The organism is Vreelandella halophila (assembly GCF_019903425.1).
Taxonomy (GTDB): Bacteria; Pseudomonadota; Gammaproteobacteria; order Pseudomonadales; family Oleiphilaceae; genus Halospina; species Halospina halophila.
Genome location: NZ_JACHUZ010000013.1, coordinates 1012547 through 1069961, shown reverse-complemented (window position 1 = coordinate 1069961; position 57415 = coordinate 1012547). Strand labels below are relative to the sequence as shown.

The 57415-nt window shown below is 59.8% G+C and carries 54 protein-coding genes and 3 pseudogenes (2 of these 57 cut by a window edge); 15 read left to right on the top strand and 42 right to left on the bottom strand.

Translation table 11 applies throughout. The annotated features are described in order from the left end of the window. Positions 1–566, bottom strand: partial view of a hypothetical protein gene (locus H4I92_RS09360; protein ID WP_077530329.1) — the 5' portion only. The gene continues 250 nt to the left of window position 1, outside the view; only the first 566 of its 816 coding nucleotides appear in the window; the start codon lies at positions 564–566; its stop codon lies beyond the left edge, outside the window. A 403-nt stretch (positions 567–969) separates the two neighbouring features. Here H4I92_RS09360 and H4I92_RS09355 point away from each other — a divergent pair, with 403 nt between their 5' ends. Then, positions 970–1521, top strand: coding sequence for a porin family protein (locus tag H4I92_RS09355; protein ID WP_077530328.1), 552 nt, complete (start codon positions 970–972; stop codon positions 1519–1521). Positions 1522–1559: 38 nt separating this feature from the next. Here H4I92_RS09355 and H4I92_RS09350 read toward each other — a convergent pair whose 3' ends face one another. The 5 genes and pseudogenes from H4I92_RS09350 to H4I92_RS17155 form a co-directional block, all read right to left on the bottom strand. After that, positions 1560–2618 carry a beta-N-acetylglucosaminidase domain-containing protein gene (locus H4I92_RS09350; RefSeq protein ID WP_077530327.1) on the bottom strand — a complete coding sequence of 353 codons (1059 nt, stop codon included), beginning with the start codon at positions 2616–2618 and terminating at the stop codon, positions 1560–1562. 49 nt (positions 2619–2667) lie between these two features. Then, positions 2668–3522: a universal stress protein gene (locus H4I92_RS09345; protein ID WP_077531722.1), complete on the bottom strand. Its 855-nt coding sequence runs from the start codon at positions 3520–3522 to the stop codon at positions 2668–2670. A 32-nt stretch (positions 3523–3554) separates the two neighbouring features. Continuing rightward, positions 3555–5045 carry a SulP family inorganic anion transporter gene (locus H4I92_RS09340; RefSeq protein WP_077530326.1) on the bottom strand — a complete coding sequence of 497 codons (1491 nt, stop codon included), beginning with the start codon at positions 5043–5045 and terminating at the stop codon, positions 3555–3557. A gap of 98 nt (positions 5046–5143) precedes the next feature. Next, on the bottom strand, positions 5144–5530 hold the full coding sequence (locus H4I92_RS17160) for a methyl-accepting chemotaxis protein (protein WP_422821986.1): 387 nt from the start codon (positions 5528–5530) through the stop codon (positions 5144–5146). Positions 5531–5686: 156 nt separating this feature from the next. Continuing rightward, positions 5687–6379 (bottom strand): annotated as a pseudogene (locus H4I92_RS17155) (PAS domain-containing protein); the annotation flags it as partial. Between the two features lie 232 nt (positions 6380–6611). On the opposite strand from H4I92_RS17155, the gene H4I92_RS09330 reads away from it, so the two are divergent. Next, on the top strand, positions 6612–7457 hold the full coding sequence (locus tag H4I92_RS09330) for a substrate-binding periplasmic protein (RefSeq protein ID WP_077530324.1): 846 nt from the start codon (positions 6612–6614) through the stop codon (positions 7455–7457). 19 nt (positions 7458–7476) lie between these two features. Here the strand turns inward: H4I92_RS09330 and H4I92_RS17010 are convergent, their stop codons facing one another. After that, a complete protein-coding gene (locus H4I92_RS17010; RefSeq protein ID WP_077530323.1) occupies positions 7477–8436 on the bottom strand; it encodes a diguanylate cyclase domain-containing protein in 960 nt (319 codons plus the stop codon). Positions 8437–8611: 175 nt separating this feature from the next. Between H4I92_RS17010 and H4I92_RS09320 the strand changes: the two genes are divergently transcribed. Next, on the top strand, positions 8612–9403 hold the full coding sequence (locus H4I92_RS09320) for a sulfite exporter TauE/SafE family protein (RefSeq protein WP_077530322.1): 792 nt from the start codon (positions 8612–8614) through the stop codon (positions 9401–9403). A 15-nt stretch (positions 9404–9418) separates the two neighbouring features. Here the strand turns inward: H4I92_RS09320 and H4I92_RS09315 are convergent, their stop codons facing one another. The 5 genes from H4I92_RS09315 to H4I92_RS09295 form a co-directional block, all read right to left on the bottom strand. Further along, the gene (locus H4I92_RS09315; protein WP_077530321.1) at positions 9419–10384 is read right to left on the bottom strand and encodes a zinc-binding metallopeptidase family protein; all 966 of its coding nucleotides are present in this window, start codon (positions 10382–10384) and stop codon (positions 9419–9421) included. Positions 10385–10480: 96 nt separating this feature from the next. Continuing rightward, entirely contained in the window at positions 10481–10837 is a 357-nt protein-coding gene (locus H4I92_RS09310; protein ID WP_077530320.1) for a hypothetical protein, read from the bottom strand. A gap of 137 nt (positions 10838–10974) precedes the next feature. Next, complete coding sequence (locus tag H4I92_RS09305) at positions 10975–11688, bottom strand: general secretion pathway protein GspB (RefSeq protein WP_077530319.1); 714 nt, start codon at positions 11686–11688, stop codon at positions 10975–10977. 9 nt (positions 11689–11697) lie between these two features. Next, positions 11698–13377, bottom strand: a complete 1680-nt coding sequence (locus H4I92_RS09300; RefSeq protein ID WP_077530318.1) for an AAA family ATPase — start codon at positions 13375–13377, stop codon at positions 11698–11700. Between the two features lie 80 nt (positions 13378–13457). Continuing rightward, the gene (locus H4I92_RS09295) at positions 13458–14291 is read right to left on the bottom strand and encodes a hypothetical protein (RefSeq protein ID WP_077530317.1); all 834 of its coding nucleotides are present in this window, start codon (positions 14289–14291) and stop codon (positions 13458–13460) included. A gap of 211 nt (positions 14292–14502) precedes the next feature. Here H4I92_RS09295 and H4I92_RS09290 point away from each other — a divergent pair, with 211 nt between their 5' ends. Continuing rightward, complete coding sequence (locus H4I92_RS09290) at positions 14503–15615, top strand: DUF2855 family protein (protein WP_077530316.1); 1113 nt, start codon at positions 14503–14505, stop codon at positions 15613–15615. Between the two features lie 9 nt (positions 15616–15624). Here the strand turns inward: H4I92_RS09290 and dbpA are convergent. Together dbpA and H4I92_RS09280 are read right to left on the bottom strand one after the other, a co-directional pair. After that, positions 15625–16998, bottom strand: a pseudogene (dbpA, locus tag H4I92_RS09285) (ATP-dependent RNA helicase DbpA). Between the two features lie 24 nt (positions 16999–17022). Continuing rightward, positions 17023–17460: a methyltransferase domain-containing protein gene (locus tag H4I92_RS09280; protein WP_179105673.1), complete on the bottom strand. Its 438-nt coding sequence runs from the start codon at positions 17458–17460 to the stop codon at positions 17023–17025. A 337-nt stretch (positions 17461–17797) separates the two neighbouring features. On the opposite strand from H4I92_RS09280, the gene H4I92_RS09275 reads away from it, so the two are divergent. The 3 genes from H4I92_RS09275 to H4I92_RS09265 are packed head-to-tail and all read left to right on the top strand — an operon-like array spanning position 17798 to position 24391. Further along, the gene (locus H4I92_RS09275) at positions 17798–18601 is read left to right on the top strand and encodes a gamma-glutamylcyclotransferase family protein (RefSeq protein WP_077530314.1); all 804 of its coding nucleotides are present in this window, start codon (positions 17798–17800) and stop codon (positions 18599–18601) included. 11 nt (positions 18602–18612) lie between these two features. Then, a complete protein-coding gene (locus H4I92_RS09270) occupies positions 18613–19323 on the top strand; it encodes a hypothetical protein (RefSeq protein ID WP_077530313.1) in 711 nt (236 codons plus the stop codon). Between the two features lie 22 nt (positions 19324–19345). Continuing rightward, positions 19346–24391: a diguanylate cyclase domain-containing protein gene (locus tag H4I92_RS09265; RefSeq protein WP_077530312.1), complete on the top strand. Its 5046-nt coding sequence runs from the start codon at positions 19346–19348 to the stop codon at positions 24389–24391. A gap of 31 nt (positions 24392–24422) precedes the next feature. Here the strand turns inward: H4I92_RS09265 and H4I92_RS09260 are convergent, their stop codons facing one another. Then, positions 24423–25022 carry a TetR/AcrR family transcriptional regulator gene (locus H4I92_RS09260; RefSeq protein ID WP_077530311.1) on the bottom strand — a complete coding sequence of 200 codons (600 nt, stop codon included), beginning with the start codon at positions 25020–25022 and terminating at the stop codon, positions 24423–24425. 133 nt (positions 25023–25155) lie between these two features. Here H4I92_RS09260 and H4I92_RS09255 point away from each other — a divergent pair, with 133 nt between their 5' ends. Beyond that, positions 25156–25353 (top strand): DUF1127 domain-containing protein, encoded by a 198-nt coding sequence (locus H4I92_RS09255; RefSeq protein WP_077530310.1) that lies wholly within the window; start codon positions 25156–25158, stop codon positions 25351–25353. Positions 25354–25417: 64 nt separating this feature from the next. On the opposite strand, the gene H4I92_RS09250 is transcribed toward H4I92_RS09255, so the two are convergent. From H4I92_RS09250 to H4I92_RS09215, 8 genes are all read right to left on the bottom strand, one after another. Next, on the bottom strand, positions 25418–25747 hold the full coding sequence (locus H4I92_RS09250; protein WP_077530309.1) for a rhodanese-like domain-containing protein: 330 nt from the start codon (positions 25745–25747) through the stop codon (positions 25418–25420). Between the two features lie 102 nt (positions 25748–25849). Further along, positions 25850–26839 carry an aldo/keto reductase gene (locus H4I92_RS09245; RefSeq protein ID WP_077530308.1) on the bottom strand — a complete coding sequence of 330 codons (990 nt, stop codon included), beginning with the start codon at positions 26837–26839 and terminating at the stop codon, positions 25850–25852. Positions 26840–26983: 144 nt separating this feature from the next. After that, a complete protein-coding gene (locus H4I92_RS09240) occupies positions 26984–27187 on the bottom strand; it encodes a hypothetical protein (RefSeq protein WP_077530307.1) in 204 nt (67 codons plus the stop codon). Further along, positions 27184–27450, bottom strand: coding sequence for a type II toxin-antitoxin system RelE/ParE family toxin (locus H4I92_RS09235; protein ID WP_077530306.1), 267 nt, complete (start codon positions 27448–27450; stop codon positions 27184–27186). The genes H4I92_RS09240 and H4I92_RS09235 overlap by 4 nt, the downstream gene beginning before the upstream one ends. Then, positions 27447–27656 (bottom strand): addiction module protein, encoded by a 210-nt coding sequence (locus H4I92_RS09230; protein ID WP_077530305.1) that lies wholly within the window; start codon positions 27654–27656, stop codon positions 27447–27449. Before H4I92_RS09230 ends, H4I92_RS09235 begins: the two co-directional genes overlap by 4 nt. Positions 27657–27729: 73 nt before the next feature. After that, a complete protein-coding gene (locus H4I92_RS09225; RefSeq protein WP_077530304.1) occupies positions 27730–28593 on the bottom strand; it encodes an MBL fold metallo-hydrolase in 864 nt (287 codons plus the stop codon). Between the two features lie 263 nt (positions 28594–28856). Further along, complete coding sequence (locus tag H4I92_RS09220; RefSeq protein WP_077530303.1) at positions 28857–29354, bottom strand: PIN domain-containing protein; 498 nt, start codon at positions 29352–29354, stop codon at positions 28857–28859. Between the two features lie 16 nt (positions 29355–29370). After that, positions 29371–30408, bottom strand: coding sequence for an XRE family transcriptional regulator (locus H4I92_RS09215; RefSeq protein WP_077530302.1), 1038 nt, complete (start codon positions 30406–30408; stop codon positions 29371–29373). A gap of 175 nt (positions 30409–30583) precedes the next feature. On the opposite strand from H4I92_RS09215, the gene H4I92_RS09210 reads away from it, so the two are divergent. The 5 genes from H4I92_RS09210 to H4I92_RS09190 all read left to right on the top strand — a co-directional run bounded on the left by H4I92_RS09210 (position 30584) and on the right by H4I92_RS09190 (position 35320). Beyond that, positions 30584–31252, top strand: a complete 669-nt coding sequence (locus tag H4I92_RS09210) for an arginine N-succinyltransferase (protein WP_077530301.1) — start codon at positions 30584–30586, stop codon at positions 31250–31252. Between the two features lie 27 nt (positions 31253–31279). Continuing rightward, positions 31280–31900, top strand: a complete 621-nt coding sequence (locus H4I92_RS09205; RefSeq protein WP_077530300.1) for a hypothetical protein — start codon at positions 31280–31282, stop codon at positions 31898–31900. A gap of 299 nt (positions 31901–32199) precedes the next feature. After that, a complete protein-coding gene (locus tag H4I92_RS09200) occupies positions 32200–32862 on the top strand; it encodes a c-type cytochrome (RefSeq protein WP_077530299.1) in 663 nt (220 codons plus the stop codon). Between the two features lie 17 nt (positions 32863–32879). After that, positions 32880–33872, top strand: a complete 993-nt coding sequence (locus H4I92_RS17075) for a c-type cytochrome (protein WP_218668188.1) — start codon at positions 32880–32882, stop codon at positions 33870–33872. Positions 33873–33913: 41 nt separating this feature from the next. Then, the gene (locus tag H4I92_RS09190) at positions 33914–35320 is read left to right on the top strand and encodes a hypothetical protein (protein WP_077530298.1); all 1407 of its coding nucleotides are present in this window, start codon (positions 33914–33916) and stop codon (positions 35318–35320) included. Here the strand turns inward: H4I92_RS09190 and H4I92_RS09185 are convergent. From H4I92_RS09185 to H4I92_RS09160, 6 genes are all read right to left on the bottom strand, one after another. Further along, positions 35304–35546 (bottom strand): hypothetical protein, encoded by a 243-nt coding sequence (locus tag H4I92_RS09185; protein WP_077530297.1) that lies wholly within the window; start codon positions 35544–35546, stop codon positions 35304–35306. The two genes, H4I92_RS09190 and H4I92_RS09185, sit on opposite strands and share 17 nt — an antisense overlap. 6 nt (positions 35547–35552) lie before the next feature. Next, a complete protein-coding gene (mltF, locus tag H4I92_RS09180; protein WP_077530296.1) occupies positions 35553–36938 on the bottom strand; it encodes a membrane-bound lytic murein transglycosylase MltF in 1386 nt (461 codons plus the stop codon). Between the two features lie 88 nt (positions 36939–37026). Then, the gene (locus H4I92_RS09175) at positions 37027–37212 is read right to left on the bottom strand and encodes an MBL fold metallo-hydrolase (protein WP_077530295.1); all 186 of its coding nucleotides are present in this window, start codon (positions 37210–37212) and stop codon (positions 37027–37029) included. Between the two features lie 41 nt (positions 37213–37253). Beyond that, a complete protein-coding gene (locus H4I92_RS09170) occupies positions 37254–37865 on the bottom strand; it encodes a hypothetical protein (protein ID WP_077530294.1) in 612 nt (203 codons plus the stop codon). Next, entirely contained in the window at positions 37862–38347 is a 486-nt protein-coding gene (locus tag H4I92_RS09165) for a hypothetical protein (RefSeq protein WP_077530293.1), read from the bottom strand. Before H4I92_RS09165 ends, H4I92_RS09170 begins: the two co-directional genes overlap by 4 nt. A gap of 119 nt (positions 38348–38466) precedes the next feature. Further along, positions 38467–39330: an MBL fold metallo-hydrolase gene (locus tag H4I92_RS09160; RefSeq protein WP_077530292.1), complete on the bottom strand. Its 864-nt coding sequence runs from the start codon at positions 39328–39330 to the stop codon at positions 38467–38469. Between the two features lie 57 nt (positions 39331–39387). Here H4I92_RS09160 and H4I92_RS09155 point away from each other — a divergent pair, with 57 nt between their 5' ends. Both H4I92_RS09155 and H4I92_RS09150 read left to right on the top strand, forming a co-directional pair. Further along, positions 39388–40245 carry a hypothetical protein gene (locus tag H4I92_RS09155; protein ID WP_143512649.1) on the top strand — a complete coding sequence of 286 codons (858 nt, stop codon included), beginning with the start codon at positions 39388–39390 and terminating at the stop codon, positions 40243–40245. Next, positions 40238–41365, top strand: a complete 1128-nt coding sequence (locus tag H4I92_RS09150; RefSeq protein WP_077530290.1) for a hypothetical protein — start codon at positions 40238–40240, stop codon at positions 41363–41365. Before H4I92_RS09155 ends, H4I92_RS09150 begins: the two co-directional genes overlap by 8 nt. A 52-nt stretch (positions 41366–41417) precedes the next feature. Here H4I92_RS09150 and H4I92_RS09145 read toward each other — a convergent pair whose 3' ends face one another. From H4I92_RS09145 to cobO, 13 genes and pseudogenes are all read right to left on the bottom strand, one after another. Further along, positions 41418–42275 carry a hypothetical protein gene (locus tag H4I92_RS09145; RefSeq protein ID WP_143512648.1) on the bottom strand — a complete coding sequence of 286 codons (858 nt, stop codon included), beginning with the start codon at positions 42273–42275 and terminating at the stop codon, positions 41418–41420. Positions 42276–42288: 13 nt separating this feature from the next. Next, positions 42289–42996: a M48 family metallopeptidase gene (locus tag H4I92_RS09140; RefSeq protein ID WP_077530288.1), complete on the bottom strand. Its 708-nt coding sequence runs from the start codon at positions 42994–42996 to the stop codon at positions 42289–42291. Between the two features lie 4 nt (positions 42997–43000). Beyond that, positions 43001–46261: a type I restriction endonuclease subunit R gene (locus H4I92_RS09135; RefSeq protein WP_077530287.1), complete on the bottom strand. Its 3261-nt coding sequence runs from the start codon at positions 46259–46261 to the stop codon at positions 43001–43003. Then, positions 46254–47132: a restriction endonuclease subunit S gene (locus H4I92_RS09130; RefSeq protein WP_179105672.1), complete on the bottom strand. Its 879-nt coding sequence runs from the start codon at positions 47130–47132 to the stop codon at positions 46254–46256. Before H4I92_RS09130 ends, H4I92_RS09135 begins: the two co-directional genes overlap by 8 nt. Before the next feature lie 84 nt (positions 47133–47216). Then, a pseudogene (locus H4I92_RS09125) lies at positions 47217–48044 on the bottom strand (IS3 family transposase); the annotation flags it as partial. After that, positions 48026–48388, bottom strand: a complete 363-nt coding sequence (locus tag H4I92_RS09120; RefSeq protein WP_245800820.1) for a transposase — start codon at positions 48386–48388, stop codon at positions 48026–48028. The pseudogene H4I92_RS09125 and the gene H4I92_RS09120, both read right to left, overlap by 19 nt. Before the next feature lie 47 nt (positions 48389–48435). Continuing rightward, positions 48436–48777 (bottom strand): restriction endonuclease subunit S, encoded by a 342-nt coding sequence (locus H4I92_RS09115; protein WP_179105671.1) that lies wholly within the window; start codon positions 48775–48777, stop codon positions 48436–48438. Next, positions 48770–51502 (bottom strand): type I restriction-modification system subunit M, encoded by a 2733-nt coding sequence (locus H4I92_RS09110; protein ID WP_077530284.1) that lies wholly within the window; start codon positions 51500–51502, stop codon positions 48770–48772. Before H4I92_RS09110 ends, H4I92_RS09115 begins: the two co-directional genes overlap by 8 nt. A gap of 114 nt (positions 51503–51616) precedes the next feature. After that, on the bottom strand, positions 51617–52033 hold the full coding sequence (locus H4I92_RS09105; RefSeq protein ID WP_077530283.1) for a hypothetical protein: 417 nt from the start codon (positions 52031–52033) through the stop codon (positions 51617–51619). 632 nt (positions 52034–52665) lie between these two features. Continuing rightward, the gene (locus tag H4I92_RS09100) at positions 52666–53979 is read right to left on the bottom strand and encodes a hypothetical protein (RefSeq protein WP_077530281.1); all 1314 of its coding nucleotides are present in this window, start codon (positions 53977–53979) and stop codon (positions 52666–52668) included. Positions 53980–54077: 98 nt separating this feature from the next. Continuing rightward, positions 54078–55226 carry a hypothetical protein gene (locus H4I92_RS09095; protein ID WP_143512646.1) on the bottom strand — a complete coding sequence of 383 codons (1149 nt, stop codon included), beginning with the start codon at positions 55224–55226 and terminating at the stop codon, positions 54078–54080. A gap of 246 nt (positions 55227–55472) precedes the next feature. Then, positions 55473–56906, bottom strand: coding sequence for a cobyric acid synthase (locus H4I92_RS09090; protein WP_077530280.1), 1434 nt, complete (start codon positions 56904–56906; stop codon positions 55473–55475). 73 nt (positions 56907–56979) lie between these two features. Then, positions 56980–57415, bottom strand: the 3' portion of a protein-coding gene (cobO, locus tag H4I92_RS09085) for a cob(I)yrinic acid a,c-diamide adenosyltransferase (RefSeq protein WP_077530279.1). The gene runs 176 nt beyond the window's last position; the window shows 436 of its 612 coding nt (coding positions 177–612); its start codon lies beyond the right edge, outside the window; it ends in the stop codon at positions 56980–56982.

Genomic DNA, 57415 nt, shown 5'->3' with positions numbered 1-57415 from the left:
GATGCGTCACTGGCCTCGCCCGAGCTGCCAGACGCTGTACCAGTGGCCTCCGGCTCTCTCGCATCATCCCCGGCCGGGCTATTACCCGTGTCCGCAGCCGCAGTAGAGGCAGAAGCAGAAGCAGGCTCAGATTCAGGTTCTGGCTCGGGCTCGGGCTCGGGCTCGGGCTCGGGCTCGGGCTCGGGTTCAGGTTCAGGCTCGGGTGCCGGTTCAGGTTCCGGTGCAGGCTCGGGGTCCGGCTCCGCGGCGGCCTGTGGCACCTGGTCCTCCCCCGCTGCTCCGGACGTCCCGGCATTCGTGCTCCCGGGTTTCTCTTCCGGAGCGGCTGCCGTCGTCTCTGTCGCTGTGTCCGTGCCATCCCCGGAGCCAGCACTTTCGCTTTCCGCCGTGGACTCATCGGGACTATCCGGCTCGTCGGATTCCGGGGCCTCCGTATTTTCCTCTGTCTGCCGTGATTCCACCTCCGTGGATTCGGTGCTGCGTTCATCGGCATCCCATTGCCAGTAACCACCAGCGCAGCCCGTCAGGGCCAGCGACGCAATGATCAGTACTACCGTGTGTTTCATGTAGAGCCCCGTCTTATCGGATTATTGTTGGAAATGACGCGCTGTTAATGCATTAGAGCCCAGTTCTAACACGGAGGCCCGAGGGCCGGCGTGTCAGTACGCACAGTTCAACGTAACCAGTTGGATTCCGATCGGGCTAGTGCGTGCATTACAGGAGACACAGCTCCCGGGGCCAGACATTAATCCGCCTTTCGACAAACAATCGGCCGCTCACCCGGAACAACGAATGGTGTGCCTCCCTTCCCCGGATTAACCGGGCGCCCGCTCATTACCACTGCCTGAATGGATCGTATTTTGTACAGCTGGGCGCCCCCGGTAGCGTACAGAGTCAAATAATGACAAACAGGAAGAGCTGAGGTGAGACAGGGCTCAAACGCAACTCCCATCACGGAGGAACCGATTCATGAAGCGCATCATCAACATCGCAATCGTCGGCATCAGCCTGTCACTCGCCACACCGGTGGCTGTTTCGCAGACCAGTGGTGACAGTGAGATCCGCCCCTATCTGGGTGGTGGCATCGGTTACTACCGGCTGGATGACGAGGACTTTCTGAATGAGAACGACCGCCTCAAGGATGACCACAGCGCCTGGCGGGCCTTTGGTGGTGTCGAGTTCGGCAGGATCTTCAGCCTTCAGGCCGGGCACATCGACTTCGGCGAAACCAGCGACGGCAACGCCGACATGGAAGCGGATGGCCAGACCATCTCCGGCATGGTGGCATTGCCGCTCACCGATACATTCGCGCCCTATGCGAAAGTGGGTAACCTCTCCTGGGATCGTGAACGCAGCCTGGGCCCCATCACCAGCAGTGACAGTGGCGATGACCCGTTCTATGGGGCCGGCGTCCGGTTAACCCTCACCGAGCATACCGACCTGCGCCTGCAGTATGAGCGCTTCACCCTCGAGGATACGGACCTGGACATGGCCTCCGCGGGCGTCCAGTACAACTTCTGATCAACCCAGCACCTGCTGAATGAGTGGAGGGGGCCGCCTCACAGCGAGGGCGCCCCCTCTCCACGGAACCGGCCATCCAGCCACTCCACCACTTCCCTCGCCGCAGGATGATCCCATCCGGCATAGACGGAACGCAGATGCTGCTTCTGCGCACTGCCCATTGCCAGCCCGGTATCCTGGAGTAGCGGCAGATCCGCAAACAGCTGAGCCGCCAGGGATTCTCCGAGCACCTCGACCATCGCCGTGAGCGTGGATTCCATGTACTGATAGGCATCGCCCTGGCCATAGCTGGCCGCCAGTGTGAGCGCGGGGATGCATGTAAGCGTGGGCTGCAGGGCAGGATTGATGGCGTGGGCGGAACACAGGGGCGCGTTTGCCACCGGACGGCCGGTAAAACCCCTCAGGTGAAGATGCTCTGCCATGACGGCGCTGTCGTTCACCGGGTAGTTGTCCCACAGGAAAGGGCGGCGCTGGAGCTGCTCCGCCACCCGTTCCAGGTGGCCCGGGGACCACTGGCGGGCACAGACCTCCTCGCCCGCCCAGAAGATCTCAACGCGACTGTCGAGGGACGCCCCAAGCATTTCCAGATAGCCCTCAGGGCGGGTGCCAAAGAGCGCATCCAGCATGGGATCGTCGGAATAATAGCTCGGGCAGACAATAATCCGCTCCGCGGCGGAATGCTCCCGCACCCAGTGCACCAGCGCCACCTGGCGGGCGGCCAGATCCGGCAGGTCCGCCAGCGCGTCGTCAAACTGGATCACCAGATCCTGGACGCCAATTCCATCCAGGAACTGGAGCCGCTGCAGCAGGGCCTGGCGGATGACGTCGTCAAAGGCCTCCAGCGCCCCCAGCGGGCTCAGGCCCACACCGAAGCGCACGCCCTGCGCGCGACAGGCCGCGGCAAACCCTTCCATGTTGGCCCGGGTTTCCTCGGGCACGGGCTCGAACCACTGCTCCCGCAGCAGGGGATCGCTTTTGGGCGCGTAGATGTAGAACGAATAGCCGTGCGGGCTCAGCCGCTCCATCACACGCCGGCGCGAGCTCCAGGACCAGGGCGGACCGTAAAAGCCCTCGATGATGCCAAGCGGTGGCTGCATACGTCCTCCCAACGGGTCCGGTTGAAAGACACTGGCCCGGAGACAGAACCTACCGGAGCAGCAGCAACGGTATCCGGGTACGGCGCAGCATATCAGTGGTGGTGCTGCCCACCAGCAGGTGGCGGATCCGGGAATGGCCGTAGGCGCCCATCACCAGCATGTCGATGCCCTGCTCTTCCTGGTAGGCGTGCAGGGTGCCCTCCACTTCGCCCGGGCGGATGGCGCCCTCTGCCTCGTGGCCGGCCCCACGCAGGGTCTCCAGGGCCCAGTCCAGATGGGAACGGTTGTCGGCCAGGTCCCCGCCGACGATCACCACATGCACCGTCACCCCCTCGAACAGGGGACTCCGGGCCAGCATTTCCACACCCTTGCGCGTGGTTTTGCTGCCGTCAAAGGCGATCATCACCTTCTCCGGGCGCGTGAAGGCGGAAGGCACCATCAGTATGGGGCGATGCAGGGTGCGGATGACGCGCTCCAGATTGGAGCCGAGATGCTCACTCGCCTGGTCCACACCCTCGCCCCGCTTGCCGAGCACCAGAAGGCGGATCTCATCCTGGAGTTCTTCCAGAGTCTCCACCAGGGTACCGTTGCGCTGACGGGTGGCGGCCTCGGCCACACCGTCCTCGAGAGCACGCTCCTTCGCCGCCTGCAGCATGAGCCGCCCCTGCTCCTGGGCCACCCGGGCCCGTTCCTCATCGAGCCGGGAGAGCTCCTCCATCAGGTGCTCGCGCGCGCCCAGGCTGAGGTTGCCGGAAAGATCCTGCTCCTCCGGGGCGGTGTGGTTATCGTTCACGTGCAGGAAGGTCAGTGGCGCCCCCAGCGCAAGGCTGGCCCAGGCGGCGCTGTCGCAGACCGCTTCCGAGAACTGTGAGCCGTCGATGGCGGCCATTACCTGTTCGGTCATGTCATGCCTGTTGTTGTTATCGTCCTGCGTCATCAGTGGCCCCCCATCAGTTTCTCGACCGCGGCCGGATCATCATGCACGGCATAGCGGTCAACGATGGTGGCGCTCGCCTCGTTGAGACCGATCAGCTCCACCGCCGTGCCCTCGCGGCGGAACTTGATCACCACCCGGTCCAGCGCCTCGACGGCGGTGATGTCCCAGAAGTGGGCGCGGGACAGGTCAATGGTGACCCGTTCCACGGTCTCCTTGAAATCGAAGGCGTCCATGAAACGCTCCGATGAGGCAAAGAATACCTGACCCACAACGCGGTAGATACGGTGCTGCCCCTCATCGGTTTCCTCAGAGCCAACATACAGGATCTGGCCCACTTTGTTGGCAAAGAACATCGCCGCCAGAAGCACACCGACGAAGACACCGATCGCCAGGTTGTGGGTCCCCACCGTGACCACCACCGTCGCCAGCATCACGATGTTCGTGCTCATGGGGTGCTTCCTTAGATCGCGGATGGATTCCCAGCTGAAGGTGCCAATGGAGACCATGATCATCACCGCGACCAGCGCCGCCATGGGAATCTGGGAAACCCAGTCCGCCAGGAAGACCACCATCACCAGAAGGGCTACCCCCGCAAACAGGGTGGACATACGGCTGCGGCCGCCGGATTTGATGTTGATCACCGATTGGCCAATCATCGCACACCCGGCCATGCCACCCAGCAGCCCCGAACCGATGTTGGCAATGCCCTGGCCCCGGCACTCACGGTTCTTGTCGCTGGGGGTATCGGTCAGGTCATCCACGATGGTGGCGGTCATCATGGATTCCAGCAGACCTACCACCGTCAGCATCAGGGCGGTGGGGAAAATGATCGTCAGGGTTTCCAGGTTGAGCGGGATGTCCGGCCACAGGAACACCGGGAGGCTGTCCGGCAGCTCGCCCATATCACCCACGCTTCGGATCTCCATGCCGGTGATCATGTAGACCGCGGTCAGCACCACGATGCACACCAGCGGCGAGGGAATGGTGCGGCCGATTCTGGGCAACCAGGGAAAGCCGTAGATGATGGCCAGGCCCGCCCCCGTCATGGCATAGACATGCCAGGTGACATCCGTGAGCTCCGGCAGCTGGGCCATGAAGATCAGGATCGCCAGGGCGTTGACGAAGCCGGTAACCACCGAGCGCGAGACAAAGCGCATCAGGTCCGCAAGCTTGAGGTAACCGGCGATGATCTGCAGCACACCGGTCAGCAGCGTGGCCGCCAGCAGGTACTCCAGCCCATGCTCCTTCACCAGCGTGACCATCAGCAGGGCCATGGCCCCGGTAGCCGCCGAGATCATGCCAGGGCGGCCGCCGGTGAAAGCGATCACCACACAGATGGCGAAGGAGGCGTAGAGCCCGACCTTGGGGTCCACACCGGCGATAATGGAGAAGGCAATCGCCTCGGGAATCAACGCGAGGGCCACGACGATGCCCGACAACGCATCGCCCTTGAGGTTGGAGAACCAACCCAGCTTTATCTTTTCGTACATGGTACAGCCTGATCCAGGGAGGGAAACGGAGAAGGAGAGCTTCCCCGTCAAAGGCGCGGCATCATACACGAAAAAGGGGGCGGAAGGCACCCGGGCTTCTACTGGCCCCGGTTGATGCCCTCGACCGCATCCAGCACGCGCTGCGCACCACTGCGGATGTCATCGACGATAGCAACGGCGTCGTTCATCTGGTTGCGGCCCTCGGTGGCGACGGTGCCCACCCGGTCGATCTGCTTCTCAACGTCCGAAGACAGCGCCACAATGGCGTTGATCACGCCGGAGATGTCGCGGCTGGCCTCACGTGAGTTGAACGCGAGCTTGCGCACCTCCTCGGCCACCACGCCGAAGCCACGCCCCTGCTCCCCCGCCCGGGCGGCCTCGACCGCCGCGTTCAATGCCAGCATCTTGGTCTGCTCAGCCACACCCGAGATGGTCGTCACCATCTCCTCGATGCTCTCGGTCTTCTGGTTGAGCTGCTCAACCACGCTTCTCACCTGCGCCACGCCGTCATCGATATGCGTGGACGTCGCCAGCGACTGGTTGAGCGCGTCCCCGGCCTTACGGGCGATATTGACGGTCTGCGAGGCTGTTGTGGAGGCCACCGAGGCAGCCTCCTGGGTGCGCAGGGCCTGCTCCTTGTAGTCCGTGATATCACTGGCGAACTTGACCACCTTCAGGGTGTTGCCGGCTTCGTCCAGGATCGGGTTGTAGGAGGCCTCCAGCCAGACCTTGCTGCCGTCCGCACGGCGCCGTTCAAACTGGCCGGTCATGAACTCGCCGTTGCCGAGGCGCTCCCAGAAATCGGGGTTCTCCTCGTAGAAGGCATCAAAACAGAAAATCCGGTGATGGCGCCCACGAACATCCTGGGCACGATGACCGATCACGTTCAGGAAATTCTCGTTGGCCTCAAGGATGGTGCCATCCGGCAGGAACTCGATCACCGCCATGGACCGGTTGATGGCGTCAAAAACGGCCTGCTGGTCCATGAGCTGCTGGTGTTCCCCGGTGACGTCCGAGGCGATCTTCATGATCCGCGCAACCTGCCCTCTCTCATCCAGGATGGGAAAGTAGGTGGCATCCAGCCAGACACGTTCCCCGCTGGCGGTCACGCGCGGGAAGGTGCCCTTGTGGGACTGGCCGGAACGCAGGTGCTTCCAGAACTCGTGATACTCGCGGGATTCGACGTAATCCGCATCGCAGAAGATTCGGTGATGAGCACCCAGAACCTCATCCGCACTGTAGCCGACCACCCCCAGGAAGCGTTCATTGACGTCCGCAATGAGTCCATCCGGGGTGAATTCAATCTTCGCGACGGACGCCTCGATCGCGGCCATGCGTGCCGCAAGCTCCGCGTGGCTGCTTTCAGTATCGCTGCCCATATGATCGATTCCGGTTTCTGTTGAAGCCACTGATCCCCCCGCCCTTTACATTGGCTGTTTATTGACCATAGTCCCTATTACGTGGCTCCGAAAGAATGGGTTCAGGCTGCCACAACCGGTTACACCAGTAGCTAACCATGGTCCAGCAGCCGGCCCGGGCCGTAGACCGAATCAGGGAGGTAACACCATGACCCGGGCTCTTACTCGCCATGCCGCTTTTCTCTGCCTGTTCGCCGCCGTTCTGGCAACTTCCTCCGTCACCGCTCAGGATTCCAGGTCGGCCAACAGTTCCCTGAAACTGGTGACAGGCCCCCATTACCCTCCCTATGCGGCGGATTACCTCCCTCACAAGGGGCTTGGCCCGTTCCTCGCAACCAGGATACTGGGCAACACGGCACGATCGCTCACCGTGGATATGCGGCCCTGGAAGCGGGCCTATCGCGAGGCACTGGAAGGCCAGTATGACGCCGTTCTTCCCTATGTCGCCACGCCCGGGCGCCAGGAGGACTACCTGTTCTCAGTGCCGATCTTCGAAACCCGGGCTTTCGCTTACGTAATGAAGGATTCAGAGCTGGATGCCCACTCCCTCGAAGGGCTCAGGGGGCTGACCTACTGCAATCCGATTGGCTTCACGGACGGGAATGAACTGGAAAAGATGCGTTTAGACGGCTTCATCACCCGGTTCACACCCGCCAGCCTTGAAAGCTGCTTCAACATGCTCAGGGCCGGCCGGGTCGATTTCGTGAAGACAAACGAGCTTGTAGCGGACCATGTGATCGCGGCCAGTGATCTGTCAGCCGATGAGATCCGATCACTGCCTTTTGTGGTGGAAGAAGCCGCCCTTCACCTCATGGTACCGAGGGCGCGCCCGGGCGCCGAGGCCCTGATCGACGAATTCAACGAGCGCTTCAGGACCATGAAAGACTCAGGTCGGATCGATGCGCTCAGGAAAAGCTACCTCGAGTCGATAGACTTAGGAGCAGGGCCGCACAGAATCGGGCCGAGTGCCGCCGGGACCACCTCGGACGGATAGTTGCTCCCTGATCCTCGCATCATTCTTTGGATCGCTTGCATTCGTACATCAGCCTGTCGCCTTCCATGAGCATATCCTCAACCGTGTTATGACGGTGGGGATCGAACTCGATGGTGCCGTGGGAGAATACGATACTGTAGTCGGCATCAACCTCCCGGATCGACTCGTCGAGCGCTTCCTGCACTCGCGCAACAAACTCCTCCGCCCGATCCGTACCCGTATTGGTGAGCAGGACGGCGAATTCATCACCTCCCAGCCGGGCGAGGATGTCCGACTCACGACAGACCTGCCTGAGCTTCCCGGCGAAGACCGCCAGCACCCGATCGCCCTCGGCATGCCCGAGGGTGTCGTTGATCGTCTTGAAACCGTCCAGGTCCAGGAATACGAGCGAGGCAGGAACGCTGTGGCGCCGACAGAAAGACAGGGTGTGGTCCGCCATCTTCATGAAGCCGCGCCGGTTGGAAACCTGCGTCAGTTCATCAACGGTGGCTATCTCCAGGAATGCGATTTCACGCTCCACAAACGAGGTAAGATCCCGGAGCGCCTGGATGTCCTCCTGCGTGAGTTGCCGAGGCTTGCGATCAATAATGCACAGGGTCCCAAGATTGCTGCCATCCGGGGCTCTGTAGGGGCATCCCGCATAGAAGCGGATATAGGGTTCGTCCACCACCAGCGGGTTGTCCATGAACCGTTCATCCGCCCTGGTGTCCGGTATCACGAACACCTCATCCCCGAGGATCGCATGACCGCAGAAGGACACACGGCGTGGCGTCTCCCTGGTACTGAGGCCGGCACAGGACTTGAACCACTGACGGTTCGCGTCAACCATGGTCACAAGTGAAATGGGGACGGAGAACAGTTGCCTGGCCAACCGGGTCACGCAGTCGTACCGGTCTTCAGACGGGGTATCCAGTATATTGAGGGATTGGAGCGTCTCGAGACGGCGCCACTCGTCGTCGGGGATCCCGGGTTCTTTCATGGAAATGATTCTCCGCCTGTCATCTTTCCTCATTCCCCGCACATGTCCAGAATAGCCATGTTTAATGAGCGAGGCCAGACTAGGGTAACCTGAAGCGCCCTAAAAATAAGTACGGCCACACTCATTCCGCAGACTTCCTTTACAATGCAGCCCTTACCCATAACCCGGGAAAGACATGGCGGAACTGAGCACACTGCAGTACGGGCTGATCGCGCTGATTTTCGTCTGGAGCGGTTTTGTCCGCTCAGGGCTGGGGTTCGGCGGGGCGGTTCTTTCCCTGCCCTTCCTGTTGCTGGTCCACAATGAGCCGCTGGTTTTCCTGCCGATCATCTCGGTGCAGCTCCTGGTATTCGCCTCCCTGACCATCGCCAGGAATAACCGGGCGGCTGCCCTGAACGCACCGGAGAGCGCCGGCGGCACGGTGGACTGGCGCTACCTTGGCCGGATCCTGGCGATCATGATCGTGCCCAAGATCATCGGGGTGCTGGGGCTGATCACCCTGCCCAACACCATCATGAGCCTGATCATCTTTGGCATTGTGGCGGTCTACTCGCTGTCTTACCTGCTCAACCGCCCCTTCCGGAGCAACAGTAAGACACTGGATGTGGTGTTCCTGATGCTGGGCGGCTATATCAGCGGTACATCACTGATCGGTGCCCCGCTGATCATCGCTGTTGCCGCCCAGCACCTACAGCGCCACCAGTTGCGCGACACCCTGTTCGCGCTCTGGTTCATACTGGTCACCATCAAGATGGCCGCTTTCGTCTATGCGGGCGTGGACCTCCAGTTGATCCACCACGCCTGGTTGCTGCCCTGTGCGGCCCTTGGCCACTTCCTCGGCCTCCACGCACACGACCGCATCCTGAAAGCGGAAACACCGATCTTCTATCGGGTTCTCGGGGGTGTTCTGCTGAGCATCAGTGGCGTGGGGCTGTGGCAGAGCCTGGGCCAGCATCTGGGCGGCTGACCCCCAGCGAGGGGCTTAAAGCCCCTGGGCTCCACGCCGCAGCCAGTTGTGCACGAATGCCAGCTTATGGCGGGCATGATCCGAGAGTACGAACGGATAGATGTCCGACAGCCCCATGGAACGGTTCACGTGGTTTACCCCCACTGTGAGCGAGGCAGCAATCTGGATCAGCCGGTAAGGGTCCGGTTCCGAATAGGGGTCCCACCCGGGGTGCGGGATCTGCGGCGACGACAGCCCCGTGGCGACGAAACTGTCCGCGATGTCCGTGAGGTGCAGCAGGTGCGCCGCCGTTTCCGCCCAGTCCTCATGGGGATGGGCGGAGGCATAACTCGTCAGGTAATGCTGCTTCCACTCCGCCGGCGGGCCATTCTCGTAGTGGTACTGAAGGGCTCCCTGGTAATCAATCCGCTCGTCACCGAACATGCCGCGGAATGCGTCGAGGAAGTCCTCGCGCAGGCTCAGCCGCCACCAGAGCATGTGCGCAATCTCATGGCGCATGTGGCCGACCATGGTGCGGTAGGGCTCCTCCAGTGCCTCACGGCGGGTGGTCTGGAGCACCGGGTCCACCTCCGCCACACTGATGGTCACCACACCGCCGGCATGTCCCATGGGAACAGGCGTCGCGCCTTCGGCAATCAGATGGAACACGGGCCGCGCGCCCGGGTCCTCGGGCCGGAACCAGTGCCAGCGCCCTAGGTTGTCCAGCACCCAGCGTTTGGCTGCCTCGGTCTGCGCCCAGTTGGGGATGGCATCGGGAATGGAGGGGTCCGGGGCCAGCTCGGTCATGGCGCAGGAACGACAGAAGGCTCCTTCTTTCGGCGCAATCCAGTTGCACCCGATCCGCTCCCGGTTGGCGCAGAACGGTGGCATCGGTAGAAATGAACGCGCCTGGGGGTCATAGGCGACGGGCGTGCCGTCAGCCGTGGCAAGGTTGTCGAACCAGAGGCTGCCGGCACCGACCGGATTGGCGAAAACACGCATTTGAGGCTCCAGCAGGGGGGTGTTTTCAGCCAGAGTGAGGGAAAGACGGACTCTCCGCAATAAGCACAACCCCAACGACCAACGCTTTACAGTCAGTCAGGTCAGAACGCGCTGGCCTCTGTAGATGCGTACATCGCCCGTGCGTTGCGCCTTTCGGGAGGAAGGCTCTGAGTCAGGCAACTCAGAGGAGGCCACCACCCGTCCCCGATAGATCTTCTGAGGCGTTTCTGGCGCGGCCTCGGACTCTGACCCAGCCTGGCGCGTCGCCGAATCGAGCTGTTCCTGAAGATCTTTCAGCTTCTGATTCCGAGAGGAATCGGAGTAGCTTTTGAGCTGTTCAAACAGGCCATCATCGGTCAGCGACACTGAGTCCCCGAATTCCGAGCGAATCAGGGCACGCATCGACTTGATGATTGAGACAACCTGCCTATCCATGAGCCAGCTTTTGTCCATGGTACTGCTCCGGCGGCGATTTCCGGAGAATATGCAATCATCATACCCGGCGGGATTGCCCCGCAGCGCCGCCATTTGCGCGCGCGGGCCAGTTTCTCTGCACCACTCTGGGAAACCGCGCACCATATCGGTGACCCTCAGGGGCCTCCCTGCCAGTCCCGGACAACGTCAATCTCGAACACATGCCCGTCCATCCGGAAGACCACGCCGGCGGTGGTGATCTCCTCGATCACCAGGCCCTGAAAACGAGCGCCTTCGCGCAGCAGGCGGTTGTTGATCATGACGCTTCGGGAGGATGACCGGGAGGACCAGACGTGGCCATTGAACGTCATCTCCGGAACGCGCTGCTGAACCGCGCGGGGCATATCATGAATTGGTGGCACGTCTTCGGGGACCTCCGCGGTCTGGTCCGGTGAGGTTACTTCTTCCGGCGGGTTCCGGTCAGTCTCTGCGGATCCGGTTTCTGTCGACTCTGCGGATGAAGCCGGAGGATTCTCCTCAGCGGCAACCGGGGAAGAGGCACCAGACAGTTTGGCGGCACTGGCTGTTTCAGGTTCAGATGCCTCGCTTTCCTCCCGCGCGTTCTTCTGGGCTGGCGCCTCCGGCTGGGAGCCTGGCACCGGTACTGCTTCAGCAGGTACTTCAGCATCCTTGCCCGGACCGGATCCAGGCCATGCCAGGTAAGCCACGACGGCGGCGTTGGCCATCAGCGCCACCGCCAGGAGGTAGGGCCAGATCTCGCGCTGTTTGCCCGGGGTGGACCCAAAGGAGACGCGGGGACCGGATTCATGCTGATCCGTGTTGGAGCGCTCGGCCTCGGATTTTTTCAGGGCATCCAGGATATAGGACATGGGACTGCCTCAGCCTGATAGCGGGTCGGTTGATGCACTGGAAAGCGTCGGAACGGAACGCCCCATGTAGTGGTTAAGGCGGATGAGCGTCAGCGGCCCGATCACGCCGTCCGTCCGCAGCCCTTCCCGACGCTGGAAGGCCATAATCCGTGGCTCGAGCCCGCCATCGGGCGATTCGGGCACCAGTGACAGGGCCTGCTCCGCCTTGCTCAGGGCCTGACGCAGCCAGAGCTCCCGGTCCTGGATACTGCCGGGCTCGATCAGCCGGGACTCCCACGGCGGCACGCGCCAGAGCAGCGAGTAATCACCGAACCAGACCTCTTCCACGGCTTCCCGGGAGACCCATTGCCGTTCGCCTTTTACTTCCAACCGTACCCTGCCGGGCTCCAGTGCCAGCAGAACCGCGTGCACCGGCTCCCCCTGCTCATCGATCAGTTCCAGAACGGCGGGTCGGTCGAGGACCGCCAGACTGCTCCAGTTACCCTGCCGGTGAAGACACCCCAGCCCGCGTGTCTGCCCCCATTCACAGGCCTGACCGTGCTCACTCGGGCGGTAATCATAGCCCCAGACATCGAACAGGGTCCTATAGGCCCGTGTGCGTGAAGCATCGGAGCTCAGCGAACCAAGGGAGAGATCAGACTCCCGGGTGGTACCCGGATTGGCTTCCCGCCTGACCTGCCCTTCGTCCGCCCTCTTTTCAGCTTCCGCAACCATGGGGCCATCCATGCCAGCCGAGACAAACCCCGGCACCCGTTCAGCCACTTCGTCCGTCGCTGTCATCACCAGCATGCCGGCGGCCACCGTGAGCAGAAACACGGTCACCCCCAGCTGGAACCCCGGCCGGCCCTTGATAAAGCGGCCCGGACGAAACCACCCCTCGCGGCCATCTCCAAGGACCTCCCGCGCTGCACGACGGACCGTGGCGGCATTGATGATGAGGGAGTTGCGTGTATAGGCGCCCAGCAGACTGCGGTCGCAGATCAGGTTGATCAGCCGGGGAATGCCATGACTGCGCCGGTAGACCGCCGCCAGGGCACGCCTGCTGAAGATGGTGCCCTTCTGGCCGGCCACGGACAGGCGGTAGGCGATGTAGTTGTAGGTTTCCCTGCGGCTCAGCTGGTCCAGGTGGTAGCGGGCGGTAATGCGCTGGGAGAGCTGGCGGAGCCGGGGACTGTCCAGCAGGGCTGCCAGCTCGGGCTGGCCAAGAAGGGCCACCTGGACAAGCTTCTTCTCCGAGGTCTCCAGGTTCGTCAACAGCCGCACCTGTTCCAGAACGTCCGCCGAGAGGTTCTGGGCCTCATCGATCACCACCAGCGTATGCCGGCCCTCGGCATGGGCCTTCAGGAGGTAGTCGTTAAGCTGGTTGATCATCTCCATGGTCGAGGACCGGCTGACTTCCGGAAGGCCGAGTTCGCGGCCGATGGTCGCCAGAAGCTCCCGGGCACTGACCTTCGGATTGAATACCAACGCGATATCCACGTTCTCCGGGATCTCTTCCAGGAACCGCCGGCACAGCGTCGTCTTCCCTGTGCCCACCTCCCCGGTCAGCACTACGAACCCGCCCTGCCCGGAAACCCCATACAGCAGATGCGCCAACGCCTCCTTGTGGCGTTCGCTGAGGTAGAGGTAGCGGGGATCGGGCGCGATGGTGAAAGGCGACTCGCGGAACCCGAAGAAATCGTTATACATGGCGTTCTGCTGTCAGTCGATCAACGGACCTGGGAAAAGCACAAAATAACGCAGGAACGCCCGGGTGTCGTGTACTGCATTCACGCCAGCCGGAATATCGGCGGAAAGACACCGAGCAGAAACAGAGCGATGGTGGCCGCAACCACAAGAACGCAGACGGTATACAGCACGCAGATCTGCTTCTCACAGACCTCGACCAGGGCACGCTGCCGGGAGCGGACCAGTGCCGTTATCTCATCCCGGATATCGACCCCCTCCTCCTCCAGCTTCCACAGGTGCGCGGCGACTTTCGATTTCCCGTCCACCGCCTCCGGCCCCAGGGGAAAGAGAACAGCCGCCTCCAGGTCGGCGTAAAGGGCACTCGCCCTGGGGAATGCCAGCAGACAGATCAGCCCGCCCCTGCCCCGCCCGGACGGCCAGTCAGCCAGCCCCCTCAGGACGCGGCCCAGCACCAGCCCCACCCCCAGCAACACGGCGGCAACGAGCGCGACCACCGCACTGTATTCACTGAGCAGCGCAACGAGAGAGGACGTTGTGGCCTGAAGAGCCTCCTCGGACAGGGGCCGGAAAGGGGACTGCATGAGAAATTGGTAGATACCGAAGAGCGCGGCGGACAGCACCGCCATCCAGACCAGATAACGGGCGATACGCCTCAGCCGCAGGGGTTCGACCGGCTCTGCCGCCAGGTCGAGGCTGGCGTAGAACTGAAGGAGGCGGAGGGCGCGCTCCTGATTCGGATCCTCGCTGATCCTGTCGAGAATCCGGCGCGGCAGCGTCCCGGGCTTCAACCGCGCTCCATAGAACGCCGTGTCCGGGTCGGCCTCAATCGCCTTGATCCGCGCCGCCACAGGCTCGCCTGGCCGCAGCGGCGCAAGGGAGCGCCGGCAGATGTGGTGGAAGCGTTCCCATACCATGGCGGTCTGTATTCCTTTACGTAATGTCCAGAGAATAACCTACCTTGTCTGATGCTGGATACCACACCAGTGAGTGATGCCCGCACCGGCAATCAGCCGTTCTCATACTTGGCCATAAAAAACTGAATTGGGCCCATCGCACGAACATGAGTAGGCTGGTCATTAACAACACTGGACTGTTACTTCTGACTGACTCCCGAAGGCGCCAACAATGACTGTTTCCTCCAACACCACCTTTGTGGTCAACCGCGAGAACCTCCACGAGCATACCGTTCTGGAGCGTGACCCCATCCAGCCCGAAGACCTGACCGAAGGCGAGGTGCTGCTGGCGATTGACCGGTTCTCCTTTACCGCCAACAACATCACCTACGCGGCCCTGGGCGACGCCTTCAAGTACTGGGACTTCTTCCCTGCAGAGCACCCCTGGGGCCAGATCCCGGTCTGGGGATTCGCGGATGTGGCTGCCTCACGGCATCCAGAGGTCACCGAAGGCACGCGGGTTTACGGTTACCTGCCTATGGCGCGCCAGCTCAGGGTTGAACCAGGTCGGCTCAGCAAGAGCGGCTTTACCGATGTCGCTGCACACCGCACAGACCTGCCGGGCATCTACAACCAGTACGTGTTCACCGCCAACGACCCCGCCTACCGGCCGGAACACGAAGCCTTCCAGATGCTGCTGCGCCCACTACTGGTGACCTCTTTCCTGCTGGATGACTTCATGGCGCGGCAGGATTGCTTCGGGGCGGAACAGGTCATCCTGACCAGTGCCTCGAGCAAAACCGCCCTGGGGCTGGCCTTCATGCTCAACCATCAGCGTGAAAGCCGCGGCCAGCCGAAAGTGCTGACCGCCCTGACCTCGCCCGGCAATGTCGAGTTCGTGCGCAGGCTGGGTTACTACGACCGGGTGATCGGCTACGACGAGCTTGAAACGCTGGATGCGGGCGAAGCGAGCGTGTCCGTGGATTTCGCCGGCAACGGCCAGGTGCTTCAACGGCTGCACGAGCACTTCCGGGACCAGCTTCAGTTCAGCTCTCTGGTCGGCGCCTCCCACTGGGATCAGCGTGGCGGCAGCAAGGGCCTGCCCGGGCCGAAACCGGAGCTGTTCTTCGCGCCGAAATACTGGGAAGAGGCCGCCGGAGAATACGGCACGGCCGCGCTCATGCAACGTTTTGCGGGCCTCTGGGCACCACTGGTGGCGTCCATGGAGGGGTGGATGACGATCACTGATGTTCAGGGTGCAGACAACGTGGCCCGGGCGTATGAGGATACGCTGGAAGGGCGCGTCAGTCCGGAGCAGGGATTGATTCTGACGCTGGCGCCCTAGGGTGCCGGCCTAGATCGCCCTGACCCGGAATGAGCGGCCTTTCAGTTTGCCGTCACGCAGTTTCTGCAGGGCGGGCTTGGCCGCCTCGCGTGCCACTGCCACATAGGCCCAGTTCTCGGCGATATCGATCTTACCGACCTGCTTACCGGCAATCCCGTTGTCGCCGGTAAGGGCCCCGAGCACATCGCCGGGGCGGACCTTTTGCTTCCGGCCACCATCAATCTGCAGCGTCACCATCGGCGCCTTGTAGGCGCGCTCCTCAAGCCGTTCGGACGGCGGCAGTGACTCGGGCTCAATGCTCAGGCCCAGCTCAGCCTCCAGCCGGACCACCTTATGGCTCTCTTTCTCGGTATACAGGGTGTAGGCGCTGCCCTGCTCCCCGGCGCGGCCCGTGCGGCCGATGCGGTGCGTGTGGGCGTCGCTGTCACGGGCGATGTGGTAGTTGAACACCGCGTCCAGCGCGTCAATGTCCAGCCCCCGGGCCGCCACGTCCGTGGCCACCAGGATCGAGGCGCTCTGGTTCGCGAAGCGCACCAGGGTCTGGTCGCGCTCCTTCTGCTCCAGATCCCCGTGCAGGGCCAGGGCATCAAAGCCGTGCCGGCAGAGCTCATCCGCCAGATCCCGGGTATCGCGCTTGGTATTGCAGAAGACCACGGCGGCGTCCGGCCGGAGCTGCAGAAGGAGCAGGCGCAACGCGGTCATGCGTTGCTGCTCATCCGGCAGGCGGATGAAGTGCTGGTGGATACTGCTGTCGTCATGACTGTCTTCCACCTGAACCCGAACCGGATTGTGCATGTGGCGTTCCGCAACGGTCTGGATCGGCTCGGGGAAGGTGGCGCTGAAGAGCAGGTTCTGGCGCTTGCCCGGAACACTCCCGAAAATCGCCTCAAGGGCGGACTCGAACCCCATGTCGAACATCCGGTCCGCTTCATCCAGCACCAGGGTTTCCAGTCGGCTCAGGTCGAGGGTGCGCTTGCGCAGGTGATCCTCAATCCGCCCCGGCGTGCCCACGATGATGTGGGCGCCGTGTTCCAGCGAGCCAATCTGCGGCCCAATGGGCATGCCACCGCACAGGGTCAGCACCTTCACGTTGGCCGTCGCCCGGGCAAGCCGGCGGATCTCCCGCGCGACCTGATCCGCCAGCTCCCGCGTGGGGCAAAGCACCAGGGCCTAAACCTGAAAGCGCTCGGGATCGAGCCGGTTCAACAGCCCCAGACCAAAGGCCGCGGTCTTACCCGAACCAGTCTTGCCCTGCCCGATGACGTCCTGCCCCGCCAGGATGGGCGGCAGGCTCTGCGCCTGGACCGGCGTCATGGTCTCGTAGCCCAGCGACGACAGGCTCTCAAGCAGCGCCGGCTGCAGCCCCAGGGTGGAAAAAGACATCTGGCTCAACGTGGGTTCCTTGGATTATGCGATGGAGGCGCAGGATAAAGGAGATCCCCGAGCCTGGACAGAGGTCCGAATCCGCACATTTTCAAACCCGCAGTCCTTCAGCATGTGGAAGGTCCGCCGCCCGATGTTGATATCACCGCGGAGGGCAAAAGTCTTCTCGAGGAGTTCCAGCAATTCAGCCCATTCCTGGCAGTGCGGGTAGAAGCTCCAGGAGCTGTGGTCGTTTTCCTGGGAGGCGATAATACCGCCGGGCTTCGCCAGTTCGACCATGGTCTGCAAAACGGTTAAGGGGGAGTCCACATGCGGCAGAAGGAATCGCGAATGAACGAGATCGAAGGTCCCTTTCGATAAGCCGGGGCTTGTCACGTCACCTTCCTGAAGCACAACGTTGTCCAGACCTTCCGCTTCCAGTACGTGTTCACTGCCAACGACCCCGCCTACCGGCCGGAACACGAGGCCTTCCAGATGCTGCTGCGGCCGCGCTCATGCAACGTTTTGCGGGTCTCTGGGCACCACTGGTGGCGTCCATGGAAGGCTGGATGACGATCACTGATGTTCAGGGTGCGGAGAACGTGGCCCGATCAAGGATTGATCCTGACCCTGTCATCCTAGCGTCCTAATAAGGGATGCCGAGGTATCTGAACCCCGTATGTAAAATCACGGTCAGCCCGCTATCCATCACTCGAAGGGCGGTGTATATTCGAGACTCTTGGCCCAATCAGGACTAAAGGGTACCGGCACCGGGGCTGGCCCAAAGTCGACCCGCCCTCCAGCCCGTTCCCCCGTCTGTATGTTTTACTACTTTGGCTTCGGCTCCAACATGAGCCTGCGCTCGCTCCGAGCCAAGAGTGTGGAGCCCCTATCCTCACAACGTGCTGCCCTGTACGGCTGGCGGCTGCGTTTCAACGTGCGGCACTTCTTCCGCCATGAGGGTGGCGTCGGCAATATCGAACGGACTGGCGCTCCACAGGACCGCGTGCTCGGCGTGCTCCATGAATGCCCCGACGAGGCGCTTGGGCTTCTGGACGAGGCAGAGGCCTACGGCCATGGCTATGACCGGATCGAGGTGGCCGTGGAACCTGCGGGCGGGAACCGGGAGCGTATTGCAGCGCTGGCCTATGTGGGCATGCCCCGGTTCATTGACGACAGCTGCCGGCCAGGCCAACGCTACCTGAACATACTGCTGGACGGGGCACGAGAAGCGGCTCTGGATGAGACGTATATCCAGTTCCTGGCCAGCCACCCGACCCACCCGGTCAGCCATTACCCCGAATTCTCACCCCCGCCGGGGTCCCATCCGACCTTCGACAGGCACTCACTGGCTGAACATCCCTTCTATACTGCTCTATATGGCGCCGTGTTCGACATGTCGGCGGCACGGCCCATGCATGACTACCTCAAGGGATTTCTGGGTGGAAAGGACATGACACTGTTCCACCTGAAACGACTGGACAGCAGCCATGCCGACGAAACCATGGACGACATCCGGGCAGGACGCCTCAACCAGGCCCAGAGACACTACCTCAATGCCTATCTGCATGAGTACGCCAGGGAGTATCGCTACATTGGCCATTACAGCTACCACAACGACTGAGGACTGACGCCATGCCCTCTTTCCCGCCCGCGCTGCCACACGGCGCCATCGATGAAGCATTCGCGGATGTGTTCATCGTCAGCGGTGCCATGGAGACCGTACTGATGGGTCTGGACTGGCGCTTCAGCCGCAACATGATCATCGTCCGGGAGGGGGAGCGCCTGATCCTGATCAACACTGTCCGGTTGGATGATGACGGTCTCGCCGCGCTCGACCAGCTGGGCCGGGTCACGGATGTGGTTCGCCTTGGTGCACTTCACGGGCGTGACGATGCCTTTTACCTGGATCGTTACCAGGCAGACTACTGGGTCACGCCCGGTCTTGAGACAGAAGACGAGGCAGCCCGGCCCCTGAGCCAGACTCCATCGCTGCCCATCAGGGAGGGCTCACTGTTCCGTTTCCGGACCAGCAATATCCCCGAGAGCGTTCTCCACCTCGATCGGGATGGTGGCATCCTGATCGCCTGCGACGCCCTGCAGAACTGGCTGCATGCCGACGAGCACTTCTGCGATGCCTCGCGCGAACGCATGGAGGGCATGGGCTTCTTCACACCGGCCAATATCGGCCCGGTCTGGATGCAGGCCGCCGAACCCGAGGCTGGAGACTTCCATCGCCTCAGAAACCTGACGTTTCGGCATGCGCTCTGCGCTCATGGCGAGCCCCTGCGGGACAATGCCCACGAAGCATTCAGCGCGACTATTGACCGTCTGTTCCCGGCTTGAGCCGGGAGGGTAGAGGCCCCTGATGCAGAGCACGATCCAGCTCCCCGGCTACTCCGTTCTTTCCTGCCTGTGGCGGAACACAGGGCGGATTGCATTTCGCGGGCAACGCCTCTCCGACGGAGCCCCGGTCACCATCGAGACCCTGGATACGGATTACCCCGACCGCAGGCAGGTGGCCGCGCTCCATCATGAAGCCGGGATCACCGACCGCCTCGAAGGCGTGGACGGAATCCGCCGAATCAACCAGACACTTGCCCACGGCAGCGGTAACCTCGCGCTCATCACGGAACTGTTCGACCAATCCCTGGCCTCCCGACTGAACCATGCCCCGGAAAAACGTCTGCCGGTGCCGGAGGTATTGGCCGTTGCCCGGGACCTGGCGTCCATCCTGGGCGATATCCATGCCCGGGACATCATCCATAAGGCCATCACGCCCCATAATGTGCTCATCGACAGCCGTAGCGATGCACTGGTCCTGACCGGTTTCAGCATCGCGTCCGAGCTGGGGCAGGAACATCAGGCCACGGACCTGGCTGGCCACCTGGACGGGCTGTTGCCCTACATCTCCCCCGAACAGACCGGGCGAATGAACCGCAGTCTCGACTATCGTTCGGACTACTACTCGCTGGGCATACTGCTGTTTGAACTGCTGACCGGCCGACCCCCGTTCAGCGCCGACACCACGCTGGAGTGGGTCTACCACCACATCAGTCATCTGCCACCGGCCCCGAATACATTGCAGCCGGACATTCCCGAAGCCCTGTCCGCCATTATCCTCAAGCTTCTGGCCAAGTCCCCGGATGAGCGCTACCAGAGCAGCCAGGGTCTGCTGCATGACCTCTCCCGCTGCGCCACCGCACTGCAACGGGGCGAGACCCTGCCCGCTTTCACCCCGGGCGAACGGGACCATCTCCAGAAGTTCCTGACGCACCAGTCACTCTACGGCCGTGAACAGGAACTGAGGACGCTGCTGGACCTTTTCGAGCAGGCCGTGAACGGCCAGACCCGCTTCTGCCTGGTGCATGGCTACTCCGGCGTGGGCAAGTCGGCGCTGGTCAACGAAATCGACCGGTACCAGATCCGGGAGCGCGGTTTCCTGGTGCAGAGCAAGTTCGACCAGTTCCAGAACAGCGAGGCCTACTCCACCCTGGCGACCACCTTCCGCGCCCTGGTCCAGCAGGTACTGCTTGAGCCCGACCATAAACGGGCCGAGTGGCGGGCGCAGCTGACCGACGCCCTGCGCCCCAATGCGGCCCTGGTGATCGAGCTGGTGCCGGAACTCGCTCTGCTCATCGGCGCGCAGCCCGCCGTGCCGGAACTGCCCCCGGCGGAGAACCGCAACCGTCTGCAGCTGGTCCTGACGGCCTTCCTGCGGGTATTCGCGGGCGAGGGCCACCCCGTTGTGCTGTTCCTGGACGACCTGCAATGGAGCGACACCCCGACCCTCGAACTGTTGCGCCGGATCATCACGGCCCGGGATCAGAGCCATCTGCTGCTGATCGGGGCCTACCGAAGCAACGAAGTCGGCCCGGGTCATCCCCTGCAGCTGCTGCTGGATGACCTCGACAGCCACCAGCGCCTCCACCAGCTCCCCGTGGGACCACTGGACCAGGACTCGGTAGCGCAACTTGTGGCGGATACGCTTCGCTGCGGCGTCTACGCCAGCTGGGAACTGAGCGCGATGCTCTTCCACCGGGCCCATGGCAACCCCTTCTTCACCAATGAGCTGCTGCGCCATCTGCACGCCCAGGGGGCGATCTGGTGCGCCCCGGAGAGCGGTGAGTGGTGCTGGCAACTCGACCAGGCCAACTGGGACGATGCCAGCCAGGATGTGGTCGCCTTCATGCTGGAAAGCCTGCGCCAGCTCCCGGCTGACACACAGAAGGTCCTGCAGCTGGCGGCCTGTATCGGCAACACCTTCAGCCTGCGAACCCTCGCCACCATCAACGAACACTCGGTCGCCGACACTGCCCGGGCCCTGCAGCCCGCACTCAAGCAGTACACGCTGCTGCCACTGCACAATGACTACCGACTCGCCAGCCAGCCGGACGAGCACCTTGATGTTAATCCCAGCTACCGCTTCCAGCACGACCGGGTCCAGCAGGCGGCCTACAACCTTGTCGAAACGGACGAACTGACGCGGATACACCTCAGGGTGGGTCGCCTGATGCTGAGCCACGGCAATGGAACAGCAGCCAGCGACCAATTGATCGACATCGTCAATCACCTCAACCAGGGGCGGTCGCTGATCGACTCAAACGGGGAACGCCTGCAGCTGGTCGAACTGAACCTGCGGGCCGGCCGCCGAGCCCGGAAAGCCTCGGCCTATCAATCCGCGCTGGACTACCTGACCGTCGCAACGGAATTGCTGCCGGATGATGCCTGGACCGAAATGCCGTCACTGATGGCGTCAGTGGCCACGGAAATGCAGCTCTGTCTCTACCTGACCGGGCGCATTGACGAGGCCGACAACTGGCTCGAGGTGATGCTATACCATGCGGCGTCGCCCCTTGAGCGGGCCAACATACTCGCGACCCGCACACGGCAGACGGCCACGCTCGGCCGGATGAACGAATCCATCCATGCCGCCATCGAGGGGCTGGCCCTGCTCGGCGTCAATTTCACCGAGCACCCCACCCGGGAAGAAATCGACCGGGAACGCCAGCGGGTGACGCAATGCCTGGCGGGCCGGGCGATCGCCGACCTGGTGGATGCCCCCACCATCGATGACCCCGGCACCCTTACCGCCATGCGACTGCTGATGGAGATCTTCGCCGCCGCCTTCCTCTCCGGAAGCAACCTCTTCAGCTACCTCGTGCTCAAGGCGGTCAACCTGGCGCTGGCCCGGGGCAACTGCCCGGAGTCCGCCTTTGCGTATGCCGCCTACGGCATGCTGCTGTGCGGCGAGCTGGATGAACCGGCCCTTGGCTACCAGTACGGCCAGGTGGGCCTGGCCATCAACGACAAGCTGGACGACCTCAGCCTGAAAGCCCGGGTCATTTACGTCTACGCCATGTTCATCCACCACTGGAGCAATCACTGGGCAAGCCTCACCCCCTGGTTCCGCAAGGGGATCGAAGCAGGCTACCAATCGGGAGACCTTCTCTACCTGGCCTACAGCGCCCAGGACTGCGTGATCTGGGACCCGGGCATGGATCTGGAAACGGCCCGCCAGCTGCACGAGGAGAACCTCGAGATCGTCCGCGAATGCGCCTACCAGGACTCCCTGGACTCTGGCACGCTCTTCCTCCAGATGCAGCGCAACATTATCGGCGATACCGAATCCCCCACCAGCCTCAGCAGTGACGACTTCGACGCCGACCAGTGCCTTGAAGCCATGAGCGAACGCCGCTTCATGACCGGCATTGCCAACCACACCATCTACAGCGCCGAAATCAACCTGCTCCACGGCCACTACGAGCAGGCCCTGCACTTCGTGCGGAAACAGGACGAACTGATCCGATCCGCCATGTCCCTCCCCCAGCTGGCGCGGTTCTACATCATTGCCAACCTCACGCTTACCACCCTGTACCCCGGGATGGACAGGGAGGAGCAAGCGGCCACGCGCGAACGGCTGGACCAGGACCTGGCCCGCATGACCCGCTGGGCCGACAACTGCGACGCCAACTTCCGGCATCTGCAATGGTTGATGACGGCGGAACTGGCGCGCCTCGATGGAGAGCACGACACCGCACTGACCCACTACGACGCCGCGATTGATGCGGCAACGGCGAGCGGGTTTCTGCGGGATGAGGCCACCGCTTACGAGCGGGCCGCGCGCCATCTCCTGGCGCTGGGCCGAAAGCGCTCGGCGGAGGGCTACCTGCGCGGTGCGCTTGGCCTGTACAACCGCTGGGGCGCCCTGCGCAAGGTCGAGCTGCTGGAGAAGGAATTTCCGGTCCTCCGTGATCTCGGCCCGACGAACGCCACCCCCCCGGGAAGCGACTTTTCCGACCTGGATCTGGCCTCCGTCATGCGGGCTTCCCGCGAAATCTCCGGCGAAATCGTGTTGGACCAGCTGCTCCAGAAAACGCTCGCCATTCTGCTGCAGAACGCGGGCGGGCAGTGGGGCTGCATCGTCGTGCGGTACGAGGGCCACTATGTGGTCGAGGCGGCCACCCAACCGGAACAGGGCCTGCCAAAGGCCAGTCTCCCGGCCCCCTTCCTGTTGAGTGACCCCCAGGGCAACCGGATTCCGCTGCCCATGAGCATTATCAGCGAGGTGTTCCAGCGGAACGAGGCGATTGTCCTGCACAACGCCACCCACGAGGGCGCCTTCGCCAACGACCCGTACACGCGCCAGCTCCAGCCCCGCTCCGTGCTCTGCGCTCCCATCCAGCGCGAGCGATTCGAGGCAGCCGTGTACATGGAAAACAACCTGGCCGAGGGCGTCTTCACCGAGGCCCGCGTGGAACTGATCCAGCTGCTGGCCGCCCAGGCCTCCGTCGCCATCGAAAACGCCCGCCTCTACACCCAGGTCCAGGACTATTCCCATCACCTGGAAGACAAGGTGGCCGAACGCACCGCCGAGCTGGAGTCACTCAACGCGGAACTGCAACGACTGGCGGACCGGGACGGCCTGACCGGCGTTCCCAACCGCCGCTCCGGCGATGCCTACCTGAGGGACACCTGGCTCAGGCAGCGGCGCCAGCCTCAGCCGCTGTCGGTCATCATGCTTGATGTGGACGACTTCAAGCGCTTCAACGATGCCTACGGCCACCAGAAGGGAGACGACTGCCTGATCCAGGTCGCAAAAACCCTGCAGGGTCAACTGCGCCGCTCCTCCGACATGGTCGCCCGCTACGGGGGGGAGGAATTCATGATGATCCTGCCCGATACCGGCAGCAACGGCGCCATGCAGGTCGCGGAGAATGCCCGTCAGGCCATCGAGGCGCTGGCGCTCGAGCACGCCCACGCCACCACCGGCGACCACGTCACCATCAGCGTGGGCAGCGCCACCACCATCCCGGATGAACAGGGCAGCGTCGAGGCACTGGTGTTTGCGGCGGACGAAGCCCTCTACAAAGCCAAACAGAACGGGCGGAATCGCATTCACCTTGCCGAGTAGTGGCACTGGCGTCTGGCTTCACCTGCAACACCTAGAACGCTGAGGCATCCGGCAGCTCAGCCCGGATCACCGTAACAGCCGCGTCCCTGCCCGCACCGATCGGATCAGCCGACAGCTGGATCGAATTCATAACCGTAATCCCTTCGTGCAGAACCATGAGCTTACTCGTCAGGGCCTCAGGGTCGCGGGCCCCTGCTGCGTCAGCGAGTTCCCGCAACAACCCGATGAGCCACTGCTTCTGCCCCGTGATCACATCCATGGCCGGATGCTCCCGGTCCCCGATCTCCGAGTAGGCATTAATGAACGCGCAACCTCGCGGGTTCTCGTCACGCACCCAAGCGCTCAACGCATCAAAGGTCGCCAGCAGCTTATGTTCAGGATGCTCCTCGGAGACCTGGTCCAGGACTTCCAACATCCGCCTGCGCCACCGTCGATCCCGTCTGCGCAGATATTCGACGATCAGCGTGTCCTTTGAGCCAAACCGGTCAAAGATGGTCTTCTTGGTGACCCCGGCCGCCTTCGCAATCGCCTCCATGCCCACGGCACGGATGCCGTGCCAGTAGAACAGATCCGAGGCCGCTTCCAGAATCCGCTCAGCAGCCGGCGTCAGCTGCTCCTGTGGTTCCGACAATGGGCAATCCCCTTTCTCCTGACGTGCTTGACACTATACCAACCGGTGTGATTAATTTAAACAAAGTAACCTCACCGGTCAGTATACTTTTAGAGGGGAGTCCGGCATGGGATTGAGCGGAAAGCATTCGATAATGACCCCGGAACGCTGGGATAAACCAGACGATGGCCTCAAAGGCGTTGACTGGATCGATTCCTGGCTGCTGCAACTGGCCTACAGGATCAGATACCTTCGCAACCAACGGATTCATCAATCCGTGAAACGAGATCTGGCATCACTGGATGACAAGCTCCTATGCGATATCGGGCTGTCCCGTCATGATGTCCACTGACCAGGAACGGTCGTTCCGGGGTGGATGGTCGTTCAACGCAGATGGGCCAGCTTCCTGGGGTCTCTTACAGATCACGCGCCTGCCGCACATCTGAAATGCCACCCTGGTTTTTCACATTGGTGTAGCCCGCCCTTTCCAGAGCTGCTTTCGCTTTGCCGGCCCTTGTGCCCGCAACACAGTACAGGTTGATCTCCGTATCCTTATCCGGAAAGTGCTCGGTGACCTGCGAAACAATTTTCGTGTGCGGAATAAGCGGATCGCTATCAATGTGATTCTCGCGATGTTCCGCTTTCGTCCGCACATCGATCCAAACGGGCTCAGCCTGCGCCAGCACGGGCGTAAGCATCAGTGCCAGACCCATCAGAACAGCCTTCACCGATCCAGACGTTCTCATCACCTGTGCCCTCCTCGCCTTTGGGTTTCAGTAGTAAGCCCCCACCATCCAAGATATCGCAGCACCTGATCGCAGGGAACCGCGCCCGGGGTGCCGGGCCAGTCACCCAGCCGGCGGCGCCATAAATTCAGGCCCAACGGGATCATCGATGCAACGGGCTAGGATCTCATCGATGGCAGTCATCGCTTCCTTATCCAGTGACCAGCCCTCGATCTCACCGACCGGATCCAGCTGCTCCGGTCTCCTGGCACCCCAGAGCGCCGTCGTCACACCGGGCTGATCCACCAGCCAGCGAAGCGCCAGCGCTAGGACGTTCTTCTGGTACCGCTCGCGGGCGAACCGATCCAGTTCCGCCACGGCGTTCAGGTACTGGCGATAGCGTTCGCCCTGGAACTTCGGGTCGTTATTGCGCAGGTCGTCACCATTGAACTGGGTATCCTCCCGCATCTTGCCCGTCAGCAGGCCCCGGCACAGGGCGCCGTAGGTAATGGTCGCGATGCCGTTTTCCCGGCAGTACGGAAGGACCTCCTGCTCAATGTCCCGCTCAAACAGGTTATAGGGGGGCTGCAGTGCGTGCAGGGGCACCGTCTTCTGCAGCTCGTCCATCTGCGCCGGGGTGAAGTTGCTGACACCAAGGGCGCGGATCTTCCCCGCCTGGTAGAGCTTTTCCAGCGCCCGGGCAGTCTCCTCCATAGGCGTCTCCGGATCCGGCCAATGGACCTGGTAAATATCGATCCGGTCCGTCTGGAGACGCTTCAGGGAATCCTCCACTTCCTGCTCAATGCGCGACGCACTCGCATCCCGCCAGATCTGGTCGTGGTCATCGTTCCAGTTCAGGGCCACTTTCGTGGCCAGCGCCACCTGGTCCCTACGACCGTCGGCCAGCGCCTTGCCCACGATCTCCTCGGACCGCCCAAAGCCGTAGACCGGCGCCGTATCAATCAGGCCAATGCCCTTATCGATGGCGCGGTGGATGGTGTCGATGGACTGGGCTTCGTCCGTACCACCCCACATCCAGCCACCAATGGCCCAGGTCCCAAGCCCGACGGGTGTGACCTGAATGTCTGTGTTGCCAAATGCGTGCGTCTCCATTCGTCCTCCTGTTGCCGTGAAAATCAGCTGGCGCAAAGGCCGCGCTGTGAATGCGTCGTACTGGAGACATGCGTGGGAGGACGGGAGAATTCAACCCCGTGTACTCAAAGTCCGGATGCAGCTGATCTCAATCCTCGCTGCCACTTAAAGCTTGAAGAACTCAATCATCCCCCAGGCAAGCACCCCCGAAGTGACCATCGCCACATTTGCGATGAAAAGGAAGATCAGGTGGTAACGCTGATTCGGAGGCAGCGCCCGCACGATTTCATAGAAGCCATTGCGTCTCGCCACACTCGGGAACAACAACCCGACGTCATAACCGCCAAGGCGAAAGATCCCCAGAATCAAACCGAACTCAACACAGCAATAACCACGACCGTGCCGTCAGCAACCACATAGTGAACGCCAAAAGGAAATTTCCTGATCAGAGCTCGGCGTGAGTCTCTGTGAACGACAGGGTAAAGGGAAGGATTCTCACTGATGCGATTCAGTGTCTGCTCCACCGAATCCATGAATTCATGCCCCAATCCCTGGCGCTGCAACTCATACCATTGGGCTGCGTCTTCAATATCCCTCTCGGCGTCCGGACGAATCCGAACGTTATAAGTCATAGTCTCCGGCGTATCCCTTCCAGAACTGTTCCAGCATCACTGCCTGATTGGCCATCCTGCTTATAAGCATTCAGCCTTAGATCCAGCTCTTCCCGCTGCGCCTGAGTCAACTCAAGCTTTTGCTGATCCTCAGCGATGCTGTCCCAGACGTCTTCCACGAGCTGAATACGCTCGTCTATGGGCAAATCTCTGATACCTGGGTTCATGAAACACCTCCTGGATCACAACGATACCGCACCGGAGAGGTAAGAGAAATACCACACTCAGGGCCTGATTGCGCTAAACCCTAGGCCGCCAAACATGCGGCAAAAACCGAAACCCATCACCGTCTTCAGCCACATAACCGATCCCCGGAAAATCCAGATGGTGCCCGGCGACCAGTTCCCGGGATTCGGCCAGTTCGGCCATGATGCGGCGGCGGGTGGTGGCCGCCTGGGGCGGGTCGACGTCGAAGGCGACCGTGGCCTCGGGGCGCGGGAACTGGATGCCGGGGAGGTGGACAATGTCCGTCCAGACCAGGAGCTGTTCCTCGCCGGAGACGATGCGGTAGCCGGAATGGTCCGGTGTATGGCCCGGCAGCGGCACGCGGGTGATGCCCGGGAGGACCTCGGTGCCCTCCAGGCGCTCCATCTGCTGACCGACGGCGGCGATGACACGGTGGGCGGCCTGGAATTGTGTTGTCAGGGCCTCGGGCGTGCCCTCTGGAATATCACCGCCCCAGTAATCGAGTTCGCCGGAGGGAACCAGCACTCTCGCCTTGGCGAAAACCGGCTGATCGTCAGCATCGATCAACCCGCCGATATGGTCCGGATGCATATGGGTGATGAGGACCGTGTCGATGGCGCTGGCGTCGAGGCCTATAGCGTTGAGGTTGTCCATCAGAGCGGCACCGCTCTCGCCGGCGAAGACACCGATGCCGGTGTCGATCAGGATCCGATGATCACCGGTATCCAGCAGGTAGGCGTTAAGGGTGATGCGCGGCGGCGTGGGCCGGCGGTTTTCGGCGTGCAGGCGCCTGGCCTCTTCCTCAGGGATCGACTGGACCAGGCCGAAGCTGGCTTCCATCTGGGCATCGAGCAGGGTTGTTAGGACGAAATTGCCGATGCGGAGTTGGTGGGTATTGGTAGGTTGAAGTTGAGGCATAGGGTTCGGTCAGTCTGTTGATTTCAATTCAACCATCATGAAAGCTCTGCCTACTGGCTGCAACACACCAACGTAACCACGCCCTTCAAATTGACACCGTATCCGGCAACGTATCATTGCCTCGGACAAAACGACCGTGCGTCAGCAATTTTCAAAGTACTGAACTCGCGTGAAATGGAAATGGCTGCACGCATTCTCCCATTAACGAACACGTAGTGCGGGTGGTTTGGCGAGATGGTTGCTGAATCCAAGAACTGCGAAATCTATACCAATGATTTCCATAACCCGATGCGGTACTCGCACTCGCTTTCAGGCAAGCGCGCACCCCGATCAAGCATTGCTTGAAGACTGTCAGCCAGCGTATTGCCGTTCGCCAGGTTGTGCTCATGGAGCTCATCCAGCAACCAGAGCACACCCCGAACCTCCAGCTCCGCCTCAAATCCGGAGTTGCGAACTGCCTTGTCTCCTGTGAGAAGGGTCCAGTTGCGGTTCCTCGCTGTCAGGTAGCATGAAATATCCGGAACCGATGAATTACCCAGCTTAGCCCGAAGGTCAAAGAGCTCCAGGATTTCGCTCTGATCGAGCGGTTCAAGCAGGAGACCGAGATTGGTGAGACGCGTGCCGGGCGGCTGGCGCAGCTCTCTCCATACAAACTCGGTGGTCACGAACTGATGCGGTAGCTGGAATACAATCTCCAGCAATCCACATCGGTGAAGATCAATCCAGATATTCGTATCGGAGACGAGAATCTTCCTGGGCATCCCTGCGCTCACTCGCTTACCGGTTGGAAATGACCCGCTCTATCTGATCGAGCGACACATTGAGAAGTTCCGCCGCTCTTGATGGAGTGATCAAATCCTCCGCCAGGGCCCGGTAAACCAGCTGCTTCAACCTGTAGGAACGCTCGCTGGGGAGCGCATCCGGCTCGCCTTTTCGATATCCCCGGATCGACCAGTCTTTAGAAGTCGACTTGTAGAATGACTCATTGATGATGCTGAGGTCATAGAGCCGGCGCAGAGTGGCCTGCATTGAGATGCCCCACTCCTGCTTGGCAAGGAGAAACTCCTCACCCAAAACGCGGTGCCTGAAGGAACCAAAGGTTTCACGAACCTGCCTTGCAGGAAACAGGAAAACGCCAGCAAACCGGTGACACCAGTTTTCCTCCTGCCGAGTGCCTTCGATCTCTGGCGGAATCTTCAGAACCAAATGGCCAAGCTCGTGTGCAAGATTGAACCTCTGGCGCTCACCGTCACGACCAGTGTTACTCACGATGACGGCGTCAGCGCCATCATTGATCCGGGCGCAGAGGCCATCGAATTTCTCATGCGCCTCCAGCCCAACAACCTTGATGCCATGTTCTTCGAGAGTTTCAGTGAGATTTGCTATGGGATTAACACCAAGCTCCCATTGCCGGCGCAGTTGATTCGCAGCCTCGTCAACGTCATCCACGCTCTGAACGTCGAACGCCGGTAGCTCCAGACGCTCCGAGTCCAACTCGACAACCTGTTCGGCAGCCAGATAGCGCTCCAGGTGCTCCCGTACCTGCTCCTTGATCGTGTCCTGCTTTCCCTTGCCCAGAGCCGAATGCTTGCGGAAATCCACTTCCCCCAACTCAACTTCTTCTGAGCGGAAAAAGTATTCAGGAGAAACCTCCAACGCATCCGCGATCTGGATCAAGCGGGTCGAATTCGGTGTATCCTTTCCCTGCTCATACTTGGACAAAGCCTGCTTGGATAGATCCCCCAAGGCATCTGCAAGTTGCTGAAGCGACCAGCCCTTCAGCCGGCGTGCGCGGCGAAGACGATCATGCAGCATTGCTCCCTCCTTAGTTGACGATACCTTATTAGTTGACAGTTTTGTCTTTAATTAATTTTTTGTCAACTCAAGAGCGGGAAGAGACTGTGGCGAGTGGTAGCGGCCTGGGCAGGATTGCGCGAAGATGAACCATGAATAGGAGTGCGGGGAGGCACCAGTGGGAGAAGAGCCCGTTATGGACGAATCAGGCCAACAGGCCCATAGCCAAGCGGTGAAAAAGGGCTTCAGTGGCTGGCAGGTACTGGGGATTGTACTGCTCGCCATGGTTGTCACCGCCGGGGTCAGTTACTGGGTCTTGAGCCAGTATGTCTTTGTTGAAGCGTTCGATCCCGTTGAGCTGAACACCTCTGAACAGCGCACGCTCCAGAGCAAGCTGCATGTTCTGGGCGTTGATGCGCAGGAACCCTCTAGCCCTGCAGCGGAGCCCGAGCCCTACAGCGAGGAGGGCGCCAGCAGGGAGGTTCGTTTCAGTGAGCGTGAACTCAACGGGATGCTGGCGAACAACACCGATCTGGCCCGGAAGCTGGCCGTTGACCTGTCCCAGGACCTGCTCAGTGTCGTGCTGCTGGTGCCTCTTGAAGAGGGTTTTCCCGTGCTAGGCGGGCAGACCCTGCGGGTTCATGCCGGGGTGGAACTGGCCGTTAACAACGACAAGCCGGTGGTCAGACTCAAGGGCGTCAGCGTCATGGGCGTGCCCCTTCCCAACGCGTGGCTGGGCAACCTTAAGAACGTTGATCTGGTCCACGAGTTTGCAGACGACCCGGGGTTCTGGCGATCCTTTTCAGAGGGCGTCGACAGCGTTCATGTTGAGGACGGTCAACTGGTTTTGAAGCTCAGGGAATAAGGTTCCCTGTTCCAGAGGAGACTGGCCATGGGTCGACGCCACAGCCTGCTGCTTGCCGCCTGCCTGCTGCCCATGGCTGCCCAGGCCGGCGTGGAGCTTACTCCGTTCGCCGGATACCGGCTGGGCGGGGATTTTGAGGTCCGCACTGCCGGCGCCAGAACCACGGAGGATCTGACCTTCGACGACACCCGCAGCCTCGGCCTGACCCTGAACGCCGATCTGGCGGAACCGGGCAAACAGCTGGAACTCTACGTCGCCCGCCAGGAAACCCGGGTCCGTTCCTCCGAGCCCCTTTTCACCCCGCCGGCTACTGCCCTGGATGTGGTGATCTACCAGTTGCAGCTCGGGGGCCTGTATTTCCCCGAAGGCGGGACGACCGGCCCGTTTGTGTCCGGCGTGGCGGGCCTGACCCGGCTGGAGCCCAAACCGGGTGGCTTCAGAAACCATAACCGTGCCTCCATCTCCCTGGGCGGCGGCTACAAGCTGCCGCTGAACCAGAACCTGCTGATGCGATTTGACCTACGAGGCATCTACACGATCCTCGATAGCGGCGGGGCTGTGTTCTGCTCCGGCGGGTGTACCGCCATCTTTGATAGCAGTGGCTTTATTCAGGTGGAAGCGAGCGCGGGGCTGACGCTGCGCTTTTAGTCGACTGGAGGAAGACCAGTCCTCCGAAACTCCAAATGAATCCCGACAACGGACAATTCAGCGCCCAACCAATAGCCAGACTTGCCACACCCTGCTGAGCGAGTGCGTGTCCATGCCATGGAACAGGTCATCCCGGACTCTTGTCTGAAAAAAGCGACGGGTACCAATTTCCGGGGTAGTCAAGAATCAGGCCTGTGCAGCCCGTATCGCTTGACAGCTCCATATATTCGACTTAACTAATATCTAATAGAATGCTCATTCAGGCACCGTGGAAACCGAAACCACCGAGGAGCGAGCGCATGCAACGTCTCCATCGACTCAGGACCCTACCGGCGCTGTTGTTCCTCGCGCTGGCGCCGGTCACAACCGCGGCCAGCGATCTCGGCGAGAAAGTGGCCCAGCAGGGCAATGACAACGGCGCGGCGGCCTGCGTCACCTGCCACGGCGCCGATGGGGGCGGCAACGGCGCGGCCGGCTGGCCGCGTTTGGCCGGCATGAATGCCGACTACCTCGCCAAGCAGCTCGATGACATGGCCAGCGGCAAGCGCGACAACGCCACCATGAACCCCATCGCCAAGGGCCTCTCCGCCGAGGAGCGACGCGCGGTGAGCGAGTACTACGCCGAGATGGAAGCGCCGACGGAGGCGCCGGGGACCGATGCCGCTCAGTCCGTAGTGGAGCGCGGCCGGGCCATTGCCGAGCAGGGCCTGTGGCGCAAGGGAGTCCCCTCCTGCGTCGCCTGTCACGGCCCCGGTGGTGACGGCGTGGGTGCCGATTTCCCCGCCCTCTCCGGCCAGCACGCGAACTACATCGAGAACCAGTTTACCGCGTGGCAGGACGGCACACGACACAACGATCCCAATGAACTCATGGCCTCGGTGGCCGAACGCCTCACCGAGGAAGAGATCAAGGCCGTGGCCGCCTGGTTCGCCTCGCAGCCCGCCCGTCCGCCTGCCGAATAGCCACCGTGGAGGTCATCGTGAACAAGACCCATCAAGAAACCATCCGGCCCGGTCGCCACACCGCGCAGCTCCTGGCGGCCACCCTCCTCGTCGCCGGCACGGCATTCGCCCAGGACGACGAGACCCTCACGAAACAGGTGGAGTTGGAACAGCCCCCCGAGGCCAGTGGCGAGGGGTACTTCGATTATCCCGGCATGGACGAGATCCCCGAGGGGCAGTTCGGCGAGGCCGTGCGCAGCGGCATGGAGGCTTTCATCAACACACTGCAGCACCCGGAGGCCAAGCGCCACGTCGGCAACGGCCAGAACTGCGCCAACTGCCACCTGGGTGGCGGCATGGCCGCCAACTCCGCGCCCCTGTGGGGCGCCTGGGGGATCTACCCCAAATACCGTGGCAAGAACGACCACGTGAATACCATGGATGAGCGCATCCGGGGCTGCTTCACCTACTCCATGAACGCCGGAGACTCCGAGGCCGGTGGCCCGCCGAAGCCGGACAGCCAGCTCCTGAAAGACATGCAGTCATTCATGTTCTGGTCCGCCAGGGGTGCGCCCCTCGGGAAGAACCTGCCCGGCCGAGGCTATCGCAGTGTCGAGGAACCGGAAGACGGCTACTCCATCTCCCGCGGGGAATCCATCTACCAGGACCAGTGCGCCGTCTGCCACGCCGAGGACGGAAGCGGGAAATTCACCGCCGACGGCAAACAGATCTTCCCGCCTCTGTGGGGCGAGAAGGCGTTCAACTGGGGTGCCGGCATGCACCGCATCAACACCGCAGCGGGTTTCATCAAGTACAACATGCCCCTGGGCAAGGCCAACCCCGTGGAGATGCACGCCGCCCTCTCCGACCAGGAGGCGTGGGACGTGGCCGCCTACATGAACAGCCATGAGCGGCCCCAGGACCCGCGCTGGGAAGGCGACAAGGCGACCACCGCAGAGAAGTGGCACGACCACACCTGCCTCTACAACCAAGAGGCACGCGGCCACACCCTGGGTGAGGGTACCGAGTAACCCTCACCCGTGTGATTGCGGACAGCCACAAGGAATCCATCATGAACGGCAACCACGCGCGCATCGCTCTGGCGACAGCGCTGGCCCTGGTGACCGCGCCGGCCGGAGCCGCCAACTGGCTGGTACTCAACAGCGCCGAGGCGCCCGAGGGCGCCCCGAGCATGTCGGTCTTCGGCTTCATCCAGCCGACCTACCGCGACATCGACGACAGCGACAAGGCACCCAACGGTCAGCGCCCCATCTTCAACACCCTCGCCCCGGACCGCTCCAGCAGCTCCGGCTTCAACCTGGCCCGGGCGCGGCTTGGCGTGCGCGGGGCGCTGAACAATACTGACAAGGACATCCACTACTTCTTCCTCACCGAGTGGGGCAACAACGGCATTACCCGCCTGGCCGACCCCGACGGCGGCAGCCCCGGCCCCCAGCTCACGGATGCCTCCATGACCTTCCGCCACCTCGCTGGCGGTGGCAGCGACGACATCTGGGAGCCCGGAGTAAGCCTGCGTATCGGCCAGTTCCAGTGGCCGCTGGTGGACGAGGGGCTGCGCGCAATTCCCGCCTACGACTACATCAGCTTCTCGGAGGTAAGCCGGCAGCAGGTACTGGAGCGGTACGTGCGCCAGAACCCCGGTGGTAACGACGAGAGCCTCACCGGCTTCGACGGCTCCATCAGCTCCTACCGCGATATCGGCGCCATGGCCTTCGACGAATTCCGGATCACCGACCACTGGGAGGGGACCTGGGCCGCCGGAGTGGGCAATGGCAACGGCATCAACCGCAGCGACAACGACGACAACCGCGACCTCTATCTGCGGGCCCAGGCCGCCTACGTCTTCGACGGCGTCCACCGCGGCAGCCCGCGCCGGGAGGACGTCAAATTCTTCGCCTGGAGCCAGCAGGGGGATCGTGTCTTCGATGCCGGCAGGGACGGCACCATCGACGACGGCGACGAGTTCGAGCGCAACCGCTACGGCCTGGGCTTCCACTACTACCGCCAGCCCTGGCGCTTCTCCGGGGAATACGTCTTCGGCAATGGCATGGTCTACAACGGCACCAATCCGCCCTTCACGAACCCCGGTGAAGACATTGGCGATGTCACTCCCCAGATGGCCCCCGGCAAGGACAACGAATTCGACGGCTGGTACCTGGACGCCGCCTGGTTCATACAGCCCAACAAGCTGGCGCTACAGGCCCGCTACGATGTCCTGAACCGGCTCAACGAATTCGATGCGGATGAATTCGCCAATAAAGGGCATCCGGAACGGAAATTCTCCACGTTGACCCTGGGGCTGCAGTACTGGAACCACCCCATCAAGAGCCAGTGGACCCTCTCCTATCGCATCCGCGACCTGGAGGCGCCCCACAACGCCGCGGCCAACAAGGTTGGCAGAACCATGGGCAACGAGATCCTCCTGCAGTACTTTCACCTCTTCAACACCGGCGGCTGACAAGGAGATGGAGAGGGTATAGGGAAGGATTCTCACCGATGCGGCGGCGGGTGGTGGCGGCCTGGGTCGGGTCGACGTCGAAGGCGACCGTGGCCTCGGGGCGGGAGAACTGGATGCCGGGGAGGTGGACGATGACCGTCCAGATCAGGATCCGGTCCTCGCCGGAGACGATGCGGACGCAAACAGGTTCAGGCCAGGTTCTGAGCCCACCATGCAGGCCACGCATTCCCTGTTATTCGGGATCCGGCGGCTCGACTGACAACACATCAATCTCGTTTTCCAGGATATGCTGATACTCGCGAATCCTCTGGACATAACGCACCGGCTCGTAACCCCGCGCATAACCGTATTTGAGATTCTGGTAAATGAACTTCTTCGAAAGAAGGGGTAATACCTGCTTGACGTCTCCCCAGCGGTGCGGATCGAGGTCCTGTTCCCGCGCCAGCCGCTGGGCATCATGCAGGTGGCCACGCCCAACATTATAGGCCGCCAGTGCCAGCCAGGTGCGGTCCGGTTCTTCTACCTCGTCCGAGAAGCGCTCATTCCTGAGCTTCGCCAGGTACTTGGCACCCCCGAAAATGCTTTGCTTGGGATCCAGCCGGTTATCCACACCCACTTCTTTTGCCGTATTCAGCGTCAGCATCATGATCCCCCGGACCCCGGTCGGGCTGCGGGCACGGGCACGCCAGTGCGACTCCTGGTACCCCTGAGCGGAAAGCAGAATATAGGGAAGGTCGTATTGTTCCGCGGCCGTCTCGAAATAGCTTCGGTATTTCGGGTAGCGTTCGTCGACCCGACGGATCAAACGGCGCGTGTCCACGTAATCAAAAACCCGAAAATAGCCGTAATAATGCTCTTTGACGACCTCCAGACGCCCGCTCTCCCTGAACGATTCCAGCCAGGACGCAACGGCGCTCTCAAGGTCCCTGCGCGGCTGCGCCATCATCCAGCCCAGTGACTCTGAACGGTTGAGGTTGAACGGCGCGATCAGCTCCGGGAAATAGCGCCGGTTGTGATCGACAATATTGGAGTCGGCAATGGTACAGTCGATCTCCCGCTGCCAGACGTCGTAGAGGAGCTGCTCAGTGGAAACATTATCCACGGTTTGCCACTCGAGCTCGGGATGGGTCTCTTTAAGGGTCTCCAGTCGCTCCACATAGCTGCTATCCGCGATCACAGTAATGTCCAGCCCCACCAGCTCTTCAACAGACTCGGGCTGGACGTTATCGCGACGGCACACAACCTGCTGGGTCACATCCTGGTAGGGCGGCCCGAAACGAAAGCGTTCCTGGCGTTTGGGGGTAATCGTCAATCCAGCCGCGGCCAGATCCCCTTCGCCGTTTGCAATGCCTTCGATGATGGAGCGGATCGACGGCTTGATGTTGTATGCCACCTCAACACCCAGGTGCGATGCAAAAGCCTCGACCATATCGTACTCAGGCCCCGTGGGTTTGCCGTCACGCCCCAGATACCAGGTGGTCGGCGCGTTACGGGTCAGCACCACCAGCTTCCCCTCCTCCTTGATAGCCTGAAGGCTGCGTGCCTGCCCCTCATCATGTGTGCAGCCAACCACAGCCAGTATGGCCACCAGAAACACAATACGCCTGACTCGGTACATACGCCGCTCCGAGAGAAAGACAACAAAATAAAGGGTAGTATGTGTTTCCTTTAAACACAGTCAAAACATTGCTTGAGTACGAGGAATACTACAAACCGGCGGCGGCGATGACGCGGTGCGCGGCCTGGAATTGTTTTGTCAGGACCTCGGGCGCGCCCTCTGGGATGTCGCCGCGCCAGTAGTCGAGTTCGCCGGACGGAACCAGCACCCTCGCCTTCGGGAAGACCGGCTGATCGTCGGCATCGATCAACCCGCCGACATGGTCGGGATGCATGTGGGTGATGAGGACCGTGTCGATGGATGCTGGATTAACCGCTATTTCTTCGGTTTTTCCGAAACAGGCGCAGCAACCTGAAACAAGTCGCTCCGCGTGCTCTCAACAAACTTGAACTGGGCCATATCCCGGGCGACATCTGATTCCAGGCTTTTCAGGTAAGCATCCAGCTCATCCTCAAAGGCGTCATCCTCTGCCAACCGGAGTGCGAGCAGATAGGTCTCCTTCCCTGCTGACGTATTGGATTCGTCCTCAATCTCCTTGACCACCTGTTGATAGCACTCCGAGTTCTTGCCGTCACTTTTCCCTGTGGCTTCCTGCGCCATGCACAGATAAAGCCGGTTTTCATGGTTGGGTTGAAGCTCTGCCAGGCGCTCCGTTGCTTTGACGATACCCTCAGCTTTACCCATTCGCTTCAGGATATTGATCCTCGCGGTATAGGCGGGCACATAACCTGGATCAACTTCCGTTGCACGCTGCGTCAGCTCAAGAGCCTTATCCAACCCCCCATCCTCGGAACGATCTACCAAGATCTGCTGCGCCTGTTCGGTCAGGGAGGCCGCACTCTCTTCTTCACCCGTGGAGCAGCCGGACAACAGCACAATGATCAGGACCAGTATGAGTGCGCGACGACACGAACCTGTAACCGTCATTGATCTCTACCCTTAATCTGGATTTCTTTGACCGCAAGCGAGCTTGAATTGGTACCGACACCACTATCAAACCAGTACCCGGCTTCAATTCTTACTTTATATGCCCATGGATCTTTAGAGGGAGCCAGATAGAACTTCGCCGAGCCAATGGGCGCATACTCGTTCTCTGGCCAAACCGCCTGGTTGCGCTGCTTGAAGCGCTTACGGGCAATAACTTCTCCGTTAGAGATCAACGTCGCACTGCCATAAAAATCAAAAGCGCCTTTGAATTCCGGCAGCTCCATGGGTGGCGTGTGGCCCATGGCAGACACAAACAGGCTATCGCCTCGAGTGACCACGTTGCCTTTGATATAGAAACTTCCGTGGATGCCCACGCCTTCCTGAAACAGGTAGGAAAGCTTTTTGATCCTAAACGTATTTTTTTCAGGCTCGAAGTGATGGGTCTTGCGCTCATCTTGAGATGAGAAAATCCATTTGGTCATCACAGACTCCTTTCTGTCTTTACCGCGGGGAACGGAATCCTATCATCGAGCACGGTCGAAAACCAGTTTTGTGGGGGAACCGCCCGGGTTTGGGACTTCACTAACCTCCCGTAGTCAGCTCAGACCGTAAGCCGCCAAACATGCGGCAAAAACCGAAACCCATCTCCGTCCTCGGCCACATACCCAATCCCCGGAAAATCCAGATGATGCCCGGCGACCAGCTCCCGGGATTCGGCCAGTTCGGCCATGATGCGGCGGCGGGTGGTGGCGGCCTGGGGCGGGTCGACGTCGAAGGCGACCGTGGCCTTGGGGCGGGGGAACTGGATGCCGGGGAGGTGGACGATGTCCGTCCAGACCAGGATCCGGTCCTCGCCGGAGACGATGCGGTAGCCGGAATGGTCCGGCGTGTGGCCCGGTAGCGGCACGCGGGTGATGCCCGGCAGGACCTCGGTGCCCGCCAGGCGCTGCATGCGCGAACCGACGGCGGCGATGACGCGGTGCGCGGCCTGGAATTGTTTTGTCAGGACCTCGGGCGCGCCCTCCGGGATGTCGCCGCTCCAGTAGTTGAGTTCGCCGGACGGAACCAGCACCCTCGCCTTCGGGAAGACCGGCTGATCATCGGCATCGATCAGCCCGCCGACATGGTCGGGATGCATGTGGGTGATGAGGACCGTGTCGATGGCGCTGGCGTCGAGGCCGATGGCGTTGAGGTTGGCCATCAGACCGGCACCGCCCTCGCCGGCGAAGGCGCCGATGCCGGTGTCGATCAGGATCCGGTGATCGCCGGTGTCCAGCAGAAAGGCGTTAAGGGTGATGCGCGGCGGCGTGGGCCGGCGGTTTTCGGCTTGCAGGCGCCTGGCCTCTTCTTCAGGGATCGACTGGACCAGGCCGAAGCTGGCTTCCATCTGGGCATCGAGCAGGGTTGTGAGGATGAAGTCGCCGATGCGGAGTTGGTGGGCATTGGTGGGTTGGTGTCGAGGCATAAATACCCCTTTCTATTTTTGGGTTTGGTAGGATTATTGTTTTAGAGCAACAACAACTTGGAAATGATGGAAGCCCTCAGCAAGGAACAACAAGAACCATCCCACTATCAAGTTCAATCGCCGCTCATAGACGCAGATCCGCTGCTGCGCCATAGCGCCATTGTATTGGTAGCCATAGCGGGCGCTTGGTTATTCCACCTATACAGCCAGCTAACTCCAACAGCAATTGTCATTTCTATCTGGCTTGTTACCGCTTGGCTGATCGGGCGTGGATTATATCGCCGTCGCCGAATAAGACGTCGGGCATGGCTTATGGCCAGCCTGAAGGAGACAAGTCCATGGCACCCCTGGTTGCGAGGAGGGATGCGCCTCCGGGTTTACTACGCTTTCATCGGGGGGTTCTTGGCATTGGTATTACTTCCCTCACTTTCTAGGTTAAAAGACCCAGCACCATGGATGCTGCTTTTGGCAGCCGGTCTCGCCCTCGTAATTATCCGCCTTCGTGTTGAGACCTCTTTAGCCACACAGTTTAAACGACCTTTCCTGGAGGAGGCTGCATGGTGGGTCTCGCTACGTATCGTAACGGTCGGTCTGATGACAGGATTCATCGCTCTAGCTTTCCAGACCTCGCAGCCAGATTTCATCAGTGACGATGTGGAACTCCTGATTTCAATGCAGCATATGATGGATCAAGAAGTAGCTAGAAGTGAGTTATTTCAATACGCGCTTCAGTGGCATGCTGCAATGGATGGCGCCCGGTTTTGGATTGGTCAGCAGCTTGAGCAGGCATTACCGACAATCCCCTTAGCAGCAGTGCTCACCTGGGCTCTGCTGTTTATTAAACAATTCCTCTTTGCACTTGGTTGGCTTCTGTTGCTTGTCGGATTACTCTCAAGAGACACCCATTATGACTGATGCGCCGCAGGGATTAGGGCAGGCCCTCAGCAATGCCCTGACAATCACTCTGGTTGTCCTGCTGGGTTTGCTTCTAATCTTCTCCTTCTATTCGAGCGACCCAGTCGAGTGGGAGTGCGCTCACTATATCTATGTCACCATGAATGGCGAAACGTACCGTGTTCATCGTGAAGACTTATCAGATATAGAAAACACCTCAGAAAAGGCCCTCAACAACCACACACGAAAGGCCCTGATTGCCATCAATGGCAAAATCTCTGAGCGGCTCGAAGAGTTTCGGACACAAGCGAAGAAGAAAGTTGAAGAGTACATTGATTGGCATTACAGCCCCAAAGCTGACCTTTATCGCACCGCATCTAGCGTTCCGATACCACACATGCTGGAGGAGGAATTAATTCCTGAAAATCCGACGATTGAAGACCTCTTCAATAACTTCCATAGCGATCTGCAAAAGCTGGAAGGCGATCTCCAGAAAGAATTGGTCACTCAGACAGGCATTATCACGGAAGGATGGATTGAAGCTATCATTAAACAAATCGATGACCAGAAGGTCGAGGCTAGCTATTTCGGAGAGGTTCAATCGAAAGTGCCTAACCTAGACCTAAAAGCGTTTTCAGAGAAAACGCTCAACTCTCATATTGCCTCGCTCTCTAGCAGATCAATTGGTCCAGGCGGACACCTCCTATCAGGTATCAGCGCTCAATATGCACTGCGTACTTTGGGTAAAACGTCATTTTCCTTCCGCCACATTAAGAAGCGACCACCCCTCCCAAGATTTCATGTCCCCGCCATGGGTAAGTTCAAATGGGTGCGCAGGGGAACAAGAGTACTCAAAGCTCCTGGCCCGTGGGGGTTCATCGGATGGGGTATGGAAATAGTTCCTTATGTTGCAGGTGGTGTTGAATATAGCCACGCATTATTTGAATACACGGAAAGATTAGAGAAGGAAGAGGAGGAGAACTCAGACAAATTGCGAGGAGCGCTTCTCGGCCAAGTTCAAGAACTGGAGTCACGATTTGAAGTTGCTATTCAGAACGCGGCCTTGGAACACCTTAAGCATCTTCAAAACCAAGGCGACAAGAGTCTGGAACGTGCGTTCCAACCGTTACAAACTTATTGATTCAAACTGATTAGGTGAAGTGCCAATAATAGATCTGGCACGAAAAATCTGTCTACAACTCCATCCCGCGCATCAAGGCATTTCGCAGGTTATTAGCACGCTGCTGGTATTCAAAATGCTCTCGAAAAAGCGGCTCCATCTTGTCAATTAATCTCACAGCGGCCTCGCCAACGCTCGGCCCTAAAACCTTCCCCTGCTCCATTAACCAGTTCTGTACACGTTCGGAGGTTAGAGCGGCACAGGCTACACCAATGGCCAGGAGCCAAACCCAGCTGGGAAGTCGTTGCGCTTGCACACCAAGATGACGAACCAGCTGCCAAACACGATCGATCATCGCAGCGGTTATGACGATGCTCCCGATACCTGCAACTTTGATCGAATACTCGACTGCAGCCTCACGCGAATACTTCTTCGCTGTGGCGATAACACTGACATGTACAAGAGGAACGCCCATTTTTTCAAAATGAACATCTCGGCCAGAGATAGGTGCTTCAATCTTTTCATGGAGCTTCACATAAGGAGCGTCCTTCGGGTCATGATACGTTTCATCCGGGCCGCCACACTCAACGAGATTGAGTTTTGACCGAAATCGTTCCCACTGCTCCTCCAGAGCCTTAACACCTATGCCTTCTCGCTCGTGAAGGTCCTGTATCTTCGCCTCGACTTCCTGCTCCAGGAACGTGGGCGCATAGGCGAGAATGGTCTCTGCGTCGATCGCTTCCAGAAGGTTTGTTCGAGCATCAGGGTTGTCAGCCCTCGCGAGCCACCTGATATCTGAAACTATCGCGCTCGCATCCACGATGAGAGGCACCTGTAATATTTCGGCGATCCCAAAAGCTGAATACTGATTACTCAGAATACTCCGGAGACTTGGTAATTCGTCTGATCTAGCCTGCATGCCTTTGGCCACTAAAGCGTAATCCTCATAAATCCAAACTCGCGCCCCGCTTCCGCAACCATTCCTTTCGCTCGCGCCAGTCGGGCATCACTTTGTCCACCTCGTTCCAAAAGGCATCCGTGTGGTTGCGGTGATGGAAATGGCAAAGCTCATGGACGGTGATGTAATCGATGATCTTGGGCGGGGCCATCATGCACTTCCAGTGGAAGTTCAATATTCCACTGCGCCCGCAGCTTGCCCAGCGATAGCCCATATCTTTCACTTTGACATCGGCAATGTCCACGCCCACTTTGGGCGCAAAGAATAAAGCACGGCTTTCAAAACGCTGCTGTCCTTTATCCACATAGAACTGTTCAAAAGCCTTCCTGGCTGCGTCAGTGCCGCCGTGTTCAATCACTTCTCGGCTTAAACAGAAACGCCCATCCTTTAACTTCAAGGGCTGATCCTGCCCTGAAACAAGCGCGAGGCGGTACGCACCGCCCAGGTACAGAAAGGTTTCCCCGTTGACCCATTCCCGGGCAACCGCCGAGGCATTCAGGTCCTTCCATTCGGCCAGGTTGCGGTATATCCAGAGGCGTTTGCTATCCACTACGGCATCAACCTGTTCGGGGGTATACTTCGCAGGCGGACGCACCACTACCGTACCGTCCCGCTCGATTACGATGTCCGTAGTCTTACGCTGGTTGCCAGGGACCAGAAGATATTCGATGTCTCTGACGCGTCGGGGTGTCATCCTGTCACTTCCTCCTATCCGTGCCGCTAAGCAGTGAGTCATGGCGATTCTTGGCCAGTTTCATGATTTCGACTGCGATCCGTTCCCTGTTGCTTTTCAGTTCAGGAATCCCGGTGAGGGTCAGTGCTGTCTTGATTTCGCTGCGGGTGCGCTTCTGTTTGTCGCTGTTGTTCCAGAAGTCGATGCTGCCGATGTCTTGTTGCAGGGTATCAATGATTCTTTCCATGAGGGATTTCATGTTCTCCCTCTCACCAGGAGGCACTTCACCGCCCTCGAAGGCTTCATTGGCGATATGTTCATAGAAGGTCGTAGCCTCCCGGCTCATCCCCTCCTCGCCCTGCTTGCGTCCTTCCGCAGCTTCCTTGCGCAGGCTTTCCAGCTCTTCCGCCAGTTTCTCCCACTCGCCCTGATACTGGTCGATCAGCTGCTCGACCTTCTCTGACAGGCTCTTGTAAAAGGCAGGGTCTTCATCGTGGTGCACGGTGCAGTGCTTGCGGATGGCGTGCTCCATCTCGCTGGCCTTCGCCTCGGCATTACCTCCCGCGTGCTCGTCGAGCTGTTCCAGGAAGTCGCCGGAAAGCAGCTCCACGGGTTCCACCTTTGGGTTGATACCGAGACTGATCAGGTGATCGTTGATCAGATCTCGCACCTTTTGTCCGGCATCACCCAGGTTCAGGGTGTCGTCCTTATAGCGCTCCTTGGCCACCCGCTGGATGTAACCCAGGCGCCTGGCCGGTACACGGTAGGGCTGGCCGGCTGAATGAGGGAGGATGATGTCCAGGCTAGCCAGGAACTTCTTCAGGTACACATCGAAGTCCGCCCGAACCTTCTCGTCCTTCAGGAGCTTGACCGCTTCGTGCACTACCTCCGCATCGGCCTCGACATCCGACAGTCTGCCTTCCACGAAATCCTGAACCTGGTGCACTTTGTGTTCCGAAAATAGTTGCAGCAATCGCTGGTAGCGCTCCTGAAGCACCGGCACTTCTGAAGTGATGTTCTTCAGCCCACTTGCCAATTCCTGTTGCTCGTCCGTCGCCGCATACAGGGTCAGCGCCTCGGTCAACTTATGTGTCAGGCCGATATAGTCCACCACATAGCCGCGCTGTTTGCCCTTCTTCACCCGGTTGGTGCGAGCGATGGCCTGCAGCAGGGTGTGCTCACGGATTTTCTTGTCCAGGTACATCACCTGCTCGATGGGCGCGTCGAAGCCGGTCATGAGCATGTCGCAGACCACCAGAAAAGCAATGCCGCTGTGGGGCTTATCCGGGTCATCAAATGCGAAGGGCTTGCAGAAGTTCTCCACCGCATTCCAGGCCCGGGCCTGCTTGCGAGCCTCTGTGATCCAGGCCGCCTCGTTGGTGCCGTCGCTGGATATCACCACCGCCGCCTTCAGGAACTCAATTTGGCGGATTTTTTCCTCGTCCGGTTCCGGCTCAGCACGCATGGCCGCCACCGTATCGGCCAGAGCCCGGTGGATGGCCTGCTGGTAGCGCACTGCCGCCAGCTTGGAGTGGCATACCACCTGCGCCTTGAAGCCATTGGGAAAGATATGCTCCAGATAATGCCGGACCATGTCCTTCGCAATGGCCACGATGCGCTGCTCCGCCTCCAGGATGTCACCAGTTGCACCGTACTTCTTTTTGATGGTGAGCAGCTCTTCCTCGCTGCGCTCACGGAACAGGTTCTCGAACTTGTCCTCGAACTCCGCCTTTTCGTTCAGAGCCGCATCGGCCGTACGTCCTTCATAGAGAATCTGCAGCGTGGTGCCGTCTTCCACGGCGTCCATCAGCTTGTACTTGTCGATGTAGTCACCGAAGCGTTTTACTGTTTTCTTCTCGCCGTGACGTTCGGTGATCAAGGGCGTCCCGGTGAAGGCGATGCGCGCGGCATTGGGAAAGGCTTCGAATATGTTCTCGCCCAGTTCCGAGCTTTGAGTACGGTGGGCCTCGTCGATCATGAGCACAATTCGTGATGAAAAATTGACCACCCCGAAGGTGTCCTTGCCGGGCATGGCCTGATAGGTGCCCAGTGCCTCGGCCACAGACGTCGGCAGGCTTTCATCCGCCACCTGGAACTTGTGCGCCATCACCATATTCACATCGGACTGATTGGTGCCCAGATCCCGGCGCAGCGCCTCGCTGCTTTCCACCACGTTCACCCGCCCGCCGATCAGGGTGGCGGTCTCGGCCAGTTGCTCCTCCAGGTCCACCCGGTCATTGACCAGCACGATCTTGTAGTCGTGCAGATCCTTCGAGGCGCGCAGCATGCGCGCCACGAACACCATGGTCAGGCTCTTTCCCGAGCCCTGGGTGTGCCAGACCACGCCGCCTTTTTCCTCGGCCGTACGCCCATGACGCAGACGTTCGACAATGCGCCCGGCGGCGCGGAACTGCTGATAGCGGCCCACCACCTTGATGCGCGGGCCGCTGTCGGTATCCATGAACACCGAACAGGTCCGCAGGAGTTTGAGCAGATTGGCCTTGTCCAGCATGCCGGCGATCAGCCGTTGCTGCGGGTTCATACCCTCGGCTTCGCTCTCGTCGCAGGGCCACAGAGTCTTCCAGGGATAGAAATGCTCGTCGCCGGAAGTGATGGTGCCGTAGTCCGCCTCCACGCCGCTGCTGCGGATCAGCAGCAGGTTACTGTGGAACAGCCGTGGCTCACCCTCCTTAAGGCCCTGCCGTGCCGTGTCCTCCCGGCGGTTCATGTAGCGCTGCAACTGGCGGAAGGCCTCTTCCATGGGGTTGGCGCAGGTGGGCCCGCCCTTCTTGCACTCCACCACCGCCAGCGGAATGCCGTTCACGAAGAGCACGAGATCGGGAATAATGAACTGCTTCACGCAGCCGGGCGTGTCGATGCGGAACTGGTTGATGGCCAGGAAGTGGTTGTTCTCCGGTGTATCGAAGTCAATCAGCCGCACCACCGGGTCCTGCTCGCCAGTTTCCTCGTTCACGTCCACCTGAGTCTTCAAAAGCAGCCTCTGCACCGCCTCGTTGGCTTCCAGCAGGGTGCGGTTGGGCTGGCGCAATAGCTGCTCTTGCAGATCCAGCAACTGCTTGTCCGTCAGCCAGGTACCGCCGCCCTTGCCGGGGTTGATGGCCGCCACCGACCGTGTGAACACCTCCGGCAACAGCCACTGGCGGAAGCCGGCGCGGCGGCTCCGGGCTGGATCGGACGGGATCTCCTGCCCTTGGTCGATAATTTCCCAGCCCAGCTCCTGCAGCTGCTGCAGAAACGGCCGCTCGACTTCCGTGTACTCAGACATGGGCGGCCTCGGGTTCGTCCTCTGGCTCAACCTCCGGCTCCACTAAAACCTTGCCCGTCAGGAGATCATGCATTAGGCCCCTCTTTTGTTTCTTCAGTTTTTCTAACTGTCTCCTTTCCATCTGTATTCTTGATACCGCATTATCTAAAACATCTGCAATTTCGAGCTGCTCACCTTCACCGGGCACCATGGTTGGCAACCTTCGCACTTCGCCGAGATTGATCCCCTGAACTGCAACACCCAACGTATTGATATCATAGTGACGACGAGCGACGTCGCTCTCGAGAAAATAGCTATAAAACCTATTGTTACCAGTAGCAATATCAATCCGTGCCGTATCCTGCGTAATATTTGCCCCCTCTAGTTCATCTGGAACTACGCAAATTCGACCAACACTCCCTCTGATCGTGATGAGAATGTCTCCCGATTTCAGCCTAGATCTCTTATACTCCTGATCAATGTCTGGCGACGTGAGAAGCAACCCCTCCGAATTAATCATCCGGTCGTTTATGTCTTTTACCTTAATTACCGGGACACCATTCTCATGGCCATATCCAGGCATAAGTATGCCGTACACAACTGGACGCGCTGGGTTTACTACGTCGCCAAGGCTAGTAAGCGACCACTCTTTCGGGATCCACCCAATCGGCGTTTCCTGATACAGCTCCGGGGCCTGTTCGCGGGGCGGGCGCAGTTGGCCGTCGGGGCCGATGCCGCGGGTAAAGAGGTCGTGCATGAGCCCGGCCTTGATCTGCTGATACTTGTCGATCAGCGCCTCGGTCTTTTCGATGGCCTGGTCGATGGTTTGCAGGATGCGGGCAATTTTCCTTTGCGTCGCTGGATGAAGGCTTGGTACGAGAACTTTTCTCAAGTCAGACACCGTCAACATCGGAACCGCTTGCTGCGCGGTAACCCTTGGAAAATGGAGTTCCCCCAAAAAAGTGGACACGCGCCATCAGCTTAACCCCTCGTACTCCAGTGGGGTCCTGTAACCAAGGCTGCTGTGGAGCCGTTGGGTATTATAAAAGACTTCAATATAGCGATTTATATGTTTCCGTAATTGTCGCATCGTCACGAAGCTGGTGGCGTGCAGCAATTCTCCCTTCAGCGTCTTGAAGAAGGACTCAACCTCGGCGTTGTCGGTGCATTGGCCCGGTCGGTTCATGCTGTGGTGGACCTGGTGCTGTTTCAGCAATGCCTGAGTCTTGTGGGCCCTGTATTCGATCCCCCGATCAGTATGAAGCAACAGGCCAGCGGCAGGATTTCGGCTTTTGAAGGCCTCCCTCAGGGTCGCTCTGGAGAAATCCGCATCCAGGCTTTCGCCCAATCGCCAACTGAGTACTCGACGGGAGAAAAGATCCAACACCACCGCCAGGAAAACGTATTTCTGACCGAGCTTGATGTAGGTCACGTCACTGCTCCATTGCTGATCCACGGCGGCCGGAGCAGGGGCTCCGAGGCGATAATTGGGCAGGGCTTTCAGTTCGTGACGCCGCCGCGCCAGGCGCCGGTAGACGTGGGTTACACGGGCCCGCATTCCCCACTGCTGCATCACCTTTGCAACCCGGTTTTCGCCCACTGTCACTCCCTCACGGCACAGCGCCTGATGGACCCGCGGACTGCCGTAGCGCCCCTTGCTATCATCATAGATCCTTCGGATCTGGGACAGCAGCACGGCTCGCTCTGCGTCTCTTTTGCCGGGCTTTCGATTGGCCCAGGCATAGTAGCCGGAACGCGAAACGCTCAGGTGCTGACAAAGTGCCTTTACGCTGTACTGCCGTCGGTGTTTCCAGACGAACCGGAACGCTTCCGTCGTTCCTCGGCCTGAAAACGTTGAAACTTTTTTAGGACGTCGTTTTCCTCCTCAAGCTCCGCGATCCGGCGTTTGAGGCGGGTGACCTCATCCTGGTCTTTGATCTTCTCCTTGGCCTCGGGGGGCGCTTTCTTGACCCGTTTCATGGCAAATTTCCCCTCGCGGTACTCTTTGCGCCAGCGTGACAGCATGAATGGGTGAATATCCAGCGCTTGCGCTACGCCCTGAACGCTTCGATGGGCCTGGTGACTCCACTCTACCGCCTTGACCTTAAACTCGGTGCTGTAGCGTTGTGTCTTCTTCCCCGTGATCATCGCGGGCATCGGTTTTCTCCTTCGTGGGAGTTATCGATGCGTGTCCATTAAAGTGGGGGAACTCCAAAATCCACCTGAGAAAGCGAATAGTAAAGAAACTCCGAGTCCACAGCGTCATTTATTGGTGTCGCTACAATAGTCGTTTGAGTCGCGCCAAACTTGTCAAAATTTGGGAGCCTCGGATATCCAATTGTGCCACGAGCGCCAATAACTATTGCGCCACGATTATTTATTACCTTTAGTTTGCTCGAATATCCCCACGGCTCATTATTTTTATCCGCGGAAAATACTGGAAGACCATCTCCAGTACAGTCACTTGCAACTATCGTCTCTCCCATCTTTAGATCAACAAGATGGGGGAGGGGCACAAACTGTGCCTGCTCATTCATACCCCAACTCCACCAAGAACCCTTCCAGCTGCCGTGACGCCTCGTCCCGCTCTGACTCGATCTCGCGAGCGGTGACGGCATACTTGGCCCAGAGATTTTCGACCTCCCAGATGCAGGCCCGCTGCTCGGCGCGCAGATAGCCCTGGTAGATGTTCAGCAGCAGGGTCCTGAGCCGGTCCATGATCACGGTGCGGGCCTCGTCTTCGGCGATCTTCTCGCGGGCGCTGGCGACCAGCTCGTCGCGCTTGTTTTCGATCGTCTTGAGCCTGGTCTTGAGCTCTTTCGCCTCGTCTTCCAGGGCCTTGTGGCGGGCCAGTTGTTCATCGATGCACTGCGCCGTGTTCCAAGCGTACTGCCCCTGGGCAACGGCCTCGCGCAGTGGTTCGATCCACTCGCTCTCGAAGCCCACCTGCTGGGCCAATTCGACGATGCGCAGGCCGTTGCCGAATTCGGCGGCCCTCGCGGTCAGCCCTTCGGTGCAGTAGTAAGGTTTGTTGCTGCCTTTGGGGAGTCGATCAGCGGCCTTGAGCTCGGCGAACAGATTACCGGCCAGATCCTTGATGGTCTTGAGCTGGTGTTTCCAGTCGGCGTTGGCGGCCTTGAGCTCGTCGCGCTTACTCTTGACCTCATCTCGGGGCAGCACGCCGGTGTCGTCGGTGTCTTCGAAATCCTCTTCGTCGGCGGCGGCAAACAGGGCCTGGAGCCCGACCAACCGGGCCTGGGCCTGTTCCTGCTCTTCAAGCACCTCGGGGAACTGGCTCTGCAGGATCTCCTCGTCCGGGATCAGTTCCGGGCCCCAGCCACTGGCGGCGATGGACTTGAAGTCGGCCTTGAGGTTGTCGAAAAAGCTGGCCAGGGCCCCGCGTACCTGGAAGGCGGTGAGCAGGCCGTTGTCCGCCATGGCCGCTTCCATGCTGGCCAAGAGCTGGGTGCGCATGACGTAGACATTGTGCGGTGTCGCCTCCTTGTTCTCGGCATCCGGCGCCAGGGCTTCGATCCTGGGCAGGTTTTCCTGCCACCAGACATCCAGCCGGCCCAGGAGTGCCTGGTTGGCCGCCGCCACACCCGGGTGGTCGTTGATCAGGGCGGCGATGTCGCGTTTTTCGGTGAGCGCCGGGGCAAAGTCCCGGTAGTCCGCGTCCCGGGGCACGAAGAGATCCTCCCTGAGACCGGTGTAATTGGCCCAGTAGCGCTGGAGACTTTCGATCTCGGCCAGCGGCACCCCGCCTTGCAGGTGGGCACGCACGTCGTGCGGCTCCGGCGGCGGGGCATTGTCCACATAGCGGCGGATGTTGCAGTTGTAGTCTTCGTTGCGGATTTCCGTTACCGGCACCGGGCGTGCATAGGCGGGAATTTCGTCGCCCTGGCGGTAGGTGTAGACGATCTTGTCGATGTCCTCGGGGCGCAGGTGGTTCTGGGCCTTGCCTTCGCGGTATTCGCGGTCGGCGTTGATGAACAGCACCGAATCCCGCTGGCTGGCATTCGCCTTGTTCAGCACCAGAATGCAGGCGGGAATGCCGGTGCCGTAGAAAAGGTTGCCGGGCAGGCCGATCACGGCCTCCATGTAGCCCTGTTCGATTAAATACTTGCGGGCCTCGCGCTCTTCGCTGCCCCGGAACAGCACGCCATGGGGCATGACCGTGGCCATGCGACCGTTGTGCTTGAGCACGGAGAGCATGTGCTGAACGAACATGAGATCCGCCTTCTTGCCCTTCTCCGGCATCATCACCGGGAAGCGGCCGGGGAATTTCAGGTCCTTCTTGATGTAGTTCTGACTGAAGGGCGGGTTGGCCACCACGCGGTCGAAGCGCTTGAGCTCGTTGTTCTCGTCCAGGTGCTGGGGCTCCCGGATCGTGTCTTCCTGCCGGATGTCGGCATGGGAGATACCGTGCAGGAGCATGTTCATCTTGCAGATGGACCAGGTGGTGCCGATTTTTTCCTGGCCGTAGAGCGCCAGCTCCGAGGCGTCGCCCCCCTTTTCGCGCAGGAAGTCGCGCATTTGGATCAGCATGCCGCCGGAACCCGCCGTGGGGTCGTAGACGCTCATGGACTCTTCCGGGTCACAGACCTCGACACAGAGGCGCACCACCTCCCAGGGGGTGTAGAACTCACCGGCCTTCTTGCCGGCGGAGTCGGCGAAATACTTGATCAGCCATTCGTAGGCGGCACCAAGCAGATCGGGGAATTCGAAGTCCTCATCGCGCAGCGGGATCTTCTCAAAGTTCTGGACGAAATCGGCCAGAGTGTCATCATTAAGAGAGCTTTGACCAATCGGCCGATTAAAATTTATTCCCTTTAATACGTTATCCAGAGCATCCAGATTGGCATCCTCAATAGCTTCGAGCGCCTTGTTTAGTCTGCTGCCCACGTTCTCCTTGACGTGCTTGAGCGCCGGCCGCTCGACGGTCTTCCGCTCGCCGGCTTCGACGATCTCCTCCTGCCACGGCTCATTCCAGCGGGCCCGGGGCGGCACATAGAAATACTTGCCGGAGTAGTGATCCGGGTCTTCCAGCTCAGTGGTGATATCCTCCTCTGCCATGCCCTGCGCCGCAAAGTGTTCACGCAGCTGCCCCCGACGTTCATCGAACAGGTCGCTGGCACGCTTGAGGAAGAGCATGCCGAAGACGTATTCCTTGTATTCGCTCGCATCCATGCTGCCGCGCAGATCATCGCAGGCGCGTAGCAGTAGGCTTTCGAGGTGAGGAAGAGTCAGTTTTTGTGTCATTGAGTCCTACTGTCTAGGTCATCGACCGATTGGTACCGAAGAGTTTGCGTGAAAAGCGGGACAGGAACGCCCCGCCTAAGGAGCTTTGGCTTTTTGCGGGTGTACACAGGAAATCTACGCACGCCGCCTCAGAAACTCGGCAGCGAGCCACCGAGAATCGGTCGGACGCAATATTTCCAATACCTTCCACGCATTGTTTTGCGTTCCGCCGCGCATCTGGTTGGTGGCTTGAGCTACATGAGAGAACCGCTCGCCTTCATAGATGATGCCATCGCCAACAACCTCGGCATACCTGTACTCATTGTAGTACTTGGTGCGAAGCTGGGTTTTCTCTGGAAGGAAGATGGTGCCCCAAGTAATACCATCAGTAGAGCTAGGCGCAACAACATCGTCGTCAGTGCGCTCCAAGAAGGCTTCGACTTGGTCTTCGATGACGGCGTTTGCAGCGGTGCCATGCCTCCTTAACAGCTCCTGATAAAGCTCGAGCGAGATAGGGACAGCGACAAAGTCTTGGTGGGAAAGAACAGTCATAGGTGAATCCTCCATAGTTGACATGGAGAACTATAAAGCCCTCTAGAGTGCTCTTCAAGCTATAAAAAGCAAAATCTATCTGCGGTGCCGCTAACCACGCCGACAAAAGCGCATTGTTGGCAAGTTTCGTTAACAGTGCCTCTCGAGCTTTACATTCGAAAACGGCCGATATCGACGCCCCAGGAGAACTAGAACGTGCTGCGCTACCGCGTGCTCGAATTCAGTATCACCCAGGTCGATCTTCATCCATAGATCATTCAGATCATGAGTGCTGCCAAACCGGTACTCCGATTCTGCCCGATCGAGCTCCCGCCCCAAATTTGCCCTTGTCACCTCAACTACTCGTTGATTCTCTTTATGCGCCTGCTGAATCCTGGAACAGCTGGCGTCGCTATGGGCTGACGCTCGGGGGTTTGGGTAGTTAACGTAAACATGAATCATCGCAATCCTGCCTCCATCGGGCCGCACTCTTTAGATGCGTCACCCAACACTGGGGAGCTGAGGCCCCAACCAACGGTAAAATCCATCTGTAGGGGGCATTCTCAACCGAGAAGAAGCCTACGGCAATCGCGGTATTCAGAGCCATGAAATCAACAGAGAGGGGGAAGTCCAGCGTCCGGTTGACCGCCTTGCTATGCTCTCTGGTCTTGCGGCAGTAAGTACCCCGCGCCATTCTCCCGTAGAAGAGTATTTAGCTCGCCATCTTCTATAAGACCGCTCTCTCTCACTTTTTTCAAGAACAACTCATATCCATGCGCGCCAAGTAAATCAGAATTGTGCTCAGTGGGCATTCTTACAATACGAACAATATCGTCACGGGTCAGGACATCGAATAACGGAAGGATCACTTTCGAAAAGACACTATTAGCCCTATCCCAAGAATACGACTCACTCAAAAAATGGAGAGCTCTCTCTTTCGCAGGGCCTTTGACACCATGTGACTCTACAGCAGTTGCCAAATCATCAAACTCAAGCGCACCGACGCGACCCTCTACCACTGGCGCTAGGTCGGGAACTGCTGAGAAGGTATTAAGTCCTTCTAATACTTGGTTTGTTGGACCATTTTGAATAAACTGCCTGAGCTTGTCGCGACCAGCTTCCTCCAGGACTTCCCACCCCTGAGTAACTGTAGTAGCAAGATATGCTGCACCCGGGAAAAAATGATCGGGCACATCCCGCAAGACTTTATTGAGCTGCTTCCTTAGTCTCTCTTCGGCTATCGCTGGATACATCTCGTGCGCCGCATTGAGGGACACCATTACCTGCGCCTTATAAAAAAGCGGATCCTCTCTTGTGAAGAACCCGAACAAAAGCTGATCAATAAACCCTTTAACGAGAGCTTCGTTCGCCGAGTTTAAGCTTGAGCTTCTTAGCTGGTTAAGAGCCTTATCAGTTTCCATCGGAAAGTAGGCAGAACTGACCATAGTTTTAAGTTCCGCCAGAGCGGCTTTTCCTTGGATGGGCTCTTGAGAAAGGACATGAAAAATAGCATTTCTAATGTGCAATCGCGCTTGTTCCGCCGAAGGCGCATAGGGAACGCCAACTTTTTGAAACGACGGATGCGCGCACCTATGCCGGTCTTCTTTTAGTCTTCCTAAGTCAACGTATTGCTGCGGATCAAAAAACTCTAAATCTTTTCGACATGTTTCTAAAATATCTCGCTCGAATTCAAGCGCGCTCTGAATACCTTGGGGATTTCCTGCCTCTATCTGCTCAATATACTTTTCGTGTTTCTCTTCCAGTGCTTTTGCCGTGCCATCCCCGGCTAGCGCCAGCTCACGAATTTTATCGATCAGATCGAACACAACTGCAATCCAGCAGGTAACAATTGCTGCCCTATACGCTCCTGCCCTGTAGCACTGTAATGCCTCTGAAATGTAAAGCTTAGATTGATCAGAACGACACCGAAGCGACATTGCCTCAATGTCGGCGAGAGTTTCAGTCATTTTGAATCCTTACCGGTGGATAACGACCTGGCTTTGCGGCGCACCGGAACGCTAGCGAAGGTGCGTCCGGCAACAGCCACTGGTTATGTGCTGTCACATCAAGAACGCGATAACCATTCTACTGTGTAAGCTGCTCCGATCGGCGAGGTGAGCAGCATACTCTTATCATCACGAGACTCCCGCCATTCCGTAGCCGCCGTCGCCTCTGCAATCGACTCTCTTGCATCCACTTGGGCACTGCGACGGCGCATGGGTTTAAGACTATCCAGATCAAGTGTTGCCGTTAGACGTATGCCCACGTAATCATTATCACCGTGTTTAATAGGCATCGACCACGTATGCTCGCGCGTGAAGGTCACAGTGTCTCCGGATACGGCTCCAGCCGAACGCCGTGACCGAATATCACGATCTAGCGCCAAAGCAGGCTTTGTAGGCTCCTCGCCAGCCCGAACGAGTGATCGTGCTGATTCTGCCAGTTCGAAGAAGGCTAGCTCTTTGGCATAAGCGACTTGCTTAGTTGAGGCACGAATATCTTCAACGCTGTGCTTTCGGAGCTCCTCGTTCACAGCTTCCCATTCTGGGTCAACGATTCTCACTGTAGCTGGGTCATTGCTGCTCCACTGCGGAATATAAGCTCCAGCAACTAAACTGTGAATCAAAACATTTCCGCCTTTCGGTACAACATTCTGCTTTTGTGGCCTCCCTCTATCCACCGCCCTCTGGAGCTCGGCGAGTGATGACTGCGTGCCTTTACATTCAACGACACTTAATCCCCCAGAAGAATCCTCAGCGATGTAATCAGGTGACTTCGAGGGTCCTCGGCGAGACTGAGTGTGATAGCGCCATAAACCAGGAGAGAGCACATTCATAACCCAATTAGTATCTGAAAATCTCTGGAACCCAAGAGTTTGATGTAATACCCATGTAGTTAGACCTACGCCGAGCTCATCGCTAGCCACCGTTTTTTGATGCGGATCGACGTGCGACCAGTCTTCACAAAGCCGTAATGGGGTAGCTGTTGAAAAAGCAGAGAAATAGCGGAGCCATGCCCAACAATCGGCCAAAGTAAAGCCTTGAGTAGTCGGGGATCTAGTCCAAAGACCGATAAAGACCAAGGCTGCATCAAGGTCTAGAGCGAAGGGCCCTGAGCCAGCAGCTGCTGTAAGGCTTTGAGGAGGCTGAGCAGGAGGAACCCACGAGTTAGAGTCAACCTCAATAAGTACAGTTTTCTGATTTGGTGTTGGCAATGATCAGTCTCTATTTCAAATTAATGGCAGATAACAGAGATTAGACCGCATTCTGTATGATTGAATATACGAACGTCCTGAATAAGAGCATAACTGTAAGCCTATCCCTGTGAGGCTTTTGATCCTCAAAACAACAGCCTAGCCGATGACCAGGGATCGGTCTATGCCATTATTTGAATTCCCGTTTTCGCGCAGCCAATGGGGGGTCGAACTCGATAGATGCCAAGCGGTATGAAGCCAGTCCTGTTAAAGCAGGTCCGCGCTAACATGCTCCGTCACAGCATCAGCCAGCCGGTCCAGCTCTGCCAATCTGTGTTGCTGATAATCAGAGATTGCCTGGTGGTTGTGTAGCCCGGCCCATACCAGCAGCGTGTCGCAGGCCTCTGCGCCATCAAACACCCCATGGATGTAGCAGCCAGCAACGGCCTGGTCCTCACTAACCGCCCCATCCGGCCGCCCATCCAATGACACCAACGGCCGCTCCAACGCACTCCCCGTCGTCACCCCGTTATGAATCTCATACCCACTCATCGGCGTCCCGCTTTCCGCAAACACCCCGGTCACCCGCCGCAGCTGCTTCCCTTCCACCAGCCGCGTCTCAAGATCCAGCAGTTTCAGCCCGTCGGTTTCCCCGGGCTCGCCTTCGATGCCGTCCGGGTCCGCGATGGTTTTGCCCAGCATCTGGAATCCCCCACAGATCCCGAGCACTTTGCCGCCGTAGCGCAGGTGGCGCTGGATGTGCTCATGCCAGCCCTGGGCCTTGAGCCATTCGCAGTCGCTGCGGGTGCTTTTGCTGCCGGGGAGGATGATGAGGTCGGCGCCGGGTTTGGGTTGGTCGGGGCCGATGAACTGGAGGTCCACCTTGGGGTGGAGGCGCAGGGGGTCGAAGTCGTTGTGGTTGCTCATTCTGGGGAGCGCGGGGACGACGACCTTGAGGGCGTCTTCGTCGGCCTCGGTGCCGGTGAGGCCGACGCTGTCTTCGGCGTCCAGGATGAGGCCCTGGAGGTAGGGGAAGACGCCGACGAGGGGTTTGCCGGTGTAGTCTTCGAGCCATTTGAGGCCGTCTTCGAGCAGCGCCGGGTCGCCGCGGAAGCGGTTGATGAGCAGGCCGGTGACGCGGTCGCGTTCGGACTGGGACAGGAGCTGGAGGGTGCCGGCGAGCTGGGCGAAGACGCCGCCGCGGTCGATGTCGCCGACGAGCAGTACGGGCAGGTCGGCGGCTTCGGCGAAGCCCATGTTGGCGATGTCGTTTTCGCGCAGGTTGATTTCGGCGGGGCTGCCAGCGCCTTCGACGATGATCACATCGTAGCGGGCCTTGAGCGCTTCCCAGGCGGCCATGACGCTCTTGCGGGCTTCTTTCTTGAAGCCATGGTAGTCGACGGCGTCCATGTTGCCGTAGACCTGCCCTCTCAGGATGACCTGGGCGCCGCGGTCGGTCTGGGGCTTGAGGAGCACGGGGTTCATGTCGCTGTGCGGTTCGATGCCGCAGGCCAGGGCCTGGAGGGCGGTGGAGCGGCCGATCTCGCCGCCGTCTTCGGTAACGGCGCTGTTCAGGGCCATGTTCTGGGGCTTGAACGGGGCCACGGAGACGCCCTGGCGGTGGAGCCAGCGGCAGAGGGCGGCGACGATGGTGCTCTTGCCGGAGTCCGAGGTGGTGCCCATGACCATCAGCGATTGCATGAGGTGTTGCCTCCGTTGTTTACGTTACCTGTAGGAGCGAGCTCTGCTCGCGATATCGCTTGCCAGCAAGCTCCTACAATTCGACGCCTTTCTGGGCACGGACGCCGAGATCCTTGAACGCGTGCTTGACGATGGTCATGTCGGTGACGGTGTCGGCCAGCTCGATCAGCTCTTTCGGGGCGTTCCGGCCGGTGACCACGACGTGCTGCATCTCGGGGCGGTTCTGGAGATCGTCCAGGACGCGGTCGAGGTCGAGGTATTCGTAGCGCAGGGCGATATTGAGTTCGTCGAGCAGCACCAGGCTGTAGCGCTCGTCGGAGAGCATGCGCGCGGCTTCTTTCCAGGCGTTCTCGGCGGCTTCAACGTCCTTTTCCCGGTCCTGGGTGTCCCAGGTGTAGCCGTCGCCCATGACGTGGTAATCGACGTTGGCCTGGTCACGGAAGAAGCGTTCCTCGCCGGTCTGCATCTTGCCCTTGATGAACTGGACGATGCCCACCTGCAGGCCGTGG

Bases quoted from the DNA above. Each gene is read 5' to 3' on its own strand.
- H4I92_RS09105 (WP_077530283.1), bottom strand. From the start codon at position 52,033: ATGACTGTTCTTTCCCACCAAGACTTTGTCGCTGTCCCTATCTCGCTC.
- H4I92_RS09115 (WP_179105671.1), bottom strand. From the start codon at position 48,777: ATGAATGAGCAGGCACAGTTTGTGCCCCTCCCCCATCTTGTTGATCTA.
- H4I92_RS09135 (WP_077530287.1), bottom strand. From the start codon at position 46,261: ATGTCTGAGTACACGGAAGTCGAGCGGCCGTTTCTGCAGCAGCTGCAG.
- H4I92_RS09230 (WP_077530305.1), bottom strand. From the start codon at position 27,656: ATGAACCCAGGTATCAGAGATTTGCCCATAGACGAGCGTATTCAGCTC.
- H4I92_RS09275 (WP_077530314.1), top strand. From the start codon at position 17,798: ATGTTTTACTACTTTGGCTTCGGCTCCAACATGAGCCTGCGCTCGCTC.
- H4I92_RS17010 (WP_077530323.1), bottom strand. From the start codon at position 8,436: ATGAAAGAACCCGGGATCCCCGACGACGAGTGGCGCCGTCTCGAGACG.
- H4I92_RS09245 (WP_077530308.1), bottom strand. From the start codon at position 26,839: ATGGAGACGCACGCATTTGGCAACACAGACATTCAGGTCACACCCGTC.
- H4I92_RS09300 (WP_077530318.1), bottom strand. From the start codon at position 13,377: ATGTATAACGATTTCTTCGGGTTCCGCGAGTCGCCTTTCACCATCGCG.
- H4I92_RS09345 (WP_077531722.1), bottom strand. From the start codon at position 3,522: ATGACCGAACAGGTAATGGCCGCCATCGACGGCTCACAGTTCTCGGAA.
- H4I92_RS09320 (WP_077530322.1), top strand. From the start codon at position 8,612: ATGGCGGAACTGAGCACACTGCAGTACGGGCTGATCGCGCTGATTTTC.
- H4I92_RS09265 (WP_077530312.1), top strand. From the start codon at position 19,346: ATGCAGAGCACGATCCAGCTCCCCGGCTACTCCGTTCTTTCCTGCCTG.
- H4I92_RS09210 (WP_077530301.1), top strand. From the start codon at position 30,584: ATGGACGAATCAGGCCAACAGGCCCATAGCCAAGCGGTGAAAAAGGGC.
- H4I92_RS09340 (WP_077530326.1), bottom strand. From the start codon at position 5,045: ATGTACGAAAAGATAAAGCTGGGTTGGTTCTCCAACCTCAAGGGCGAT.
- H4I92_RS09295 (WP_077530317.1), bottom strand. From the start codon at position 14,291: ATGGTATGGGAACGCTTCCACCACATCTGCCGGCGCTCCCTTGCGCCG.
- H4I92_RS09270 (WP_077530313.1), top strand. From the start codon at position 18,613: ATGCCCTCTTTCCCGCCCGCGCTGCCACACGGCGCCATCGATGAAGCA.
- H4I92_RS09120 (WP_245800820.1), bottom strand. From the start codon at position 48,388: ATGATCACGGGGAAGAAGACACAACGCTACAGCACCGAGTTTAAGGTC.
- H4I92_RS09190 (WP_077530298.1), top strand. From the start codon at position 33,914: ATGAACGGCAACCACGCGCGCATCGCTCTGGCGACAGCGCTGGCCCTG.
- H4I92_RS09250 (WP_077530309.1), bottom strand. From the start codon at position 25,747: ATGAGAACGTCTGGATCGGTGAAGGCTGTTCTGATGGGTCTGGCACTG.
- H4I92_RS09100 (WP_077530281.1), bottom strand. From the start codon at position 53,979: ATGACTGAAACTCTCGCCGACATTGAGGCAATGTCGCTTCGGTGTCGT.
- H4I92_RS09355 (WP_077530328.1), top strand. From the start codon at position 970: ATGAAGCGCATCATCAACATCGCAATCGTCGGCATCAGCCTGTCACTC.
- H4I92_RS09175 (WP_077530295.1), bottom strand. From the start codon at position 37,212: ATGCATCCCGACCATGTCGGCGGGTTGATCGATGCCGACGATCAGCCG.
- H4I92_RS09350 (WP_077530327.1), bottom strand. From the start codon at position 2,618: ATGCAGCCACCGCTTGGCATCATCGAGGGCTTTTACGGTCCGCCCTGG.
- H4I92_RS09110 (WP_077530284.1), bottom strand. From the start codon at position 51,502: ATGACACAAAAACTGACTCTTCCTCACCTCGAAAGCCTACTGCTACGC.
- H4I92_RS09330 (WP_077530324.1), top strand. From the start codon at position 6,612: ATGACCCGGGCTCTTACTCGCCATGCCGCTTTTCTCTGCCTGTTCGCC.
- H4I92_RS09160 (WP_077530292.1), bottom strand. From the start codon at position 39,330: ATGCCTCGACACCAACCCACCAATGCCCACCAACTCCGCATCGGCGAC.
- H4I92_RS09290 (WP_077530316.1), top strand. From the start codon at position 14,503: ATGACTGTTTCCTCCAACACCACCTTTGTGGTCAACCGCGAGAACCTC.
- H4I92_RS09305 (WP_077530319.1), bottom strand. From the start codon at position 11,688: ATGTCCTATATCCTGGATGCCCTGAAAAAATCCGAGGCCGAGCGCTCC.
- H4I92_RS09200 (WP_077530299.1), top strand. From the start codon at position 32,200: ATGCAACGTCTCCATCGACTCAGGACCCTACCGGCGCTGTTGTTCCTC.
- H4I92_RS09165 (WP_077530293.1), bottom strand. From the start codon at position 38,347: ATGACCAAATGGATTTTCTCATCTCAAGATGAGCGCAAGACCCATCAC.
- H4I92_RS09220 (WP_077530303.1), bottom strand. From the start codon at position 29,354: ATGCCCAGGAAGATTCTCGTCTCCGATACGAATATCTGGATTGATCTT.
- H4I92_RS09205 (WP_077530300.1), top strand. From the start codon at position 31,280: ATGGGTCGACGCCACAGCCTGCTGCTTGCCGCCTGCCTGCTGCCCATG.
- H4I92_RS09310 (WP_077530320.1), bottom strand. From the start codon at position 10,837: ATGGACAAAAGCTGGCTCATGGATAGGCAGGTTGTCTCAATCATCAAG.
- H4I92_RS09170 (WP_077530294.1), bottom strand. From the start codon at position 37,865: ATGACGGTTACAGGTTCGTGTCGTCGCGCACTCATACTGGTCCTGATC.
- H4I92_RS09185 (WP_077530297.1), bottom strand. From the start codon at position 35,546: ATGCGTGGCCTGCATGGTGGGCTCAGAACCTGGCCTGAACCTGTTTGC.
- H4I92_RS09315 (WP_077530321.1), bottom strand. From the start codon at position 10,384: ATGCGTGTTTTCGCCAATCCGGTCGGTGCCGGCAGCCTCTGGTTCGAC.
- H4I92_RS09150 (WP_077530290.1), top strand. From the start codon at position 40,238: ATGACTGATGCGCCGCAGGGATTAGGGCAGGCCCTCAGCAATGCCCTG.
- H4I92_RS09215 (WP_077530302.1), bottom strand. From the start codon at position 30,408: ATGCTGCATGATCGTCTTCGCCGCGCACGCCGGCTGAAGGGCTGGTCG.
- mltF (WP_077530296.1), bottom strand. From the start codon at position 36,938: ATGTACCGAGTCAGGCGTATTGTGTTTCTGGTGGCCATACTGGCTGTG.
- H4I92_RS09235 (WP_077530306.1), bottom strand. From the start codon at position 27,450: ATGACTTATAACGTTCGGATTCGTCCGGACGCCGAGAGGGATATTGAA.
- H4I92_RS09255 (WP_077530310.1), top strand. From the start codon at position 25,156: ATGACCCCGGAACGCTGGGATAAACCAGACGATGGCCTCAAAGGCGTT.
- H4I92_RS09225 (WP_077530304.1), bottom strand. From the start codon at position 28,593: ATGCCTCAACTTCAACCTACCAATACCCACCAACTCCGCATCGGCAAT.
- H4I92_RS09090 (WP_077530280.1), bottom strand. From the start codon at position 56,906: ATGCAATCGCTGATGGTCATGGGCACCACCTCGGACTCCGGCAAGAGC.
- H4I92_RS09140 (WP_077530288.1), bottom strand. From the start codon at position 42,996: ATGACACCCCGACGCGTCAGAGACATCGAATATCTTCTGGTCCCTGGC.